Annotated in this window: 34 protein-coding genes and 2 tRNA genes; 9 read left to right on the forward strand and 27 right to left on the reverse strand. The window is 51.4% G+C overall.

Annotated elements, in window-relative coordinates:
• Nucleotides 1-181 precede the first annotated feature (181 nt).
• Nucleotides 182-2215 (forward strand): GGDEF domain-containing protein, encoded by a 2034-nt coding sequence (locus tag ABDK92_04865; GenBank protein ID MEN3185956.1) that lies wholly within the window; start codon nt 182-184, stop codon nt 2213-2215.
• A gap of 145 nt (nt 2216-2360) precedes the next feature.
• Here the strand turns inward: ABDK92_04865 and ABDK92_04870 are convergent, their stop codons facing one another.
• On the reverse strand, nt 2361-5423 hold the full coding sequence (locus ABDK92_04870; GenBank protein ID MEN3185957.1) for an EAL domain-containing protein: 3063 nt from the start codon (nt 5421-5423) through the stop codon (nt 2361-2363).
• 137 nt (nt 5424-5560) lie between these two features.
• On the opposite strand from ABDK92_04870, the gene ABDK92_04875 reads away from it, so the two are divergent.
• Nucleotides 5561-5635, forward strand: a tRNA-Glu gene (locus ABDK92_04875).
• 144 nt (nt 5636-5779) lie between these two features.
• Here the strand turns inward: ABDK92_04875 and ABDK92_04880 are convergent.
• Genes ABDK92_04880 through ABDK92_04890 form a run of 3 tightly spaced genes read right to left on the reverse strand, consistent with a single transcriptional unit; the run spans nt 5780 to nt 9160 of the window.
• Nucleotides 5780-7090 (reverse strand): ClC family H(+)/Cl(-) exchange transporter, encoded by a 1311-nt coding sequence (locus ABDK92_04880; GenBank protein MEN3185958.1) that lies wholly within the window; start codon nt 7088-7090, stop codon nt 5780-5782.
• A gap of 15 nt (nt 7091-7105) precedes the next feature.
• On the reverse strand, nt 7106-8218 hold the full coding sequence (locus ABDK92_04885) for a DUF362 domain-containing protein (protein MEN3185959.1): 1113 nt from the start codon (nt 8216-8218) through the stop codon (nt 7106-7108).
• Nucleotides 8219-8257: 39 nt separating this feature from the next.
• Nucleotides 8258-9160, reverse strand: coding sequence for a ribonuclease H-like domain-containing protein (locus tag ABDK92_04890; protein ID MEN3185960.1), 903 nt, complete (start codon nt 9158-9160; stop codon nt 8258-8260).
• Between the two features lie 410 nt (nt 9161-9570).
• On the opposite strand from ABDK92_04890, the gene ABDK92_04895 reads away from it, so the two are divergent.
• Nucleotides 9571-12645 (forward strand): EAL domain-containing protein, encoded by a 3075-nt coding sequence (locus ABDK92_04895; GenBank protein MEN3185961.1) that lies wholly within the window; start codon nt 9571-9573, stop codon nt 12643-12645.
• 430 nt (nt 12646-13075) lie between these two features.
• Here ABDK92_04895 and ABDK92_04900 read toward each other — a convergent pair whose 3' ends face one another.
• The 20 genes from ABDK92_04900 to ABDK92_04995 all read right to left on the reverse strand — a co-directional run bounded on the left by ABDK92_04900 (nt 13076) and on the right by ABDK92_04995 (nt 32687).
• The gene (locus ABDK92_04900) at nt 13076-13189 is read right to left on the reverse strand and encodes a DUF433 domain-containing protein (GenBank protein MEN3185962.1); all 114 of its coding nucleotides are present in this window, start codon (nt 13187-13189) and stop codon (nt 13076-13078) included.
• 53 nt (nt 13190-13242) lie between these two features.
• Entirely contained in the window at nt 13243-14724 is a 1482-nt protein-coding gene (gene gltX, locus ABDK92_04905) for a glutamate--tRNA ligase (GenBank protein ID MEN3185963.1), read from the reverse strand.
• Nucleotides 14717-15127, reverse strand: coding sequence for a PaaI family thioesterase (locus ABDK92_04910; protein MEN3185964.1), 411 nt, complete (start codon nt 15125-15127; stop codon nt 14717-14719). Before ABDK92_04910 ends, gltX begins: the two co-directional genes overlap by 8 nt.
• A gap of 1 nt (nt 15128) precedes the next feature.
• Nucleotides 15129-16220 carry a divergent polysaccharide deacetylase family protein gene (locus ABDK92_04915; protein ID MEN3185965.1) on the reverse strand — a complete coding sequence of 364 codons (1092 nt, stop codon included), beginning with the start codon at nt 16218-16220 and terminating at the stop codon, nt 15129-15131.
• Complete coding sequence (locus tag ABDK92_04920; protein MEN3185966.1) at nt 16204-17394, reverse strand: S41 family peptidase; 1191 nt, start codon at nt 17392-17394, stop codon at nt 16204-16206. The genes ABDK92_04915 and ABDK92_04920 overlap by 17 nt, the downstream gene beginning before the upstream one ends.
• 15 nt (nt 17395-17409) lie before the next feature.
• Nucleotides 17410-18579, reverse strand: coding sequence for a peptidoglycan DD-metalloendopeptidase family protein (locus ABDK92_04925; GenBank protein ID MEN3185967.1), 1170 nt, complete (start codon nt 18577-18579; stop codon nt 17410-17412).
• Nucleotides 18576-19436, reverse strand: coding sequence for a permease-like cell division protein FtsX (locus tag ABDK92_04930; GenBank protein MEN3185968.1), 861 nt, complete (start codon nt 19434-19436; stop codon nt 18576-18578). The genes ABDK92_04925 and ABDK92_04930 overlap by 4 nt, the downstream gene beginning before the upstream one ends.
• On the reverse strand, nt 19433-20122 hold the full coding sequence (locus ABDK92_04935; GenBank protein MEN3185969.1) for an ABC transporter ATP-binding protein: 690 nt from the start codon (nt 20120-20122) through the stop codon (nt 19433-19435). The genes ABDK92_04930 and ABDK92_04935 overlap by 4 nt, the downstream gene beginning before the upstream one ends.
• A complete protein-coding gene (locus tag ABDK92_04940; protein ID MEN3185970.1) occupies nt 20119-20835 on the reverse strand; it encodes a WecB/TagA/CpsF family glycosyltransferase in 717 nt (238 codons plus the stop codon). Before ABDK92_04940 ends, ABDK92_04935 begins: the two co-directional genes overlap by 4 nt.
• Nucleotides 20836-20838: 3 nt before the next feature.
• On the reverse strand, nt 20839-21990 hold the full coding sequence (locus ABDK92_04945; protein ID MEN3185971.1) for a polysaccharide pyruvyl transferase family protein: 1152 nt from the start codon (nt 21988-21990) through the stop codon (nt 20839-20841).
• Nucleotides 21887-23749 (reverse strand): DUF5693 family protein, encoded by a 1863-nt coding sequence (locus ABDK92_04950; GenBank protein MEN3185972.1) that lies wholly within the window; start codon nt 23747-23749, stop codon nt 21887-21889. The genes ABDK92_04945 and ABDK92_04950 overlap by 104 nt, the downstream gene beginning before the upstream one ends.
• The gene (locus ABDK92_04955; protein ID MEN3185973.1) at nt 23737-24108 is read right to left on the reverse strand and encodes a biotin/lipoyl-containing protein; all 372 of its coding nucleotides are present in this window, start codon (nt 24106-24108) and stop codon (nt 23737-23739) included. Before ABDK92_04955 ends, ABDK92_04950 begins: the two co-directional genes overlap by 13 nt.
• Before the next feature lie 6 nt (nt 24109-24114).
• Entirely contained in the window at nt 24115-24312 is a 198-nt protein-coding gene (locus ABDK92_04960) for a hypothetical protein (GenBank protein MEN3185974.1), read from the reverse strand.
• Nucleotides 24293-25852 (reverse strand): carboxyl transferase domain-containing protein, encoded by a 1560-nt coding sequence (locus ABDK92_04965; protein MEN3185975.1) that lies wholly within the window; start codon nt 25850-25852, stop codon nt 24293-24295. The genes ABDK92_04960 and ABDK92_04965 overlap by 20 nt, the downstream gene beginning before the upstream one ends.
• Nucleotides 25853-25869: 17 nt before the next feature.
• Complete coding sequence (locus ABDK92_04970) at nt 25870-26718, reverse strand: hypothetical protein (protein MEN3185976.1); 849 nt, start codon at nt 26716-26718, stop codon at nt 25870-25872.
• Nucleotides 26715-27810 (reverse strand): peptide chain release factor 2 gene (prfB, locus tag ABDK92_04975; GenBank protein ID MEN3185977.1). Its coding sequence is split into 2 segments (ribosomal slippage): nt 26715-27740 and nt 27742-27810, totalling 1095 coding nucleotides; the frame shifts between segments, so codons are not numbered across the junction. Before prfB ends, ABDK92_04970 begins: the two co-directional genes overlap by 4 nt.
• Before the next feature lie 21 nt (nt 27811-27831).
• The gene (gene secA, locus ABDK92_04980) at nt 27832-30528 is read right to left on the reverse strand and encodes a preprotein translocase subunit SecA (GenBank protein ID MEN3185978.1); all 2697 of its coding nucleotides are present in this window, start codon (nt 30526-30528) and stop codon (nt 27832-27834) included.
• A gap of 296 nt (nt 30529-30824) precedes the next feature.
• Nucleotides 30825-30900: transfer RNA gene (locus tag ABDK92_04985), tRNA-Gly, on the reverse strand.
• A gap of 288 nt (nt 30901-31188) precedes the next feature.
• Nucleotides 31189-31836 carry a hypothetical protein gene (locus ABDK92_04990; protein ID MEN3185979.1) on the reverse strand — a complete coding sequence of 216 codons (648 nt, stop codon included), beginning with the start codon at nt 31834-31836 and terminating at the stop codon, nt 31189-31191.
• Nucleotides 31833-32687, reverse strand: a complete 855-nt coding sequence (locus ABDK92_04995) for a DUF4097 family beta strand repeat-containing protein (GenBank protein ID MEN3185980.1) — start codon at nt 32685-32687, stop codon at nt 31833-31835. The genes ABDK92_04990 and ABDK92_04995 overlap by 4 nt, the downstream gene beginning before the upstream one ends.
• A 205-nt stretch (nt 32688-32892) precedes the next feature.
• Here ABDK92_04995 and ABDK92_05000 point away from each other — a divergent pair, with 205 nt between their 5' ends.
• Nucleotides 32893-33060 (forward strand): symporter small accessory protein, encoded by a 168-nt coding sequence (locus ABDK92_05000; protein MEN3185981.1) that lies wholly within the window; start codon nt 32893-32895, stop codon nt 33058-33060.
• 12 nt (nt 33061-33072) lie between these two features.
• Nucleotides 33073-34668 carry a sodium:solute symporter family protein gene (locus ABDK92_05005; GenBank protein ID MEN3185982.1) on the forward strand — a complete coding sequence of 532 codons (1596 nt, stop codon included), beginning with the start codon at nt 33073-33075 and terminating at the stop codon, nt 34666-34668.
• Nucleotides 34669-34684: 16 nt separating this feature from the next.
• Here the strand turns inward: ABDK92_05005 and ABDK92_05010 are convergent, their stop codons facing one another.
• The gene (locus ABDK92_05010) at nt 34685-35347 is read right to left on the reverse strand and encodes a response regulator transcription factor (protein MEN3185983.1); all 663 of its coding nucleotides are present in this window, start codon (nt 35345-35347) and stop codon (nt 34685-34687) included.
• Between the two features lie 15 nt (nt 35348-35362).
• The gene (locus ABDK92_05015) at nt 35363-36880 is read right to left on the reverse strand and encodes an ATP-binding protein (protein ID MEN3185984.1); all 1518 of its coding nucleotides are present in this window, start codon (nt 36878-36880) and stop codon (nt 35363-35365) included.
• 205 nt (nt 36881-37085) lie between these two features.
• Between ABDK92_05015 and hydG the strand changes: the two genes are divergently transcribed.
• Entirely contained in the window at nt 37086-38561 is a 1476-nt protein-coding gene (hydG, locus tag ABDK92_05020) for a [FeFe] hydrogenase H-cluster radical SAM maturase HydG (GenBank protein MEN3185985.1), read from the forward strand.
• Nucleotides 38562-38877: 316 nt separating this feature from the next.
• Here the strand turns inward: hydG and ABDK92_05025 are convergent, their stop codons facing one another.
• Nucleotides 38878-40056 carry a radical SAM protein gene (locus ABDK92_05025; protein MEN3185986.1) on the reverse strand — a complete coding sequence of 393 codons (1179 nt, stop codon included), beginning with the start codon at nt 40054-40056 and terminating at the stop codon, nt 38878-38880.
• A 289-nt stretch (nt 40057-40345) separates the two neighbouring features.
• Here ABDK92_05025 and ABDK92_05030 point away from each other — a divergent pair, with 289 nt between their 5' ends.
• From ABDK92_05030 to ABDK92_05040, 3 genes are all read left to right on the forward strand, one after another.
• Nucleotides 40346-41533: an HlyD family efflux transporter periplasmic adaptor subunit gene (locus ABDK92_05030; protein MEN3185987.1), complete on the forward strand. Its 1188-nt coding sequence runs from the start codon at nt 40346-40348 to the stop codon at nt 41531-41533.
• Between the two features lies 1 nt (nt 41534).
• Nucleotides 41535-42758 (forward strand): FtsX-like permease family protein, encoded by a 1224-nt coding sequence (locus ABDK92_05035; GenBank protein ID MEN3185988.1) that lies wholly within the window; start codon nt 41535-41537, stop codon nt 42756-42758.
• The coding region (locus ABDK92_05040; protein MEN3185989.1) for an ABC transporter ATP-binding protein at nt 42751-43276 on the forward strand (526 nt) is incomplete at its 3' end. The genes ABDK92_05035 and ABDK92_05040, both read left to right, overlap by 8 nt.

Raw genomic sequence — 43276 nt, forward strand, 5'->3', positions numbered from 1 at the left:
ACCAGGAAGCAGAGGAAAAAACCCGGGTGGCATTCCAGAGAATACAGAAAAAGACCCTGGAGAACCTGTTGAAGCGGATGGCGCCGGAATGATACAACGAATGCTTAGATGAAAAGAGGCCAAAAAACGGTGAAAAAGAGTTTTTCCAGAAAAAACCATGGGGTATGGCGATCAGAAAGCAATGAAAGCCGGTTTGGGATGGAACATCCAGTCCGATGAAGCCCAGGCTTTGAGCGAAGCGTTATTCCAGGCTACCAAAATGAGTGGCGAACCCCGGATGGTGTTCCTCTTCGGTACACGGGAGTACAACCCCTCCATAATCCAGGAAGCTCTGCGGGAACTCACCCCTCAGGCGAAGGTTTTGGGGTGTTTGAGTGAGGGAGTTATTGCCGAAGGTGAGTGTTTTCACCAGGGAGTCGTGGTCCTCACCCTGAGTGGGGATGATTTTGCCGTGGACACCTTGACTTCCCCGAAAGAGTTAAGGGACCCATACCTCATGGGAAAAGACCTGGGGAAACGGGTTCTGGAGGCGGGATTCACCGCAGGAACCCTTTGGATTCTGGTTAACCCCGATCTGGAAGTACCGCTTCTTCTGCAGGGAATGTATGCCCTCCTGGGACCTCGGTTTGTCTATCTGGGAGGAGGAACCAACTCCCGGCCGTGGACTGAAAAGAAGGGGAATGGAGGTCTGGTGAGTCTGGCGGTTTTGCAGGGCATCGACATCCATTCTGCAGCCAACCATGGGTGGATTCCCACCCGGGAACTTCTTTTGGTTACCAAAACCAAGGGGCAGGAAGTGATGGAAATCGACGGGATTTTACCTCTGGAAGCGTACCAAAAAAGAATCAGGGATTTTACCCGGGAGGATTTCCCCCGAATGGGAGCTATGTACCCCCTGGGATTTCCCAATGTGTGTGGAAAATTCCTCATCCGAGATCCGGTTGCGTTGACCCCTGAGGGAGGGATGAAGTTTGTCGGTAGCCGCATTCCCCAGGGAGCAGTGGGGTACATCATGCAGGGGGAGAAAGAAAAGATTCTGGCTGCGGCCGAACAGGTCGCTCAAAAAGCCATCTCCGAAATCAGGGAACCGGTCTTCGCCCTGCTTTTCGACTGCGTGAGCCGTCCACTTTTTTTAGCGCATGACTTTCCCCGGGAACTGGCTCTGGTGAAGGAGAAACTCGGCGATACCCCCCTGTGCGGATTTTTGAGTTACGGTGAAATCCATTCCTATGGACGGGCGCCGGTATTTTTAAATAAAAGCGTGGTGGTGGCCGTCGGAGGGAAAGGAATCCAGAAGACTGGCGACCTCATCCAGCCCCGTTTATGTCCAATTGAAGCAGAACTGGCCATCCTCCACGAGATTTCAGCCCTTTCCCTTTCCAGCTCACCGAGAGAATTCTTTGTGGAACTGGTGGAACGGGCAGTGCGTCTTTTAGGAGTACAGCGAATGGGTTTACGCCAGATGGTCAATGGCCAACCGGAGCTTCTGGCTTCCTGGGGATTTCCCAATAGCGAAGATTTAGAAAGGGAAATCTGGAAAAAAGACTCCCGCCATTTCGTTTTTCATTTCAGAGAGGGAGCACTCCTTTTTTTGGAGGCTCCCTGGGAACTTTCCCCCCGTGAAGAACGCCTATATACCATCTTTGCCCGGAGGGTGGAAGAAATCCTCCGTGAAGCGCAGAAAGCCGAAGAAAACGTTCAGCGGATGCAGGAACTGGAACACCTCTCCCTCAGTGACGAACTCACCGGCCTTTATAATCGAAGAGGCTTCTTTGCCCTGGCTGAGCACCAACTCCTGGTAGCCCGGCGCAGTGGCAAGAGGGTGGGGATTTTCATGATGGACCTTGATGACTTCAAGTGGATTAATGACTCCTTTGGACACGCCATAGGAGACCTGGTGTTGTCTGAATTTGGACGCATGCTCCAGGAAGCGTTCCGGAAGTCGGATATTCTGGCCCGGATTGGGGGAGACGAGTTCGCGGTATTCGTCCTTGATATCGACGAAACCAAAATGGAGAAAATGCTCTCCCGCCTGCGGGCGCTGGTGACCAACTGGAACGCCAGCAATCAGTATCCCTACAGTCTTGATTTTAGCGCTGGCTGGGTGATTGTTCCTCCATCCCAGGCGCGAGAAGTCCGGGCGTTACTCCATGAAGCCGACCAAGAGATGTACCGGGAAAAATACCGGAAAAAAGCATCAAACCCTCCTTTTTAAGGACGCTCACTGGCCTCTTTGTCGATTGCTCCTCCAAGCCTGCTTTTCCTGCAAACTGTCCTTTTGGTGACCATCCCCTCTTTTTGTTCCACACTCGGTCTAAAAGAGCTCCAAAAACCTTCCACGGACAAACGCCACCACCTGCTCACAGCTTCCAGGGAGAAACCAGAATCCTCTCCAGTTCCTTCGGGGGAAGTGGCTGGTAGTAGTAAAATCCCTGCACCGTTTCACAACCCTCCTTGAGCAAAAACACAACCTGTTCCTCGGTTTCCACCCCTTCGGCGATAACCTGGATATTCAGGGAACGGGCCATGCGAATGATTCCTCTCACAAGTTCCTGGTGGTTGGGGTTATCCGGGAAATCTTTGAGAAAAGAGCGGTCAATCTTAATCCGGTCTACTGGAAGGGTTTTCAGGCGGGTGAACCACGAATACTCCACTCCAAAATCGTCCAGCGTAACACCGACTCCCAGGCGTCGCAGAGCGTGCAAAATTTGGCTCGTATGTTCTGGATCATGAAGGAACATGGTCTCCGTAATTTCAAGGTCAAGATACCGGGGGTCAAAGTCAGTTTCAGTCAAAATTCGTTCCACCTTCCTGACCAGTTCCGCATCCCGCAGCTGGGTGGTGGAGAGATTCACCGAAAGACGTAACGGGAAAGCGCTTTCCTTCTGCCAGCGTACCACCTGTGCGCAGGAAACCTGCAATACCCACTCCCCGATGGGTACCATGAGGCCAGTTTGTTCAGCCAGGGGAACAAAAGTTCTTGGCAATACGATTCCCATCTGGGGATGATTCCAGCGCAAAAGTGCTTCCACCCCCACGATGTTCCCCCTTCGAGCGTTCACCTGAGGTTGATAGTAGAGGAGGAATTCCTTTCGTTCCAGAGCCCGGTAAAGCCCAATAATCAAATTTTTCTGGGCAAGAGCCTGTTCTCTGATTTCCAATGAACAAAAGGCATACCCGTTTCCCCGCTGACCCTTCGCCACGTACATGGCAAGATCTGCGTTTTTGATGAGGTCTTGGGGTGTTTCCCCGTCCTTAGGGTACTGGGCAATCCCGATACTGGCGGTGAGAAAGAACTCCTGGTCTTCAAGAACAAAGGGTTGTCGAAACGATGCCAGAATTCGTTCCACCACAGGTAACACCTCTTCCAAATAGTCAAGCTGGGGAAAGAGCACCAGGAATTCATCACCTCCAAAACGGGCTACGGTGTCCTGCTCCCGTACACACCGCATCAGGCGATGGGCCAAATGCTGTAATAATCGGTCGCCCACTTCGTGTCCTTCGGAGTTATTGATGGTTTTAAAATCGTCAAGGTCCAAAAGGAGGATCCCCAACACCTTCCCGGTTCGCCGGGCCAGCTGGATTGCTTTTTCCAGGTGTTCCCCGAAAAGAATCCGGTTGGGAAGCCCGGTGAGGGAATCGTACAGGATAGCATGGTGGAGGTGCTTTTCCTGAATGATCCGCATGAAGGCATCCGTCATCCGGTGAGAAAGGACCCGAATCAGGTCCGGACACGATGACTCCCGACTGCTCCCATTTTTGATCCCACACCCCAAAAACCCCAGAATTTCCCCGCCTCTTTTCACCGGTTGAAGGAAGACCGTTTCCACACCTACCTGAGACAGAAACTCCCGCTCAAGGGGTGTTCCTGAAAAATCCACGGTGAATCCCTCCCCACCTTTTCCTTTCTCTAAAAGCAGGGCAAAGCCCGAAAAATCTGGGAATCCTTTAGGACACCCCTCCCCGTAACACCACCTCGACACTTCCATCAATTCTTTCCCCACCGGAGAAAAGAGGAAAAACGAGCTACGATGGAAACAACCGGAGTAACCCATTGCCTGAAGAACTCTGGGGAATCCCTGTTCAAAATCGGCGTAATTCAAGTCGGCAAGCAAGGTCGACAACGTTCCCACCACCTGTTCTCGTTCGAGCTGAATCTGGCTCTGCCTGAGACGCCGTCGGTACACCCGGTGGACATACAAGGAGAGGACAAAGAAAAGGAGAAACGAAAAAAGGAGAGTCTGGAAGTTCACTAATCCATCCGCAGGCAGAAACGGCAAACTCCACCGCCACAAAAAGAGGAGGATTCCCCCCATGAGGGCCCCTTGCAACACAAAGAGGAAGGGGTTACTGAGAAGAACTGCCACCACCACCGCGGTGAAGAAAAAGGAAGCGTACAGGACTTCACCCAGGAAGTGTACCCGGGGAGCAAGAAGAAGAGCAATAAAAGAAACGAGTCCCACATAGAGGAGGTCTCGCACCGTTTCTTCTACATTGAGCGTCCCCAAATAGTGGACAGCCATCCCCAGAAGGATAAATAACGCTCCCCAGGGAAAAGCCGTCTCTAAAGGATACCGAAGCACCAAGTGGGTGTACAGGACGTAGGCCACCCCATCGAGAACATACACCAAGGAAAGGAAGGAGTAAAGGCGAATCTTCTCCAGTCGGTCCAGGATCTCCCCCTTCTGGGCTCCTTCAGAACGCGTGGGAAGTGAAAAAAAGACCTGCCGGCGAAACATGGTGACGTAAATCACGATGAAGGGGAAAAGGATGAGTATCGGTGCAACCGGAGGGTAATGGACCCGAAAAAATACCGCCACGATTCGATCCATCGTCCAGGCCACGATAAACACCACCAAAATGGCACTGGCTATGGCGTAAGCCTGTCGCCTGATGCGAGCTTCCTTCGCCCTCTTTCCCCACCCAAAGAGGAGCATCACCCCAAGGAGAATATAAACCGCCACATATCCACTGTAAAAATCGTTCCAGAAGTGTGGGGCCGGTAAAGCCACCCAACCAAACGGTGTCTTCTCAAATCGGTACAGCGCCTCCGAAACTCCTGACCAAAACCCAAAAACAAGGATGTTGACCCCGGCCGGAAGGTACAACCACACCGGAAACCACCTGTTCTTAAGCCATCGACTCTGACTGACCGTAAGCACCCAGTGGAGGAAAAGGCTACACCCTATCGTCCGTCCCACGGCGGCAACTCGAACCCAAAAAAACGCCCGCTCATAGCTTGAAGCCACCTGCACCATGGCAAAACCAAATGCCCACAGAGCAAAGCACATGAACATCCCATGGGCAAAGTAGAGCTCTGGGTCTCTCCGAAAGTGACTTACGAGGTACACAGCCAGAAAATAGGCCACACTGAAAGAAGCAAATGAAGCCAGGGCCAGAAGGCTTCCTCCAAACGACTCCACACCCTCTACCCCCTATCCACGGTCGCCTATTCTCGATTTGGCTCTTATTATACCAGTTTTTCCCCGCTGTCAACCACTTCATCCAGGGATACCCATTCTATTGACAGAAAAAACCCACAATCCTATAATGATGTTGTGGCCCAATCGAATAGTGGTTAGTTCGGCGGGCTCTCAATCCGCAAGCCGGGGTTCAATTCCCCGTTGGGCCACCATGAAGGTTGATCCTCTATGTCCATGGGTCATCAACACCGCTTTCGAGTTGAAATCTGGCAGCGACAAATGGAGGAAGATCGCCACCCTCTCCTCTTTCTGGTCCTGACCACAGAAAGGGTTCATGAATACCCCAAACTCCACCTTCACTCCGCAGCACGGGGCGATTGCTCGAATTGCAGACCTTCACCGGGAGAGTAACGCGCCTCGAGGCGCTTCAGGAGAACATCATAAATTAGTTTTCCTCCCAGAAGGTCAGCGACCACATAGGCAAGAAGACAGGTGAGTGCTATGACCGGAAGGTGAGACCAGGAACCGGTGAGTTCAAGGATTAAAAGGATACCGGTGAGGGGTGCTCTGGTAATGGCCGAAAAGTACCCGGCCATACCCAGAGCCACGAAGTCCAGGGACATAACTCCGGTGAATAGCTTTCCCCAGAGTCCTCCCAGAAGCGCTCCGATGGTAAGGAGGGGGAAGAAAATTCCCCCTGGCGTAGAAGAAGCATAGCTTCCCATGGTGAACCAGAACTTGACGAGCACAAGCAGCAAAAGGGCTGACCACGGATATGGGTCTTGAGGCAACGAAGCGATGAGGTGGTGTCCACCACCTAAAACCTGGGGGAAAACAAACCCCAAAACTCCCGCCAAAATAAAAATCGGAACCGGCTGAAAAGATGGGGACACCCACCGCAAGCTCAGAAAGAAGTCCTGGGTTTCAAGGAGCACCCGGTTGAACACCACACCCAGAACGCCCAAAAGAAGCGCCAAAAGGAGAATCAAACCATACTGATGCAGCGGAAAGGGATGTTCGAGGTGAAAATCGAGAATAGGCTCCATCCCGAAGACACTCCGGGACAGGACATCTGCGGTGAGCGATGCAGTCATGGAGGCAACCAGAACGAGGGACGAAAACCCCCGGTGCAATTCTTCCAGGGCAAACACCACTCCGCTTAGGGGGGCGCCAAAGGAAGCCGCAATCCCGGCACTAGCTCCAGCAGTGACAAAAAGAGGGATTCTATTTCGATCACGGCGGTACGTTCCCCACCCCTGCCCAACCATAGCCCCAATTTGTACCGAAGGTCCTTCCCGGCCCAAAGACAAACCGGCCCCTATTCCCAGCAGCCCTCCCGCAAATTTGACGAGGAGAATTCGCCACCATACCGAGGGAAGGGCACCCTGCAAAACCCCTTTCACATGGGGAATGCCACTCCCCGCAGTCAGCGGTTCCCACCGGACCATGATACCAACTGCCCATCCACCAAGAAAGAGAAAACAAAAGAACAGAAATAAAAGGAACCGGTTCGAAGAGGCAGAGAGCCGGAATAACCCCGTCCACCGGGCCACCATCTCAAGACCAAGTCGATAGCAAACCACCGCCCCACCAGAGAGCACACCCACCAGTATTCCGTCTACAAGTCCCCCTACCCTTTTGCGACTGCGTCTTTTGGAGATGCGCATCGGCGAAACCTAATCTTAAACGTGTTGCAGTTCGTAGGTTCTTTTTCCCAAACCCAGTTTTTCCGCATAGTCCAGTTGCGTTTGCCATAACGCTTCTGGATGGACATCGAGAAGTTTATCGGTTCCCGGACCGAGCGCGTTTTTCAGCTCAGTTCCCGGTAAACCCTGGGAAGCTTGGATGAAGTCCGCAGAAGCCTGGTCAATGGCCAAAAGGTCGTGACTCCCCAGGATGCCCACATCGGGAATGAGGGAGGCATCGTGCCAGGGAGCACAGTCGCAGTCGGGACTCACGTCGGTGATGAAGTTGATGAAGGCACACTTTCCCTTCTTTCCTTGCAAAACCCCTAAGGCATATTCCACCATCCGTTCCTGAAGCAGGGCACTCGAAGAGGACCAGGATGGCTCAATCGCTTCAGTGGGGCAGTAGAGTAAACACTCCGCACAGCCAATGCACAGCTCCCTCTTGAGTCCAGCCTTTTTTCGCTCATTTAAAAAGAGGGCCTGCGTAGGACAGTGCCGAATACAGCGCTGGCAACCAATGCATTTCTCTTCCTGAGGTTGAGGGAAAAAAGTTTCTCCGTGCTGCATCTGTTTTCCAGCCCGGGAGGCACAGCCCATACCGAGGTTCTTGATGGCTCCTCCCAAACCTGTTTCCATGTGTCCTTTGACATGGGTCAGCGCGAACAAAAAATCGGCTTCATGGATAGCCCGGGCGATTTTCACGGTTTGAAAGTGGTTCCCCTCAACTTTCACCTCCACCTCGTCATTCCCCCGCAAGCCATCGGCAATGATAAGCGGTGCTGGCACCGCTGGATACCCAAACCCATGGAAAAGAGCCGTCTCCAGATGGTCCACGGCGTTATGGCGAAAACCCGTGTAGAGGGTGTTGGTATCGGTCAAAAAGGGTTTAGCCCCAGCTTCCCGGATGGCTTCCACGATGGAGCGGACGAAAACCGGCCGGATGAATCCGTGGTTTCCCCGTTCCCCAAAATGGAGTTTCACCGCCACAAAGTCGTTTTTTGCCACTTTTCCTTCCACCAGATGCCGGGTGAGCTTTTTTAAACGCAAAAGAACCGAATCGTTTTCACTCGTAGCGCGCAAGCTCAAGAAGTACACTGGAACAGACACTGGTTTAACCTCCTTCAGGTCGATTTTGCCGAATTCATTTCACCCATGCAGGGACTTTAAATAGTCGATCAATCGGCTGGCCCCATCCCGGGTGAGCACTCCACTTTCCTGAAACCAAACGAAAATCTGGCGGGCCGCCTCTTTTTCTCTCCCCTCCAGCCGGCTTAAGAGCTTCGCCAGGTAGTCAATCTGCCGTTCGCTGGGAAGGTTCACCTCTTCCTCCCCTATATAGGGCAAAAGCCGCAAATACAAAAGGGCAGTCATGAGCGCGTCGTTACAGTTATACCGGGCGATTTCCCGGTATCCCCCACGTAAAAACACCTCGTGCACTTTTGACCCATCCATGGTGCCCTTACCGATTTCAATCCCAAACCGCCGGGCAACGAAATCCAGACTCAATCGTTCCCCCTCTCTGGCAAAAAGGAACTCCACCAAATCAAGATGAAAATCTCCTCCCCTTCCGTAACGGGAGAGCTCCAGTTCTTTACGCACCGGAAGGTTATATAGCATGCTTCGCAAACGCAGAAACGGCAGGTCAAAGCTCCGCCCATTATAGGTCACCAGCCGCTCGCTTTCCTGGATTTCCAGATTAAAACCCTCTAAAATCATCCGCTCCCCATCCGCCACATCCCTGGGAATCTTCACACAGGGCACCGGATGGTAGTGAATTTCAATCTCTTCCCCTCCCACGGTTTTCTCCTCCACCCATGCTTTATCCTCTTCCTTTGAGAGGTAGTACACCACTCCCTCTTCAATGTGGTCATCCGCAACATGCACCAGGGCCAGAGCAATCACATGGGCCAGAAAAGGATTGAACGATAACCCCCGCTCCACCTCTTCGTCGGTCTTTTCCCGTCCCCGATTTTTTAAGTACTGATAATCGGGGTACTCCAGTTCTTCCATAAATCCACAGGTTTCAATATCAATCACTGCAACACGCATCCTCCATCACCCACCTATACTATAGCAGAAAAAAGGAGCCCTGAGGAAAGTCAGGAATGCCCCACTTCCTCTATTCTACCTCATTCTCACCGTTTCTCCCCTCATACCTCACCCCTCCCTATCCCTACCCCAACAGCGTCAACTCCCTTTTCCAGGGAAAAACGGAGGGATAACTCTGGGGTTCGCAAAAAATCCGGGGATCGTCATCCAGAGCGATGGCGTGCAAGGCATGAGTAGAGCTCTTTGAAGCATCTTCTTGAAGCACAGGTTTTTTCCAAACAAAAAAGAGGAACCGCACCAATTTCCTCGTGCATGAACCTCATAATCGATTATACTATGATATGGGGATCCGGAAGAAGAAGGCCATCACTACCGAATGAGAGGAACACGATAAAGGGGACTTCAAATCTATGTTTTTAACCAGCATGGTCACGGTCGTTATGCTGTTCGTTTTCTACTCTGCTCTGTCTGTGGCGGTGTACCTTTCCAGCCATTTCCACAAAAGGGTGGAAATCCATCTCGCTCACACCATATGTGTTCTCCTTGCGGTATGGTCGCTGGGACTGGCTCTGGTACGAATTGCTCCCTCCTATGAAAAGGCGCTCTTCTGGCAGCGGATATCAGCCACAGGCTGGACCACAATATACAGTGTGTTCCTCCACCTTTCCCTCATCCTGAGTTCGGCTCACCTTTCCAGAAAGTGGTGGGTTCTGGTTCTCACCTATTTTCCAGCCTCTTTGAGTCTCTTCGCCTTTTCCATCCTTCCTGGAGTTGCCCAAAGGGTCCAGCATCTGGCACTGATGCACTCGACCTGGGTGGTCCTCCCGGTTGCGGATTTCTGGAATCGTTTTTTTGAACTGTACTGCACCACTTCGGTGGGCATTTCCAGCTTCCTCATTTTTAGGATGGGATGGAAATTGAATCATTCAAAAGAGAAAAAGAGTACGACCTTTTTTATCTTCTCTCTTCTTTGCGCCATGACCCTGGGTATGATTTTCGACCGGTTCTCGATGCCCCGGCGTTTTCCTGAGTTATCCAATCTGGCGCCAGTCATGGCACTCTTCCCTCTCACGGTATTTGCCCAAACCATACGAAACAGTCAGAATTTCTGGATCCTCAGGAAAAAGCGCTGGAGACAACAGGTCACCCAGGGAGAAATCTTGAGTGAAGCTGACAAAGCCTCCCTCTACCAGTTCCTGGCTGGAATACACATCCTCACCGGCTTTGGTTACGCCACTCTGGCGGTGCTCGCCCAGCGGCCTGCCGTAACCAACCGGGTCCTCTGGGGAGTGCTCATGCTGTTTCTGGGAATGAGCACGAGCTACCTGACTTCCCTGGAGATATCGGAGAAAAGCCGCGATAGTATATCCGGTGCTATTTTGGCTCTTTCAGCTTTTTTCCTCTGGTTTGAAATCACCACCGTCCTTGGAAGAGTAGACGTTTTCCTTTCCCTGGTTATCCTGCCCTTTCTCTTTCCCGCAATTCTTTCGGGCAATCGCTGGGCTTTATTCATGGGAGGGGCGGTGCTCTTCCTGGTCCAGACCTATACCTGGACCAGCCTCCAATCCGAGGGAAACCATCCTGAAGCCGTGCTCACCCAGATTCTGGTCACCGTCCTCTCTGGTTTAGCCATCCTGGCAACCCTTTTCATCCGCCAGGTGTACCTGAGACGTCTGGAAGAAAACCGAAAGCAGCTGCAAATCCAGGAATTGATTGCCGGTGTCTCGTCCCAATTCATCGGGCCTCAACCCCAGAATGTCAAGGAAAACCTGCAGAGCGCCCTGTGCATCATAGCGACACAGCTCAACATGCCCTGGGGCTTTCTTGAGGTATCAAGCGAAGAAGGAAGCGTACTCCGCAGGATCCATCTTGAAGACGGCCCTCTTTGGGTTGAACCAGACGAACTGACCTTTCTCAGGGCCCAAACCGAAAATGGAACACCCCTTTGGCTGGATAGTGCCCACCTTTCTCCCCTCGAAGAACGCCATCTGGGTCAACTTTTCGCCCGGGAAATGCTACGCGCCATAGTGGCTATTCCGCTTCAGAATAAAGACGTGCGCTGTGGCCTTCTTGTCCTGGGTACGCGAGATAAGGTGGCATGGTCAAAATACGGACAGGAGTCGCTCAGGATTCTGGGAAATGTACTGGTGGAAGCACTGGCCAGAATGAAAGCCGAAAAGCGGCTTGAACACATGGCCCTCTATGACTCCCTGACCGAGCTTCCCAATCGAGTGCTTTTCCTGGATCGCCTGACGAAAGCCATGCAGCGGGCCAAACGAACCGGGAAACTGGTGGCGGTAGCTTTCCTGGACATTGATTCCTTCAAGCTGATTAACGACTCCGAAGGCCATGAAGTCGGTGACCAGCTCCTCAAACAGGTTGCCCAGCGTTTTTCTAGCTGCATACGCGAACACGACACCATCGCCCGCTTTGGAGGCGATGAATTCCTGATTGTGTTCGACAACCTTAATCAGTTCAATGAAATACCACCCATGGTGGAGCGGATCACAGAGGAAATTCAGAAACCTTTTTTCATCGGAAACCAGGAATTCCTGATTACGGCAAGCTGCGGAATTGCCCTGTATCCTGGCGATGGGGAATCCCCCGAAGAACTCATCCAGGCTGCGGATTTAGCCATGTACGCGGCTAAAGCAACCGGTGAAGGCCGCTATGCTTTTTGTTCTCCCCATTTGAAAGCCGAAGTCCAGCAAAAACAAACCCTGACCAGCGGCCTCTACAAAGCAATAGAGCGGGAGGAACTCACGATCTATTACCAGCCCCAAGTAGAAGTCACAACCGGCAGCATCGTGGGACTGGAAGCGCTTTTGCGTTGGAACCATCCCGAACTCGGATTACTCCTACCAGGGTCGTTCATTCCCCTGGCCGAGCAAAAAGGGCTCATCATCCCCATTGGAGAATGGGTACTCAAAAAAGCTTGTTCTCAGATCACTTCTTGGCAGAAAAAGGGTGTTTCCATTCCTCGCTTAGGGGTCAACCTCTCTCCCGTTCAGCTCCGTGACCCGCAACTGGTGCAAAAAGTACACCGAACGCTCAGTGAAACCGCTCTCCCTCCAGAAATCCTTGAGCTTGAGGTCACCGAAAGCGCCATTTTCCACAATCCCGATGAAGCCATTGCTCTCCTGCAAAATCTGAAAAACCTGGGGGTACGCATTGCCCTGGATGACTTTGGGGTGGGATACTCCTCGCTTATCCGATTGAAAATGCTCCCCGTTGACCGCATCAAACTGGACCGGCGTTTCTTCCACAACGCCCCGTACAACCTCCGGGATCGCACCATTGCCGAAAGCATCATCCAGCTGGCTCGGTCCATCGACGCTGCCGTGATTGCCGAAGGGGTGGAAACGGAGACGCAACTTCAGTTTGTGACGGAACAGGGATGCTACGAAGTTCAGGGATTCTACTATTACCATCCCCTACCCCCTGAAGAAATCGAAGCACTGCTTTTGAAGGGAGTAAAACACTGACAATAGAAACAATAAAAATCAAAGACCCCTGAGCTCCAAGCATACTCAGGGTGAACTGAATACCATGCCACGGTGCTAAAAAAATTCCAGCAGGGGGCAATACCACACCGAGCACATCGCACCAATTCTCGGATTCTTCCCGAACCGAAACCCTTTGCGCCCTTTGGGAAAGAACATCCGTGAAACACTGGCAAAAAGGGCAAAACCTGTAGGGAAAAGGCCGGTCTCCTCTGACCTTCCTCTTTTTGGCTCGAAATGGGTAAACTTTTTTACATCTTTGCTTGAAAGAATGGCTCTCCGTCTTCTGACGAAATCGAGGATTTCCCAATCCGAACTACCGGGGCACGATTCAATCACCGAAAAAACTTCAAATCCGGAATTTCTGAGAATCCGGACAATGCGAAAGTCAACATTTTCATCAACCAAAAAATCAGGGAACAATGCGTTTTTCTCCAGCCAGGATTTCAGCAGAATGCGCCAGGGCCCTCAAAATATCCTCTCGCCTCAAGCGGGGATATGCCTCAAGGAGTTCGTCGACAGTCATGAATAACCAAGAGCAATCGGCAGCCCCAGGATTCCATTCTGGGGCTATTCTGGTTAACGCGATTGCTTCCGTTCCTCGATAACCCGCAGAGCCCGCTCAATGCGGGAAATCACCCGGTCTTTACCAAGCACGGCCAGAAGCTCAAAAAGGCCAGGACCAACCTTTTGCCCGGAGACCGCAATCCGTAAGGGATGGATGAGGGAAGCGGCCTTGACACCAAGGGTTTCGGCCTTTTTACGGATGGCATCCTCCAGGGTTTCCAGGGTGAAAGGTGAAAGTCCCCGCAGGGTGTTGAGGCATTCCCGCAAAATCCGGTCGGCTCCTTCGGCCAGAAGGATTTTTTCGAAGGCTTCAGGGTGAAAGGCAAAATCCTCCCGGAAAAAGTAGTCTGCCTCTTCCAGAAGCTGCCCCAGGTATTTCAGGCGGTCCTTCATGATGACCATAACCCCTTCAAGGTAGGAGAGAAACTCAGGGGTGAAATCTCCCTCCCGGAAGCGCCCTTCCCGCAACAGAATATCTTTCAAAATGGAAACCAGGTACTGGTTCTCGCTTTCCCGGATGTAGACCCCGTTCATCCAGTTGAGTTTATCGAGGTCAAACACCGCAGCGTGTTTGGTGACCTGAGACAGAGAAAAACGCTCAATGATTTCCTCCCGACTGAAAATTTCCTTTTCCTCTTCACCGCTGGCCCAGGAGAGGCGAGCCAGATAGTTGAGCATGGCTTCCGGCAAATACCCCTTATCCCGGTAGTAGGTAACCGAAGGGGAACCGTGGCGTTTGGAAAGGCGGGTGCGGTCTTTACCTAAAATCATGGGGATGTGGGCAAATTCGGGCACCGGAAATCCCAGGGCGCGATATAGAAGCACCTGGCGGGGGGTGTTGGAGATGTGGTCATCACCCCGGATCACATGGGTAATCCGCATTAAGGCGTCGTCCACTACACAGGCAAAATTGTAGGTGGGCATTCCATCCGATTTCATGATCACAAAGTCATCCAGTTCCCGATTCTGAAAAGCCACTTCCCCTCGCAGCATGTCCTGGAAGGTGGTCTCCCCCTCGGGGATGAAAAAGCGCAAAACTGGTTTACGACCCGCTTTCTGGAATTCCTCTTCCTCCGCCGCGAGGAGGTGGTAACATTTCCGATCGTAGCGCCAGCTCTGACCCTTTTTCACCGTTTCCTCCCGGCGCTTTTCCAGTTCTTCCGGAGTACAGTAACACCGGTAGGCCAAACCAGCCTGGAAAAGTTTCTCCGCGTATTCCCGATAGAAGGAAAGCCGTTCACTCTGATAATAAGGGCCACAAGGACCACCCACCCGGGGACCTTCATCCCAGTGGAGGCCCAACCATTCCAGGCTTTCCAAAATGACCTCCACCGACTCTTCAGTAGAGCGCACCACGTCGGTATCTTCAATGCGGAGGATAAAGGTTCCCTCCATCTTTCGGGCAAAGGCCCAGTTAAAGAGTGCCGTCCGCGCCCCTCCGAGGTGCAAAAACCCGGTGGGACTGGGTGCAAACCGTACCCGCACCTTATCCATTCTTCTTCACTCCTTCTTTGGGAATCACGAAGACTCCTTTTCCTTCGGCTACCAATTCTCCGTTCTGCACCACTTCCCCCCGGGCCTGAATGAGGCGCCCTTTCTTTTCCACCACCCGACCCCGCAGGGTGACAATTTCCCCAGTGCGGCAGGGGCGGAGGTATTTCACTTCCAGGGTCCCGGTCACGGCAATTTCCCCGGTGGCTTTCACCGCGTGGGACATCACTTCATCCAGAAGTGCCGCCACCATTCCCCCATGGGCCACCCCATCAAAACCCTGATAGTACCAGGGTATCACAGTTTCAGTCACCGTATCGTTCTCCTCCTGGCGAAAACGGAGCTGAAAACCATGGGGATTCAGGTTTCCACAGAGCCAGCATCGACTGTTATCCACAAAGGCCATGTTACATCGACTCCTTCTTTTGGATTTCGGAAAGAAACACGAATTCCACATCTGGATCCGAGAAACTGCTTAAGAAATCAGAGAGCGCCCGATAGGTCGACTCCCGAGGGTGCCCGATGGCGATGGCATACCCCTTCTTTTTGGCCACCTGAATCGTGGTCCGAAGTTGATTCTTCACGTACTCCACGGCAGGATAGGTATCAAGGAAGACATCCCGCCGAAAAGCCCGGATTCCGTTTTCCTGAGCAATCTGAAAAGCCACCGACTTTGAGGTGGTGAGGCTATCCAGAAAATAGAGGTCATGCTCTTTCAGGTGCCCAAAGAAAACTTTCATGAGCTCAGGAGTGGAAGTGACCCGGGAACCCTTGTGGTTATTGAGCCCCCGAGCACCCGGGATTTCACCACAGACCCGATCCAGAAGTTCTTTGACTTTTTCAGAGGACATTCCCACCCGCAGGAGTAATCCTTCCTTGGTGTTTTCCTTCCCATTGAACGCCTCCATGGGGAAATGAATGAGGATTTCTTTCTCCTTCGCTTTCGCCATTCGGACCACATCCTGGGTATGGGGAAGGTTCGGAAGCACCGCCACATTGAGTTTCACCGGAAGGGCAAGGAATTTTTCTGCCAGGCGCAGGTCATATCCCAAGTCATCAATCACGATCGCCACCTGAAAACGGGGTTTAACCTTCAACCTCAGGAAAAAGAAGGGGTGTTCTCCGAAAAAGAGGGTATAGGTCTCATCCTCACCTTCTACCCTCCTCTCTCCCCGAAAACCCATATAGGGTAAAAGGGTAAAGAAGTTTTCCATTCCCTCGGCAAAACTTTGAAGAGAATCCCGGTTGGCAAAAATGGCCTGGACCTGCCAAACCCCTTCGCCTTGCGGAGGAATGGTTTCCACGTGCAGGGCCCGAAGATGCAATTCCTGCACAATCACCGTGGTACACAGGCGATCCAGCCCCCGGGAAAAAACCTGAGCCAGAGCAAAGCGCGAAAACGGTGCATCGTGCTCCCGGAGACCCTCCCAGAGAAAGTACACCCCCAGCGCCATGAGGAACAGTAAAACCCAGAATGGAACCCTACGAAGCCAATTCATCGTTACCAAGAAGACCTTTCAGTTCTCTAACCGCCTGTTCAAATTGTTTCTCCTCTTCTTTGACCTCCACGTCCGGAGGAAGTCCCACTTTATCGACCAGGGTCCCATCAGCCAGGTAATATCTGGAAACGGTAAAAATCACACCTCCACCGTGGGAAAGCGGGAAAATTTCCTGTACCACGCCTTTCCCAAAGGTATTCTCCCCGACGAGTTTCGCCTTCAATACCATGCGCAGGATTCCAGCCATGATTTCCGCACCACTGGCAGTCCCTTTATTGACAAGCACCACCAGGGGCTTATCCCAGAGGGGGCTCACAAAGTTTTTAATCACTTCCTTGCGCCCTTGCCGGTCCTCAACCACAAGAAGGTCCCGATTCTGGGGTACAAAAATACCCGAACAGAGGAGCGCTGCTGGGAGAAGTCCCCCTGGGTTATCCCGCAAATCGATCACCAATCCCCTGACTCCAGCATCCTGCAGGGCAAAAATAACCTCACGCAACTCGTTAAAAGTTTTTCCGTGAAACTCAGAAATCCGCACCACTCCCACTCCATCAGAACGGACCTCGTGTTCCACACTCTGAATCGAGATGATATCCCGCACGATTTCCACTGTCAGGTTCTCCTTTTGCTCTTCTCGTTTGATTTCCAGCACCACCTTGGTCCCTTTGGTCCCGCGCATCTTTTTGACCGCCCGGTCAAGCGAGATTCCTGCAGTGGACTCTCCATCAATGGCCACAATCATATCTCCCGCCTTGACTCCCGCCCGCTCAGCCGGAGACCCCTTGATGGGGGAAATCACGGTCAACTGTTCATCCTTAATGGCAATCACGATGCCGATTCCAGAAAATTCCCCCTCCAGCCGGTCGCTGGTCTCAATCTTAAAATCTTCCGGGTCAAGGTACCGGGCGTAAGGGTCATCAAGGGACTTCAATATTCCCCGGATGGCCTCTTCCATGAGGATGTCCTCTTTCAGGGGTTGCTCACCAATAAACTTTTCTTTGAGGAACGTAATGGTCTCAAAGAGGGGTTCCCAGGTTTTTTCATCGACATCCTGAGTAACACTCTGTACCTCCAGAAAGCCATACGCATCCCGGCTGGCACCAGCATAAGCCAAGCCAATCCCTAATGCCACCACACTCAAAATGACCACAAACCACCGTTTTTGCCGCACCATATTCACCTCGATTCTTTACTCTAACCACTGCAAAGGATTTTCTTCTTTGGCTTTTTCTCCCACCCGCACTTCAAAATGGAGGGTCGGTCGGTCCACCAGTCCCGTATCACCCACAAGACCAATCACCTGTCCCTCTTTTACCTCCTGCCCAGAACTCACCTTCAGCTCCCCAAGATGGGCGTATACCGTAAAGATATCCCGTCCATGGTCGAGGATAATGGTTTTTCCATAGCCCCGCACGTTCTGGGCCAGAATCACCACTCCCGATGAAGCCGCCACAACCGGCGAACCCAGGGGGGCAGCGACATCAATCCCCGGGTTATAAAAGGTGACTCCGTAACGGGGATCTTTGCTCTCGCCAAAGGAACGAATCACTTTCCCTCCCTGGACTGGCCAGAGCAACCGCCCCCTTTTGGCCGTAGACACAACCGGTGCGCTTTTTCGCTCAGCCAACTTTTTCTGCAGCGCCACGATCATCCCTTCCACTTCCTTCTGAGCTTGGGCTAACTTCTGCCGGGTGGCCTGAAACTTCTGCCGGTCGGCGTTCACTTTGGCGAGCATCTCCTGACGAGCCTTTTTGAGTTGAGTAAGGCGTCCATTTTCCAGAGCCATTTTCTCTTTGAGGGTACTCTCCAAGCGCATGGTGTTTTTGATTTCCTCTAGCTTCCGGCTCAACGATTCTTTCTCCTCCACATGGGTGAGGATGACCCCGGTTTCAAACTGATAGTATTTCCGCAGTAAATACCACTTTTCCTCCCATTCTGAAGGGGAAGCACTTTCTAAGAGGAATTCCCAGAAACCCATCCCCAAATCCTGGCGATAGACCCGGGCAAGCACCTCCCGCACCTTGGCCTCGTTACTGGCGATACGCTGCGACAGCGATTCCACCTCTTTTTCCAGGCGCATCCGTTCCTCCTGGAGTTCCAGAATTCGCTTCCGAGAACGGGCAATATCCTTTTCCAAACGGTCAATCTGACCGTCCAGCTTCTCGATTTCTCCCAGGAGGTTTTTTTCCTTCTTCAGCACCTTGTTCAATTCCTGTTCCACCCGGGCCTGCTCATTTTTGAGCTCCATCAACCGTTTTTCCTGGGAAGTAATTTCCTGTTCCAGGTTTTCCCCCTGGGCCCAGAGCAGAGGCACACCACAAAAGAAAACCGTCAGGAAAATCAGGATTGTCCTTTTCATGGCATCTCCTTCAGCACTCCGTTGACCGCCACAAAGGTTCCCACCATACTCAGGATACCACTCAAAAACACGTTAATCAAAAAAAGGGGCAGAAAAAAATCCGCAAACCGCACCCAGAAAAAGGCGGGAAAAGACGCTTCCAAAAATTCCAGAAAGAAGCGAAAAAAGAAGCTGCTCACCACAAAAGCCGTCATCCCCCCCAAAAAACCCTCCAGGACCCCCTCCCCTAAGAACGAAGCTCGGATCTGCCGGTTGGTGGCCCCCAAAAGACGCAACACTCGAATCTCCTCTTGATGGAAACGGACTTTCAGGGTGACCATGCTTCCAATCAAAAGGAGCACAAAAATGAACACCCCCAAAATTACGACTCCCCCTGCCCCTACAAAAAACCGGTGGAAGCGGAGCAGTTCTTCGACGTTTTTCCCCCCATAGACCACCTCATCAAAGACCGGAATCTTTTTCATCTCCGCCGCCAGTTTGGGGAGGTCTTCAAGCCGCTCGGGAAGGACCTCCAGAGAAGCCGGAAAAGGATTCTCTCCTCCAGGTAAATCCTCTTCCTGCAGAGCAAAATACTGCAAAAACCGCCTGCGGGCTTCCTCCGCATCCACAAACACCACCTGCTTCACCGCAGCCCAATCTTCGATTTTTTGCTGGACTTCCTGGATTTTCTCCAGAGGGGTGCCCACCACAAAAAAAGCCCGCAGAGTGAAGCTCCCTTTCCACATCTCCCGCATCTTATCCAGCTCCAGGTAGCCGAAGATAAAAAGATTGAGAATCAGCTGAGTAAAAAAGATACTCAAGCACCCCATGATAAAAAAGGAAGGTTTGCGAGAGAGGCGGCGGAAGAAAAATTTCATGAGGCACTCACTTTTCCTCGCTCCAGCCTGACCACTCGTCCTCCAAAAACCTGCAGGAGTTCCTGGTCGTGGGTGGCCAGGATGACGGTTGCCTTCGTCTTCTGGACAAACTCAAAAAGGATACCCACCACTTCCTGCGCGGATTCCTCATCCAGGTTCTTGGTCGGCTCATCAGCTAAAACCAGTCCTGGCTGGTGAATCAGTGCTCTTCCCAGGCTCAACTTCTGCCTCTCACCCCCTGACAGCCATTCCACCCGATGCAACCCCTTTTTCTCCAATCGCAAAAACCGAAGCATTTCTTTGGCCATCCGAAAGGCCTTGTTCCGCTTCACCTGCAACACCTCTAAGGGGACGAGGAGGTTCTCAAGAACCGTCCACTCTGGTACAAGGTGTAGGTCCTGAAAAATCATTCCCAGATTCTGGCGCAACAGCGGCACATACCGTTCCTCCAGGTGACTAATCCGGCACCCCGAAAGCCACACTTCTCCTCTGGTGGGTCGCTCTTCCCGGTTAATGAGCTTTAAAAGGGTCGTTTTCCCCGCCCCACTTGGCCCAAAGAGGAACACGAACTCCCCTTCCCCCAAGGCCAGATTAACCCCTTCCAGAGCCCTCACTCCGGTGGGATAGATTTTGGATACATCTTTAAATTCCAGAAACGGTTTCACGTTTCCCATTATACCATTCACCGCTGTATTCGCTCCCGCAAAAGGAGGACTCCAAAGCGAAAAAACGAAGGAAGGACCCTGCGGACTCGTTGCGGCTCGCTCCCCACTCGCCAGAGCCATTCGAAGCCCAGCCGCCGGACAAAATATGGTGCTCGTTTCTTCTCTCCACTCCAGACATCAAAACTTCCCCCAACACCCATAAAAAGGGAAGGAATCAATGCGTCTCGGTACGTGTCAATCCACAGTTCCTGCCGTGGAGACCCCATCCCCACCAGAAGCAATGTCGCCGCAGTTTGGTTGATGGCTCTGACCACCTGAGCATCATCTGCACAGTAGCCATGGTGAACACCAACAATTTGAAGCCCCGGATACCGCCTGCACAACACCTCGGCTGCTTTTTCCGCAACCCCCTCCTTTCCCCCCAAAAGGTAAACCCGCCACCCTTCGTCGCGGCCTCTCTCCAGCAGAGCCTCAGCCAGCTCTATCCCGGGAAGGCGTCTGATAGGGGTTTGCCCCAGAAACCTTGCCCCCCAGATAATCCCCATCCCATCGGGAATCAAGAGTTCGGCCCGCTTGAGCACCTCTCGAAAGCGATGATTCCGGGACTGACAGGCCAGCATCTCGGGGTTGAGGGTTACAAGGTGCATTTTTCGTCCTTTTTGTACTGCCTCACTGAGAAGGTCCACAATGGCCTTTTTTTCAAGCTCCGAAATGGAAAAACCCAGAAAATCCATGGTTCACCCCAGAAGTTGCAGGAAATCGAAGAGTTTTTCCTCCATCCTCCCGAAACGAGTGGACAAAAGCGCCTTCGCTACTTTATTTTTTTCTGCAAGAAGATGCCGCCTGGTGTACATGGCGATGAGCGCTTCCGGGGAAAGTCCCTGGAAGGAAAGGAGATTTTCTCCCGAAAAAAGCGAAGCCAGAGCCCGAATTTTGGGGTCAACATCAAAAGCCACCCAGGGGATGTCGAGCATGGTGGAAAGCACCAGAGGATGAAAGCGCATGCTGAAAACCATATCCACGTTCTGAAAATAGGCCAATACCTCCATAAGATGGTCAAACGAAAAACTCCGTACCCCCAGGCGTTTCGCAAGACGGCTCACAAACTCCCCATCCAGCTGGTGGTGAAAGGCCACGAACTCCATTTCCGGCACGAAAGCCAAAAGGGCTTTGAGAGACCGAAAGAGGTTTTCTTCTTTTTCCCTATCCACCGGGCGCAAGAATACGGCCACCTTCTCTGCGGAACCTTTTTTTTCCGGGAGGAGGTCCTGGAGCAAAAAGACCGGGTCCACCCCCAGCACTACCCGGGATGGCCTGGTCCCCAGTTGATACGCCAAAGTGCAACTCTCCTCATCCCGCAAAAGGAGGAACGAGCGGCGCAGCACCCCGGAAACCATCCACCGACTGAGAGACCGCTTGAAGGGTCCCAGCCCACATCCATAGAAGAGAATGGGTTTTCCCCAAAAAAGGGCAAAACGGAGGAGGCTATAATAGTAAGCAAGCGAACGGAAGCTGGTCGTATCCTGGAGAAGGCTTCCTCCCCCCACCATGAGGGCTTGGGAATTCTTCACCTGCTTGAGGATCTGGGGAAAGCACTCCCGAGAAACCACCTCCACTCCTGGAGGAAAATCAAATAAGGGATTTGTGGTCCGGTAGAGGACCTGGCATACAAATTGCCCACCGTTTCGTCTCAGTTTTTCCACCGCACGCAGGGTGGCAAGGAGACTCAGCTCGTCGCCCCAGTTTCCGAAACCATAGTACCCCAGAAAAAAAAGGTGGGTAATGCTACTCCCCCCAGCGCGCAAAAAAGTGGTAGATGGCCAGTCCCACTTTGATTGCCACCCAATAAACGAAGAACACCGCGATACTGAGCGCCATGGCGTTTCCAAAGCGCAGGAGCACAAAGAGAAACGGGGTATGGAGGTGCGAGAAGGAATTCAAAAAAGTGGTGAACCCCACCGTCACCGCCAGCCACAGCAATATCTGGTAGGCCGGGCGAAAAGCTGACAGGGGAAACACCGAAAGCAACCACAACGCCGGATACCCAATCAGGAATTCCTTGGTTCTGGGCCGCATGAAGAGCATCCGTTCTAAACCTCCCCGCATCAGGCTCTCCAGACCCCCCGCGGGAAGAAGGGGAAAATTTCCCGAACGGGTAAGGTAAAGCACCGTTCCCACCGCTACGATTCCCAGAATCAAAAGCTCAAATCGCTTCAGGTAATCCAGGAAAAACTGCCCAACACTCACCCCCAGTAGCCGAGCTTTGAAAAGATAAAGCAGTACAAAAAGCGGCGGTAAGGCCAGAGAGACCTTTACCCCGAAGTACTGGTGGATACGCAGCACAAACAGCCAGTGATAGAGCCCCATCGAAACCACCATGGCTCCAGCAAAAAGGGTCAGAAAAGAGAGACCAAGACCCTGAAGGATTTTTTCCTTGCGAAAGTTTTCCACACAGAGGATAACCGCAAGCGTCGGCACCACCACTCCAGCCCAGAGTCCCAAAATTTTCATCCCCCCAATGGGGTTTAAAAAAATCCCCAGAAGGAGCACCACCAGGGAACCGAGAAAGGGCACAAGGTGAAAATCGAAGAAAAACTCCCAGAGCAAAAGTGTCATCACCGCCATCGAAACGGCAAAAAGAGCGAGCATGAAGCGAGGCACCGCAAAGGGACGCTGAGGTACCACCGCCTTCCCCAGTACAAAACCATTTTCCCGAAGAGTTTGCAAAATATTTTGGAAGTAGGTCAGGTTTTTCTCCACGCTCTTGGCCGAAGGGGGCTCAGTAAAGGCTCGCAGATAGATAAGTGCCACCGAGCGTTCTTTGACCGCCCGCAAAAATCGCTCCTTGGCGGCCACCGGGGTATAGTTTTTCAATTCATCTGGAGCAATGCTGTGCACCCGCACCGTCAAATCAGGAATGAGGGAACTCAACGTGGTTTCCCCTTTCTGGCCCACGAATTCAAGGTAACCAAAAAAGAGCTTTCGTTCCCGCAAGAATGAAGCCATCCGCTTCAGGGAAGCCGGCTCTCCATATCCCAGAACCGAATCTCCCTGGAAAATAACTCCCTCAGCCCTCTCCCAGACCGGGTCCTCGAGGAGTGTCTCCATCGTCTCCGGAGAAAGGTCGTAACGGTTGATGGGGCGCAAAACAACCCGGAATCCGGCATCGGATAAAAACTGAACCAGTTCCCGGTTCCAGCCCAGCCCCATTTTGTCTTCCTCTTCGAATACGACGTTCATTCCCACGATTCCTTCCTGGGGTTCCTCCGCCTTTTTCCCCAAAATGTTGAGCTGTCGGATAATGGTTTCCCTGAGCCTGGGGTCAGGGACCTGAAAGTAGCGGTACAGTGTCCCTCCAGAATAGGCCACCGGTATCACCCTTCCCGTATCCTTGAGACGCCTTAGAGAGTACTCGTTCACCCCCACGGTTTCCACACCCATCTCCCGGAGCTTGGTTATCAGAGCCAGTGGGTCAATCCCCTGGGTTTTCCCCAGCCATTCGATGTCATCCCAATCCACCACCACTTCCACCCGGCGGCTAGCAAATTCTCGACTCACTCGGGAAGGCACCAGTGAAAGACCTGTTCCCAAGGCGATGATACAGGCCAAAAGAAGGAAAAAAACCCTGCGTTCCATTATTCCCTCCACTCTTCCACCTCCAGCAACGTATCACCCACATCCACCGTGTCGTTCTCTTCCACATAGACACCGGTGACCACCCCAGGGTGTTCGATGGAAATTTCGTTTTCCATCTTCATGGCTTCCAAAATCACCGCCACCTGCCCAGCTTTCACCTGGTCTCCCTTTTTCACATTCACCGCCAGAATCCGACCAGGCATGGGTGAACGGATGGTGGTGGTGACCTGTAACCCTTCACCGCTTTTTTTCCCCTCCCGAACCCTGGCGATGTTGCTGATTTCAAAACCCTTTCTTTCACCCTCTTCAACGATTTCCATCACTTCTACCTGATACTCTTCTCCATTGACCCGAACCCAGAATCGGCGCACCAGTTTCTACCTCCTCAAAAAGTGGACCACTAAACTTCCTTCCTGCAACGCCATCTCTTTCCAGCCCCGGTTTTTTCGCACCACATAAGGACGGGTTTTTTTCGGGGCTTCTTCTTCCTTCAAAATTTCCGAAAGGACGGCCATAATGGCCGCCACCACTTCCGGCTTCAACGCCACACCCATGTCATACCGGGAAATTGCCATGTTTTTTCCCCCTCCTCCCCTCCCGTTTCGACCAGAAAATCTCCAGAGCCCGCACCACTTTCAAGCGAGTCACCACCGGATCAATAACCTGGTCCACATAGCCTCTTTTCGCTGCCTGATAGGGATTATAAAACTCCCGCCGGTACTGGTCGATGAGTTTTTCCCGTTCCACCTCCGGATCCAGAGCCTTTTCCAGTTCCTGACGGAAAATGATGGCCACCGCCCCCTCAGCCCCCATCACGGCAATCTCTGCCGTGGGCCAGGCCAAAACCAAATCCGCTCCCAAATCCCGGCTGCACATGGCCAGATACGCCCCTCCGTATGCCTTACGCACGATTACAGTAATCTTGGGAACGGTGGCTTCAGAATATGCATAGAGCATTTTCGCTCCGTGGCGAATGATACCTCCAAATTCCTGGTTGGTCCCGGGAAGGAAACCGGGTACATCCACCAGAGTCAAAAGTGGAATCCCAAAACAATCGCAGAACCGGATGAACCGGGAAGCCTTATCAGCTGAATCGATATCCAGACATCCAGCTAAGTGATAGGGCTGATTGGCTACTATCCCCACCACGTGCCCTCCCATCCGGGCAAATCCCACGATGATATTCCGGGCAAAATCCTTCTGCACCTCAAAAAAACTTTCCTGATCCACAATTTCCTGGATCACCTTCTTCATGTCGTAGGGCTTATTGGGATTGGGAGAAACAACCTCAAGAAGGGTCCGATTCTCTCGGTCCACGGGGTCACTGCTTTCCGCAAACGGTGGTTCTTCAGCGTTATTAGAAGGGAGATAACTCAACAACCGGCGTAGGTCCAGAAAACACTCCTCTTCGTTTCGGGCAATGAAATGGGCCACCCCACTTCTGCTGGCATGGGTCAATGCCCCACCCAGCTCTTCGGCCGACACTTCCTCACCGGTGGCGGCTTTCACTACCTGAGGACCGGTGACAAACATCTTACTCATTCCCTCAACCATGAAAATGAAATCCATGAGAGCCGGAGAATACACCGCACCGCCAGCACAGGGACCGGCGATGACCGCAATCTGAGGAATCACCCCTGAAGCCTGGGTATTGCGCCAGAAAATCTGGCCGTATCCGGAAAGGGAATCAATACCTTCCTGAATGCGCGCTCCTCCAGAATCGTTGATACCGATGACCGGCGCTCCCACCTTGAGGGCCATATCCATGATTTTACAAATCTTTTTGGCGTGCATCTCCCCCAGCGATCCCCCCATCACGGTGAAATCCTGAGAGTAGGCAAAAACCGCCCTTCCATCCACCGTCCCAAATCCCGTCACCACCCCATCGGCCGGAACGGTTTTTTCTTTCATCCCAAAACGTTCTGCCCGATGCTCCACAAAGAGGTCCACTTCTTCAAAACTTCCTCTATCGAAGAACATCTCCATCCGTTCCCGAGCAGTGCGTTTTCCCGACTGGTGCTGCTTTTCAATGGCTTTCTTTCCCCCACCCAAAATCAGGGCTTCGTTTTTCTCTTTCAGCTCCTGAACTAGCTCGGCAATGCGCTTATATTTCATCCCTTTTCCCTTTTCGCTCAAATTTCGTATTTACTACCAGATAATGCCGCTGAAGTCAAGGGGACCCCGGCAATGCCGCTCACGTCCACATGGACCACCCGAATCTCCACTCCGGTGAGGTATTCCACTCGCTCCCGCAGATATCCCTGGATGAGCCGTCCAAAGTGGGCCACAGGAAAACCTTTCCGAAAAACACATTCCACTTCCACCTCCATTTCCCCACCCAGACGACGCAGTTCCACCGCTTCGACCGTTTCTACCCAGGAAAGGCGAAGAAGAAGTAAGGCCACCAGGGAACGCAGAGCGTTTTCGGTCACCACCAATTTTCCTAAGTAACTGAAGGGAGGACGCACCACCGTCTTTTCATGCGAAGAGTAAAACCATCGCCAGACCACCACCGGAATGATATCCACAAAACCACTCCACAGGTTCCGCTTAATCTCCACCAGCGGCACCGGAATGGTGTGCTTTCCCTCGTTTTCCCGTGCGTTCAGAGCCATGGTAATCTCCTCAGGACTGGCAAGCTCCTGAATCTCCAGAATTTCTTTGGGATAGGGAATTTCCAGCCGTTCACAGATTTTTTCCACCATGGAAAGGGAAATCCCCAGTACCATGATTTTCTGCGGATTCAACCGTTGAATGGCTTTTTTGACCTCCTCCCGATGGGAGGGGAAATAGAAAATAGCGACTTTAGCCGCCCGAATTTTGGAAAGCTCCGCCTTGGATGATCTCCCGGCGATAATCCTCCCCTGGGCGATGAGAAGGCCATCATCGATGATGCAGTCAATGCCGTATTTCTGGGCGATATGCGGTGCCCGGTAACTTTTGCCGGTTCCCGTGGGTCCAATGAGGGCGTAAACTTTCATAGGCTTCGTTCCTTTTTTAAAAACGCCTCGATAAAGTCATCGATCTCGCCATCCATCACCCGGTTGACGTCTCCGGTTTCGTGACCGGTGCGATGGTCCTTAACCAGATTATAGGGATGAAAGACATAGGTGCGAATCTGGTTCCCCCAGGCAATTTCTTTGTGTTCCCCTTTAATCTCCTGAAGTCTCCTCTTCTGTTCTTCTCGGTAGCGTTCATACAGGCGAGCCCGAAGGATTTTCATGGCCACCGCCCTATTCTGATGTTGTGACCGCTCATTTTGGCACTGCACCACAATTCCGGTGGGAATATGGATGATACGCACTGCCGAATCGGTGACATTCACATGCTGTCCCCCATGCCCTCCAGCCCGGAAGGTTTCGATTTTCAAATCCTGGGGATTGATTTCAACTTCCACCTCTTCACCCATTTCCGGAATCACGTCTACCATGGCAAAGGTGGTATGCCGGCGCTTATTGGCATCAAACGGAGAAATGCGAATCAACCGGTGCACCCCGTGTTCCGATTTCAGGTACCCGTAAGCATACTCCCCCTGGGCAATGAAAGTCACATGTTTTAAACCCGCTTCTTCTCCTTCCAGTTCATCGGTCACCCTGGCTTCAAACCCTTTGCGCTCACAGAAGCGGAGGTACATCCGCAACAGCATCGCCACCCAATCCTGTGATTCCACACCTCCCGCCCCGGAATGAATGGTCACAATAGCATTCCCCTTGTCCTCCGGTTCCCGGAAAAGCATCCTGATGTCGAGGTCCACCACCTCCGTAAAGAGGGCCCGGGCCTCGCTCTCCAACTCCCGATATTCTGGATCGCCCGGATCCAGGATGCCTTTCCACTCCTCCACCTCCTGCCATTTCTCCTTTAGATTGTTGTATCCCTCCATAATCTGTCGCAGATACTTATATTCTCCCAGAACCTGGACCTGTTCCACTGGATCACTCCAGAAATCGTCCCGGGACATTTTCTCTTCCAAAGCCTTAATCCGCCGGGAAAGCCCTTCCTGGTCAAAGATACTCACCGATTTCAGTGAGTTTTTCCCGAATCACATTCAGCATATTCTCCATATCCAAGGGCATTCACTTTTCCTCCCTTCTTTCTCAGTTCTTCCCACAGCAGTATTTATACTTCTTTCCGCTCCCACAGGGACAGGGATCGTTCCGCCCTACCTTTTTTCTGGACTTCTCTTTTTCTTCCTTGTGCTTCACAATCTGGGCACTGGGAGCGGTGCTTTCGGAACGGTCTCGATGCTCTCTTTGCCCTTTTTCCCGTACCACCTGAACCTGTAAAAGGTACCGCAGGGCATCTTCCCGAATGTTGGCCACCATATCTTGAAACATGGCAAAGGCTTCCATCTGGTACTCCACAAAGGGATCCTTTTGCCCCACCGCCCGTAGACCAATCCCCTCCCGTAGGTGGTCCATGTTGTAAAGGTGTTCCTTCCAGTGGTGGTCCACCACCCGCAAAATCACATAGCGTGCCAGGTTCTGAAAAACTTCTTTTCCCAGGTCCGCCTCCCGCTTCCGATAGCGTTCGGTCGTAGCCGTAAGGAGGGTTCCTTTCAACTTTTCCGGAGTCATTTCCGGAATCCTTTCCTGCGGTATCTCCAGGCGCATTCCGAAAAGGTCCTGGAGCCTTCGGTTCAAGCTCTCCCAATCCCATTCTTCCGGATAGGTTTTCTCATCCGCATAAATGGCCACCACATCGGCAATCACTCCCTCAAGCATATCCATCACCAAGGAATCGAGGTTATCTTCGAAAAGAATCCGCCGTCTCTGGCTGTAAATCACTTCCCGTTGCTTATTCATCACATCGTCGTACTGGAGGAGGGTCTTGCGGATGCCAAAATGGTACCCTTCCACTTTCTTCTGCGCCGATTCAATAGCCCGGTTAACGAGCGGATGCTCAATGGGAACTCCCTCTTCGATTCCCAGACGGCTCATGAGGTTGGAAATCCGTTCTCCTCCAAAAAGCCGCAACAGGTCATCTTCCAGAGAAAGGAAAAACTGTGACGAACCCGGGTCACCCTGTCTTCCGGCTCGTCCCCGCAACTGGTTATCAATTCGACGGCTTTCATGCCGTTCGGTTCCCATCACATGGAGCCCGCCCAGCGCTTTCACTTCCTCCGCTTCCCGGTCAGTTTCCTCTTTGAATTTCCAGTAGAGTTCCTGGTATTTTTCTCTGGCTTTCTGCGCTTCCGGTTCCTCTGCAGGGATGTACTGGGCAATCCGCCGGATGGTTTCCTCGTCAAACCCCAGACGGCGCAACTCCTGCTTGGCCATAAAATCGGGATTCCCCCCGAGAAGGATGTCGGTTCCCCGACCAGCCATGTTGGTGGATATGGTGACCGCTCCTTTCTTCCCCGCCTGGGCGATGATTTCCGCTTCCTTCTCATGGTGTTTGGCGTTGAGGACCTGATGGGGAATTTTTCTCTTCCACAAAAGCGCACTCAACTGCTCTGACTTCTCAATGGAAACCGTACCCACCAGAATTGGTCTACCCATCTTATGGAGCCTTTCAATCTCCTGCGCCGCCGCTTCAAACTTTTCTTTGGCTGTGCGATAAATCACATCAGGAAGCACCGTGCGCCGTAAAGGTTTATTGGTAGGAATCACCACTACCGGCATCCCATAGGTATAGATGAACTCATCCTCTTCGGTTTTGGCCGTGCCCGTCATCCCACACAGTTTTTCGTACATTCGGAAATAGTTTTGGTAGGTGATGGAAGCCAGAGTCTGATTTTCGCTGGCCACCTGTAACCCTTCCTTAGCCTCAATGGCCTGATGCAGACCCTCACTGTACCGCCTCCCGTGCATCAACCGGCCCGTGAATTCATCAACGATGATAACCTGTCCGTCCTTCACCACGTAGTCCACATCTCTTTTATACAGATGGTGGGCTCTCAAGGCCTGACGGACCAAATGCTCTAACGTTCCCTTCCCGGAATCCCCATAGAGGTTATCAACATGGAGGAGCTTCTCGACTTTAGCCACCCCTCCTTCAGTCAACCATATGGAGCGGGTTTTCTCTTCGTAATCGAAGTCCTCTTGATAAGCCAGTTTCCGTACTGCCCGATCCACTTTATAGTAAATCTCGGTGTCTTCTTCTGATGGACCAGAGATGATAAGCGGGGTACGGGCTTCGTCAATCAGGATACTGTCCACCTCGTCCACAATGGCGTAGTGAAGTTTACGCTGTACCACATCCTCTTTACGCCACACCATGTTATCCCGTAGATAGTCAAAGCCAAACTCCACATTGGTCCCGTAGGTGACATCACACCCGTAGGCAACCTGCCGTTCTGCAGGATTAGACTCATGCTGAATCAGTCCCACCGATAAACCCAAAAACTCATACACCGGTCCCATCCAGTACCGGTCACGTTTAGCCAGGTAATCGTTGACGGTAACAATGTGCACTCCCTTTCCGGTCAACGCATTGAGGTACGCCGGCATGGTGGCCACCAGGGTCTTCCCCTCACCAGTCTGCATCTCGGCAATCTTTCCCTGATGGAGCACCACCGCCCCGATAATCTGGACATCAAAATGGCGCATCCCAATGGTTCTCCGCGCCGCTTCCCGCACCACCGCAAAAGCTTCCGGCAGGATATCGTCAAGACTCTCCCCCTGGCTCAACCGCACTTTAAACTCCTGGGTTTTTCCGCGAAGCTCTCCATCGCTGAGTCGGCTGATATCCTTTTCCAGGGCATTAATGGGTTCCACAAATTTCTGCTCTAACTCTTTTATCAGCCGGTCTTGTGACCAGCGCTGAAACACTTCTTTCACCAAACCAAACATAATGCGCCCCCTTCAGGGAATCTCCAAAGCGAGAAAATTATATCACACTGCGATTTTGAGGCCAAACCAAACGGACTGACCCCATCGTTCCTTTTTCTTGCCATATACGACGGCTTTAGAATCCCTTGGCGGGATACTCCAGACGCGCTTTTCAACCCATGGGAAGGTTCTCCCCTTTTTAGACCACAGAATGGGGTCATCGCGTCCTCCCAGGGACACCGAACCACACTCATCCTCAAATGGGGAAAACAAAAGGAGCGAATCAACTGTGGGATTTTCGTGGTTTGCCCAATTCCTGGAGCGGGAAACGGGACTCGAACCCGCGACACCCAGCTTGGAAGGCTGGCGCTCTACCACCTGAGCTATTCCCGCCCAGCATCCACAGAGGATTATAACATACTCCCTGGAATCGTCAAGAAGAAAGCGTTTCGCTTCGGAGTGAAACTGGCAATACCTCAAACACCGGTAACGATGCGTTTGCAGGCCAAAAGAGCAAAAATAAAGAAGGAAGTCAAAAAGAGGACCCCCCGCCATGGCACCGTATGTGACTACAACAACCCACCGCCTAAAAGAAACCCTTTTTCCTTTTTCCACTCCTCCTACGGAGCATATGGAAAGAGAACGTGTTCATTTTGAGGAGATGGATCCCAATTTGGGATTCTACATATCAGCCCAGCTCCCATTCCGGCAATTTTCCCGTTTGATGAAGGCACAGCGCAAAATGACTCTGAGCGTGAGTCGGCGCGTGGTTCCGGAAAGAACACAATTTTTCGTGATGCTATATTCCAAGCGTTCCCCAGGGCGAATGAGCAGTGTTTCAGGAGGAATAGGATTCGGAAAGGTGAGTTCGAAAAACGTGATGGTGGGATTTCCCTTCTGGATTAGGAGGCTTCCATCGGGACGCATTTCCCGAACCGAAAGAACGCCAGAGACGAAAGGAAAATCGGTAATACCCAGAAGACCACTGGTGGCACCAGAACCAGCCGAACCAGAAAGGGAGATACCTTTACCGACGATGAGGTCAACAGCGTAAGGATTTACCTTTCCTTCCTCGCTCCCGAAGGCACCGTTAAAACTCGTGAGGGTTCCCTCTTCTTCCCGGAAACGGTAGGTGGGAAAATCGATGAAAATGTACGGGGGTCCTGGCTCACCTTCAATGTGAATCTGTTTCTCGAAGAAAACAAGACCCTCTTCAAAATCGAGCGGTTCAAGAACTGGAAAATCCAGGGCATGGTCTCTCGAAGCACAGGCAGGACAAAGAAAAAGGATAAGAGAGAGTATAGCCAACAGGAAAAATCGAAAACTCATATGGTTTCCCTCTTTAATTTTTTCAGCGACACATTCCCGGAAATGGTCTTGACAACAATGGTTTTTCGTGGTTCAGCACTGGTTTGACCCTGAAAGGTTCGTCGCCCAAAAGATCCCCCTTCATGAATCTCCAGGGGGACTTCGGAAACAAAGCGACCGGAAACCGTCTCCACGATGAGTTTCATTTCTTCTTTTTCGTGGACAAACACGGTGACATTCCCGCTTACCGAAGAAAGGGAAATTTCCAGAAAATCGTGACTCAAAGGAATATCAACTTCTACAGGACCACTTATGGTGCGCACCGCCATATCTCCCAGGAGCCGCCCCACGTTGACTACACCACTCACCGTTTCCAGGTTCACCTTCCCGGCGAGACCCTGCGTGGTGATTCGGCCGCTTACAGTTTTGATCTCGGTTTCACCCCGGAGATTGGTAGCCTGTATCTCCCCACTGACCGTTTCAACATACACCTGAGCCGTATAAGGTAACGCAAGGAAGTAGTCCACTCTTGGGGTTTGCCAGGTAAGAAAGGTGCTCAAAAACGTGCCTGAAAGGTCGGTGGTGATCCGGATGGCGTTTTCCTCCACCTCGGTTTTGACCTCAACCCGGGAAAGCAGTTCTTGAGCCTTTTCTTCCGAAACCCCTTCTACAGATTTTGTGGCCGTCATGTTGACCACCTTTTCTCCATGTCCTTCCATCACCACCTTGCCCTGGATGTTCGATACCACTACCCGCACTCCTTCTCCGACCAGGAAATTCCGCATGGTAGTTTCTTCGTAGGCCCAAGCTGGGGTAAGAGAAACAAGGACCAGAATGGGAAAAAGGACACCGACAAACCATCGCCAACTCATGGTGATCCCCCCTTTGAATTTCCCCCATTGTAACACGTTTCAGGATCGCACTCCATATACTTCGGGGGTTCCTGACAGGGTTTTTGATAAGAAAAAGCCCTAAAATTTTTCTCCTCCTGATTGCAACCACCTTTGTCCTCGATTAGAATATACCTAATTTTTATTGAAACTCTTGATCACACTGCAGTACGAAGGGGGGATTTTTTTGTTTGGCTTGCATGACCCATGGATTGTTCTCTCGTATGTCTTCTGTATTGGAAGCACTGTACTCTGTGTTCTGTATGGAGCAATCAACTGGAACAGGGGTGGCCTTGAGGTGAAGGAAGAAAAAATCATCCAGTGGGAAAAAGAAGAGGAAGAACTGGAAGAATAAGGAGGGATAAAGATGTACCAGATTGCCCTGATTGTTTCTGTCCTTGTTTACTTAATGATCACCGGATATCTGGGGTATATTGCTTACCGGAAGACGCAAAGTACCACCGATTACCTTCTGGCAGGGAGAGAAGCACACCCGTACATCATGGCCATGTCGTACGGGGCAACATTCATCAGCACTTCGGCAATTGTGGGATTCGGAGGGACTGCAGCTCTTTTTGGGATGAGTTTACTCTGGTTAACTTTTTTGAACATCTTTGTAGGAATCTTCATCGCCTTCGTATTCTTTGGCCATCGCACCAGAGCCATGGGATATAATCTGGATAGCCACACCTTTCCAGAGCTTTTGGGTAAGCGCTACCAATCACGCTTTATCCAGGTTTTCAGTGGAATTTTGATTTTTCTGTTCATGCCCATCTACACCGCAGCGGTGTTGATGGGAGCCACACAGTTTCTGGTGGTGAACCTGAAACTCGACTATGAGGTGGCACTCTTTGCCTTCTCCGCCATCGTGGCAATTTACGTCATCATGGGGGGATTAAAAGGCGTGATGTATACCGATGCCTTTCAGGGAAGCGTGATGTTCATCGGCATGGTGCTCCTGCTCTTTTTCACCTATTACCGGCTGGGAGGTATCACCAGCGCCCATGAGTCTCTGGAAAAGTTGAACCCTATGATTACAGAAATAATGGGTAAGACCGGACACAGAGGATTTACTCACATGCCCCTCTTTGGGTCAAGCACCTGGTGGACGGTGATTTCCACCATCGTCCTGGGAGTAGGAATCGGGGTTCTTGCCCAGCCACAACTGGTAACCCGCTTTATGACCGTGAAGAGCAGTAAAGAACTAAACCGGGCAACCCTGGTGGGGGGTATTTTTATCCTGGCAATGACTGGAGTCGCCTTCACCGTTGGGGCGGTTTCCAATGTGTACTTTTACAACACCACGGGGCAAATCGCTTTCCTTGCTGCTGGGAAAAAGGTTGATTCCATCATTCCCATGTTTGTGGAGCAGACCATGCCGGCGTGGTTTGGGATTCTTTTCTTGGTGACGCTCTTTGCTGCCGCCATGTCCACCATGAGTAGCCAGTACCACACCATCGGTGCTGCCTTGAGTCGGGATATTACCGAAACACTGAGTAAGAAAAAGGCCGGAATCGGTGTCAACCGTCTGGGCACTTCCATTGGCATCATCCTGAGTACCATTGTAGCCTGGGGGTTACCCCGATTTTACGAAACTGGCTCGGAAATCATCGCCCGAGGAACTTCCATCTTCTTTGGTCTCTGTGCCTCTTCGTTCCTCCCCATGTACTTTGGGGCCCTCTACTCGAAAAGAATCACCCGAGCTGGAGCTATAGCCGGAATGCTCACTGGATTTTTGAGCAGTATGTTCTGGTTCCTTTTTGTCCACGAGAAAGAATCCCAACCCCTACGAATCTGCCAGGCATTGTTTGGACGACCTTCCCTCTGGGGTGAACCATGGAAAGTAGTGGATCCCATCGTCATCAGCCTGCCGCTCGCGATTGCTGTGACGGTACTCGTCAGTCTATTCACAAAACCCATGGATGAGAAACACCTGAAGAGCTGTTTCAACGGATTGCAATGATCAGTTGCAGAGGGGGTTACGACGACCCCCTCTGGGTGGTTTGTGCAGCCAGAAGCGCCAGCTCTACCCGATCTTTCACACCCAGCTTCTGGAAAATTCGACTCAGATGATTTTTCACGGTGCTCTCGCTAATAAACAGTTTTTCGGCAATCTCTTTGTTTCCCATTCCCCGAATTACGAGCCGAACGATTTCCAATTCCCGCTCTGAAAGGAGGTCGCTCAACGGCGAAAGGTCCATTCCTTCGGCTCCGAATGGAATCCCCTTTTTCAGTTTCCCTAACACTTTAAGATAAACCTCTTCCCCCCAGAGCACTTCACCCTCAAGACAGGCTTTCAGACTTTTGAGGAGGACTTCTGGAGGACTGTGTTTCAGGATATATCCTCGAGCGCCTTCCCGGATAGCCTGGAAAATGATTTCTTCATCCTCTTCTACGGTAAGCATTACAAAAAGCGCGGTGGGCATTCTTTCCTTGAGAATCCGCAAGAGTTCGACTCCATCCTTTCCCGGAAAATGCACATCGAGGAGCACCAGTTCTGCTCCAGAAGAAGGAAGTAGTTCCAGAGCTTCGCGGAAATTTCGTGCTGCACAAACCACCTCGTACTGGTCCTCAAGCAATTTTTTTAAACCTGCTAAAACAATCTGATGGTCATCAACCAGAGCAACCTTGACTTTGGCCATCCTGCTTTTCCTCTTTCACTGTAAAGGAATCTTGGCTTCAATCGTCAGGCCCTTTTGCGGAGAAGAAATAAGGCGCAGGCGACCTCGAGCCAGTTTGACTCGGTTTCGCATATTGTAAATCCCAAAATGTCCACCCTCTGCCTGCTGCACCGCAACACCCTTCTCCAATCCCTTCCCGTCATCCTTTATAGAAAGATATAAGAACTGCGCATCATCGTGGAGGGTAATCCAGACGTTTTTGGCCTGAGCATGCCGGATAACATTGGAAAGCGCTTCTCGAACCACGGAAGTGATAACCCGATAAACCCGGAACGAAACCGAGCGCACTCCTACCGTCACTTCTTGATGGATAACAATCCCTGGATAGGAAAAGACGTTCACAATGCTTTCGAGCTCATTTTTCAAACGCAAGGCAGAAACGGGTTTTCCTGCCAGTTCCGAAAGAATAAAACGGGATTCCTCAATTCCCATCCTGGTCAGGCAATCGAGTTTTTCTAAGATTTCCTGCCAGACATCCCCACCATGTTGCGGTATATTGTTTTTCAAAAAGTAAAGATAGAGCTGAGAAGAAGCGAGAATCTGAGCCAATCCATCGTGGAGCTCTCGTGCCAACTGGTTTCTTTCCCGCTCCTGCACCAGCTTCTCATTTCTTCGAAAAAGGAAAATATTATCAAGACATGATTTTCCAAGCCGAGCAATCATGGACAAAACCAAATGCTCCAGGAGTTCCAATTCTTTATCGAGAAACGAAGTGAAGAGAAAACGCCAGCCCAGGTCACTCGCAACCGGAAGGAGAAGGAGCTTTCGCTCTTTACCCCTCCAGGAAATATCGAGTACCCTGGCTCTCTCCGCAGGAATAGCCTCAGGTGGTAAGCCCAACGTACAAAAACTGAGGGAACGGGGCCATTTTTCCCGAAAAGCCAGATATGGACGCCGCGGCGAAAGCTTAAATACTGCACCCTGCTCAATTCCAAGAAGCATTTTCACGGCTAAAAATATTTTGGCAAAAACCAGCTTCTCGTCCATGAGATAATCATTCCCTTCAAACAGATTCACAATCTCGGAAAACACGAGGAGCAATTTCTCACGATTACGGCGTAGGATATTCTCCTCGACAAGAAGGGCAACGGCCGAAGCAAGCTTTTCAACCACCGCGATATCTTCACTCGAAAACGGCACATTGACCCGGTTGAGGTTCAAAACGCCAATCACTCGAGTACTGGTATCTCGCACTGGAAAAGAGAGCGAGTAACGGTCTTCACGTCTTCGCCTGGATGCAAACCAAAGGGGGTCATTGCTATCGATGCACAGTGGTTTTCCACTTTCAAAGACCATTTCGGAAATACCCCGTATACGCCGGGAAAGTTCCCCAAAATGGGAAGGATGGAGGTTTTTACCGGCCACCAGAACCAACCCCTGTCCCTGCTCACCCTCAAGCAGTAAAGATCCACTGATGCTCCTTGCCAAAGAAAGGGCCAGCTCCAGAATAAAATCCAGGTTTTGCTTCTCAAAGCTGGAAAATGGATACGACAAACTGATCTCTAAATCCCCCCTTCGTGAGGGAATTATAACACGCCCATTCCAAGAAAACCATTCGATAATCAATTTTTCGTGATATATGATATAATAGTGTACACCTGCGGTGAGGAAAGGTTCTTTCTGAAACCAAGGGGAAAAGAAGGGAAAAATCCCGACTTGCCTTCCGCAGGTTGGGATTTTTTTATGGGAGGGACAAACCATGTCTCAGGTGGCATCGCTATCGGCCAAAGAATGGATGAACCGAATCATCAAGGAAGAAGAGGTGGAAAAGTACCTGTCGGACGGAAGGGACTTTATCGATGACCAAGGTATCGAAACACTGCTCCGGCAACATGCTCGTCCTGACCCAAAGCAGGTACGGGAAATCCTGGAAAAATCGCTCCACCTAGAACGTCTTGAACCAGAGGAGACAGCCACACTCCTCAACGTTGAAGACCCAGAAATGTGGGAAGAAATGTTCGCCACAGCGAAAGAAGTGAAAAGAAAAGTTTATGGAGACCGAATTGTTACTTTTGCCCCCCTTTATTGTAGCAATTACTGTGTGAATAACTGCCTATACTGTGGTTTCCGTCGGGACAACCATCTCCAAAAAAGGCGGCAACTGACCATCGAGGAAGTGCGCCGAGAAGCGGAAGCTCTGGTGTCTCTGGGACACAAGCGCCTGATCATGGTCTACGGAGAGCATCCCACATCCGATGTGGACTACATCGCTCAAACCATTCAAACCGTGTACGAAACCAAGGTCGGTCATGGTGAAATTCGCCGGGTCAATGTGAACGCTGCTCCTCTGGACATTGCCCGGTACCGAGTGCTTAAAGAAGTGGGTATCGGGACATTCCAGGTCTTTCAGGAAACATACCATCACGAAACGTATCGTAAGCTCCATCCTTCTGGTATTAAGGCTCACTACCGGTGGCGGCTCTATGCCCTGCATCGAGCCCAGGAAGCTGGTATTGATGATGTTGCCATCGGAGCTCTTTTTGGACTCTATAACTGGAAGTTTGAAGTCATGGGACTGCTCTACCATACCATCGACCTGGAGAACCATTTTGGGGGAGTGGGACCACATACCATTTCCTTTCCCCGTCTGGAACCTGCCGTCAACACCCCTCTGGCCCAAGAAAGCCAATATCGAGTTTCCGACCGAGATTTCAAAAGACTGGTTACGGTCATCCGCCTCTCCGTCCCCTATGCTGGGATGATCATCACTGCCCGAGAACCAGCCCATGTGCGCCGGGAAGTGATTCCGGTGGGATGTACGCAAACCGATGCCTCCACCCGCATTGGCATTGGTGCTTACAGTGAGCGCTACGGTGAACAGGAATTGGAACGGCAGCAGTTTGAGATTAACGACCCTCGCTCTCTGGATGAAGTGGTGCGCGAACTTGCCAACATGGGATACATCACTTCGTTCTGCACCGCAGACTATCGCTGTGGGAGAACCGGCAAGTACTTCATGGACATCACCAAAAAGGGGAAAATTCACCATTTCTGCATGCCGAACGCCATCCTAACTTTCAAAGAGTACCTCCTGGACTACGCTTCACCAGAAACAAAGGAAACTGGAGAAAAAATCATCGCCCAGAAATTTGCCGAACTCGACGACCGACTCAAACCCCTGATCACCGAGTACCTCCAAAGAATCGAAAATGGAGAACGAGACTTGCGAATTTGAAATTTGGCTCCGTCTCGTACGGGAATCCAGTAGCGTAGGATTATCTGGTAACCTCCTGAACCAAATCGCTCAGGAGGTAGAGAAGCGCTATGGAGCAAGAATCTGGTTTGCGGAAATCCTAGGAAAACGATGGTCGTATCGCTCAGGGGTAAGACAGGATTTTCCCGTCTCGCCCCTGAACCATATTCCCATTACACCGTGTTTTGGATTGGTTGCAGAGGGGTGGGAAATGGTCCCCGAAATGGTCCGCGCTGCGCTTCTCTCTTTTTTACGGGATCATCTGGCATCAGAGCAGGACAAAGGCTGAGGATACTCTCTATAAAAGAGAGAGCTGCAATCCTCTAGTAAACCGCTTACCCCGAAAGAGCACAAATGGAAGAGCCTTTTCCACCTGGATTCCCAGTGCCTTCAGCGCCTCTGGCTGAGTCAGCGGTTCGCGGACTCGGATGGTCATGATTTTTCGTGCCGATACCGGTCCAATTCCTGGAACTCGAACGAGTGCTTCAAAGGGGGCTTGGTTCACCTCCACCGGAAAGAACTCAGGATGTCGCACTGCCCAGGAAGTCTTGGGGTCAACGGTAAGCGGAAAGTTCCCTTCTCTGTCAAAGCACAATTCTTCAAAACCAAAACCGTATCGCCGCAACAGGAAATCCGCCTGGTACAGACGATGTTCTCGCCATGTTGAAGTAGGCGGCAGGTCTTCAAACGGTGTTCCTGCAATTGGCTGAAAAGCACTGTAATACACCCGAGCCAGTTTCATTTCCCGGTAAAGGAGCGAAGTGGTTTGCATGATTTCCCGGTCGGTCTCCCCACTCGCACCGACCACAAATTGAGTGGTAAAGTCAAAACGAGCCACTCTTTTATCCTTGAGGCACTTCAAATAACGCAATGTATTCCAGATATCTTCGAAATTCTTCTCAGGGGCAATGCATCGCAGGGCTGAAGGAGTTGGCGCCTCCAGATTCACCGACACCCTTGTGCTCAAGCGAACCGCCTCCTCAATGAAGTCAGCACTCACCTCAGGAAGAATCTTGAGGTGAATATACCCACGGAACTGCATCTTAAAGCGTAAGATTTCGACCACTTTCATCATTTCCGTCATGGTGCGGGCCGCGTCACGCTCCACTGCGGAACTCAGGAAAAGTCCCCGCACCATCCCCTGATGGTACAATGTGGCAAAAAGTCGCACCAGCTCTACAGCGGTAAAAGAAGCAGCTTCTTTGTGACACCGATCTACCCGGTTGACACAGTAAAAGCAGTTATGAATGCACCGATTGGAGAGAAGAATTTTCAAAACGTTCACCCGTTGCCCGTCCGGAAGGGTCACGGGATAAATCCAGTGACCCAGGGGGTGCTTGGTGCGCGATTCGCCTCCAAAGCAGGATCCACAGAGGTCAAAGCGTGCTCCATAACCCAAAATGGCTATTTTTTGACTCAACACTCTCTCATCCCTCTTGACCATGATGACCTCACCACAGATTTCCCAATTGTGCAAGCTCCTTCTTGAATTCGAAAATTCAAGAAGGTCACCTTTCTCTCCCCTAGCTCCCACCTTTCTTCCTTGAGGAGAGCGACTTGAACATCACCTCAAAGCCACACTACAGGGGAAAATACCCTTGGTAAAGGGATCAGCAATATCCAGCCAGTAATCCCTCTATAGTATAAACCATTCACATCAAAAGGACGAATCCTATCCCCGTTGAGCTGGAATAAAAACCATCTTTTCATGTTTCCTTTCTAATGATAAGATTCTATGAAGAGATACAGAAAGAGGAGGTCCACCAGTGAAGAAGTGGTTACCGTTTTTACTCATCGTTATCTCCCTAATCGGCTTTTTTACCTACCGAAGGTTTACTCCCCGAAAAGTTGACTATTTCCTTCTCGAACCCAGAAACTTTGTGGAGAGTCTCGTTTCTGCAGGACGAGTGCAATTTTCGCAGGACATCGAGATGGCTTTCCAGGTTTCTGGGGTCATAAAGAACATCCTGGTCAAGGAAGGCCAAAAAGTGCAGCAAGGAGATTCCCTCATCACCCTTGACGATACCCTGGAACAGAGCCAGGTCGCTCTGGCAAAAGCTGATTTAACCCTTATGGAAATCAATTTTCAGAAACTCGTGGAGAATGAACGACAGCTTGCCCAGGAAGAATATCGCCGAGCAGAAATCAATCGCCGTACCACTTTTGAACAGTACCAGCAAGCCCAGATTCTCTTTGGGCGAGGAAGCATTTCCGAAGAAGAGTTCAAAAGTGCCCAGCGCAATTTTGAAAATGCCCTCTCCTTAGAAAATTCTGCCCGCCTGCGCCTCACGAATATCGAAGAAAATGGTCCCGGATTCTTAGAAGCCAAAGCGCAGATCGAACGTGCCAGACTTCAGCTTTCCCAGGCCGAGACGAACCTCAGGAAAAAATGGCTCTTTGCTCCAGCCAATGGGATCGTGGTGTCTCTAAAAAAAAATCCTGGTGAATTCGTTCAGGCCGGTGAAGTGGTCCTCACACTGGGAGAAAACCCTTTTCAGGTAACCACCAGTCTCGATGAACGAGAATACAAAAAAATCGAGCTCGGAATGAAGGCCTTGGTCAGCGAACAGGTAAACACAACACCAAAGGTTATTCCAGCATCGGTGGCCAAAGTTGCCCCTGCGATTGACCCCGGCCAGGGTACCATTGAAGTCACCCTCACTTTCGATGAAAAAGTGGATATCAAACCAAATGCAGCGGTGAACGTGGAAATCATCGTTCGTGAGGAAAAGGAGATACTCCTTTTCCCAAAACGGTACCTTTCCTTCCAGGGGAATCAACCCATGGTATGGACCGAAAACGATGGTCGAGCCAAAGCCATCTCCCTTACCCAGGTCGAATACTTCGGCGAATGGGTGAAGGCAGAAGAACTCCCATCTGGAACGCCAATTCTCAATCCCAGAAACCTTCGGGAAGGATGGCGGGTGGTTCTTGGGGAAAGGAAGGAAAACTAAGATGCTCCGTTTTGCTTTACTCATTGCCTGGCGTTTTCTGCGGACCTCCCGTTCCCAGACGCTCCTCATCATCCTGGGAATTACCGCTGGCGTTTCTATCCAGATTTTTCTTTCTTCTCTGATTTCTGGTCTTCAGGCGAACCTCATTCAACAGACGGTTGGTGACGCACCGCATATCATCGTCGCCCCCGAAGATCGAACCCCATCGTCGTCCATATCTTCTTCGAATACGGTGGTTTCCTCAGTGTTAGCGAATCCAGTCAAAGAGGAAGCCAAAATACTCGCCTGGCAGCGGATTCAAGCCACCCTCCTAAAGCAATCTGATCTACGCGTAGCATCACCCCTGGTAGAAGGTCCAGGTTCGGTGCGCAAAGGAGAACTGGTCCGCAGTGTAGTACTCAAAGGAGTTATTCTGGAATATGCTGACCAAATCTATGAATTGCGAGAACGAACCATCCAAGGAATTTCCCAAATCGGAGGAAATGGAGTATTGCTGGGCAAAGAATTAGCCAAAGACCTGCGCCTCAAAGCCGGTGACTCACTCCTCATCACCACCCCCGGGGGAAGGAGTGGAACGTTTATCGTCAACGGGATCTTTGACCTCAGTAACAAAGCCATCAACTCTTCTTGGATATTCCTCGACCTCGTCCCAGCGCAAAATCTTCTTAACCTCGAGGGAGCTATCTCCACGATTGAAATCCAGATTGACCAGGTTTTCCAGTCGGAACAGATTGCCAGGGATCTCAAACAAGCACTGCCCCAGTATACCATCGAAACCTGGCAAACTCGCAATCGGCAACTCTTGAGTGCCCTACGTAGCCAAAGTCTCTCTTCGTTCATGATTCAGTTCTTCGTGCTCGTCGCTATTACCTTGGGCATCGCCAGTGTCCTGGTTGTCTCTGTCACCCAGAAAATTCGAGAAATCGGTATCCTCAAAGCGATTGGCACCACTAATACCGGGGTAAGCCTTATCTTCCTCCTCCAGGGTGCGATTCTGGGACTTTTCGGGTCTTCACTGGGAGCGCTATTTGGATTTTTCCTCATTGGTCTCTTTCAACAGGCGGCGCGAGCAAGTGGTGGTGCCATTTCTTTCTCCATAACGCTCAACCCAAGAACCCTGGTGACGATTATCATCATTTCCACCATTGCCAGCCTCCTGGCAGCCGTCTCTCCAGCACGCCAGGCCACTAAACTCACTCCCATCGAGGTGATTCGCAATGGATGATGGTACACTCGTAACCGTTCAGAACGTGAATAAAATCTACGGAACAGCTATTCAGTACCAGGTACTGTTCAACATCACCTTGAACGTTCCTGGAGGGCAATTTCTGGCCCTCATTGGACCGTCCGGCTCAGGAAAAACCACGCTTCTCAACATCATCGGTGCTCTTGACCGACCCACCAGCGGTGCGGTTTTCATCCGGGGGCAAAATCTCAACCACCTTTCTGACGAAGATCTGGCGCGCTTCCGAAATAAGTTCCTCGGTTTCGTCTTCCAATTCCACTACCTCCTTCCAGAATTCAACGCTCTGGAAAATGTACTCATTCCGTACTCCATTTCCTCGGGAAAACCAAATAAAGAAATCGTGGAGCGAGCAATGTATCTTCTGGAACGGGTCGGTCTTAAGGAAGCCATCAAAAAACGGATCAACCTCCTCTCCGGGGGTCAGCAACAGCGAGTGGCCATCGCTCGAGCACTGCTCAATTCTCCGCAACTCATCTTAGCTGACGAACCCACGGGAG

The sequence above is a fragment of the Atribacterota bacterium genome (assembly GCA_039638595.1).
Lineage (GTDB): Bacteria > Atribacterota > Atribacteria > Atribacterales > Caldatribacteriaceae > Profundicultor > Profundicultor thermophilus.

Excerpts from the sequence above, each read along its gene's own strand:
- ABDK92_05035 (MEN3185988.1), top strand. The coding sequence starts at position 41,535 with ATGCTCCGTTTTGCTTTACTCATTGCCTGGCGTTTTCTGCGGACCTCC.
- ABDK92_04990 (MEN3185979.1), bottom strand. The coding sequence starts at position 31,836 with ATGAGTTTTCGATTTTTCCTGTTGGCTATACTCTCTCTTATCCTTTTT.
- ABDK92_04940 (MEN3185970.1), bottom strand. The coding sequence starts at position 20,835 with ATGGATTTTCTGGGTTTTTCCATTTCGGAGCTTGAAAAAAAGGCCATT.
- secA (MEN3185978.1), bottom strand. The coding sequence starts at position 30,528 with ATGTTTGGTTTGGTGAAAGAAGTGTTTCAGCGCTGGTCACAAGACCGG.
- ABDK92_05010 (MEN3185983.1), bottom strand. The coding sequence starts at position 35,347 with ATGGCCAAAGTCAAGGTTGCTCTGGTTGATGACCATCAGATTGTTTTA.
- ABDK92_04925 (MEN3185967.1), bottom strand. The coding sequence starts at position 18,579 with ATGAAAAGGACAATCCTGATTTTCCTGACGGTTTTCTTTTGTGGTGTG.
- ABDK92_04890 (MEN3185960.1), bottom strand. The coding sequence starts at position 9,160 with ATGCGTGTTGCAGTGATTGATATTGAAACCTGTGGATTTATGGAAGAA.
- ABDK92_04960 (MEN3185974.1), bottom strand. The coding sequence starts at position 24,312 with ATGGCAATTTCCCGGTATGACATGGGTGTGGCGTTGAAGCCGGAAGTG.
- ABDK92_04930 (MEN3185968.1), bottom strand. The coding sequence starts at position 19,436 with ATGAAATTTTTCTTCCGCCGCCTCTCTCGCAAACCTTCCTTTTTTATC.
- ABDK92_04970 (MEN3185976.1), bottom strand. The coding sequence starts at position 26,718 with ATGAAAGTTTACGCCCTCATTGGACCCACGGGAACCGGCAAAAGTTAC.
- hydG (MEN3185985.1), top strand. The coding sequence starts at position 37,086 with ATGTCTCAGGTGGCATCGCTATCGGCCAAAGAATGGATGAACCGAATC.
- ABDK92_04965 (MEN3185975.1), bottom strand. The coding sequence starts at position 25,852 with ATGAAATATAAGCGCATTGCCGAGCTAGTTCAGGAGCTGAAAGAGAAA.
- ABDK92_04895 (MEN3185961.1), top strand. The coding sequence starts at position 9,571 with ATGTTTTTAACCAGCATGGTCACGGTCGTTATGCTGTTCGTTTTCTAC.
- ABDK92_04915 (MEN3185965.1), bottom strand. The coding sequence starts at position 16,220 with ATGAATTGGCTTCGTAGGGTTCCATTCTGGGTTTTACTGTTCCTCATG.
- ABDK92_05005 (MEN3185982.1), top strand. The coding sequence starts at position 33,073 with ATGTACCAGATTGCCCTGATTGTTTCTGTCCTTGTTTACTTAATGATC.
- ABDK92_04920 (MEN3185966.1), bottom strand. The coding sequence starts at position 17,394 with ATGGTGCGGCAAAAACGGTGGTTTGTGGTCATTTTGAGTGTGGTGGCA.
- ABDK92_04880 (MEN3185958.1), bottom strand. The coding sequence starts at position 7,090 with ATGCGCATCTCCAAAAGACGCAGTCGCAAAAGGGTAGGGGGACTTGTA.
- gltX (MEN3185963.1), bottom strand. The coding sequence starts at position 14,724 with ATGGATAAGGTGCGGGTACGGTTTGCACCCAGTCCCACCGGGTTTTTG.
- ABDK92_04900 (MEN3185962.1), bottom strand. The coding sequence starts at position 13,189 with ATGACTGTCGACGAACTCCTTGAGGCATATCCCCGCTTGAGGCGAGAG.
- ABDK92_04910 (MEN3185964.1), bottom strand. The coding sequence starts at position 15,127 with ATGGCCTTTGTGGATAACAGTCGATGCTGGCTCTGTGGAAACCTGAAT.
- ABDK92_04865 (MEN3185956.1), top strand. The coding sequence starts at position 182 with ATGAAAGCCGGTTTGGGATGGAACATCCAGTCCGATGAAGCCCAGGCT.
- ABDK92_04995 (MEN3185980.1), bottom strand. The coding sequence starts at position 32,687 with ATGAGTTGGCGATGGTTTGTCGGTGTCCTTTTTCCCATTCTGGTCCTT.